Annotated in this window: 55 protein-coding genes and 2 pseudogenes (1 of these 57 running past the window's edge); 47 read left to right on the plus strand and 10 right to left on the minus strand. The window is 76.6% G+C overall.

Annotated elements, in window-relative coordinates:
* The first annotated feature begins 1,374 nt into the window (after positions 1-1,374).
* Together HL189_RS11315 and HL189_RS11320 are read left to right on the plus strand one after the other, a co-directional pair.
* On the plus strand, positions 1,375-2,265 hold the full coding sequence (locus tag HL189_RS11315) for a hypothetical protein (protein WP_369133798.1): 891 nt from the start codon (positions 1,375-1,377) through the stop codon (positions 2,263-2,265).
* Positions 2,266-2,349: 84 nt separating this feature from the next.
* Positions 2,350-2,709 (plus strand): single-stranded DNA-binding protein, encoded by a 360-nt coding sequence (locus HL189_RS11320; protein WP_369133799.1) that lies wholly within the window; start codon positions 2,350-2,352, stop codon positions 2,707-2,709.
* Positions 2,710-2,723: 14 nt separating this feature from the next.
* Here HL189_RS11320 and HL189_RS11325 read toward each other — a convergent pair whose 3' ends face one another.
* Complete coding sequence (locus HL189_RS11325) at positions 2,724-4,034, minus strand: DUF1015 domain-containing protein (RefSeq protein ID WP_369133800.1); 1,311 nt, start codon at positions 4,032-4,034, stop codon at positions 2,724-2,726.
* Between the two features lie 105 nt (positions 4,035-4,139).
* On the opposite strand from HL189_RS11325, the gene HL189_RS11330 reads away from it, so the two are divergent.
* Positions 4,140-4,541 carry a tetratricopeptide repeat protein gene (locus HL189_RS11330; protein ID WP_369133801.1) on the plus strand — a complete coding sequence of 134 codons (402 nt, stop codon included), beginning with the start codon at positions 4,140-4,142 and terminating at the stop codon, positions 4,539-4,541.
* Positions 4,542-4,584: 43 nt separating this feature from the next.
* Complete coding sequence (locus HL189_RS11335) at positions 4,585-5,649, plus strand: HAD-IIA family hydrolase (RefSeq protein WP_369133802.1); 1,065 nt, start codon at positions 4,585-4,587, stop codon at positions 5,647-5,649.
* A 46-nt stretch (positions 5,650-5,695) separates the two neighbouring features.
* Here HL189_RS11335 and HL189_RS11340 read toward each other — a convergent pair whose 3' ends face one another.
* Positions 5,696-6,013: an SCP2 sterol-binding domain-containing protein gene (locus HL189_RS11340; RefSeq protein WP_369133803.1), complete on the minus strand. Its 318-nt coding sequence runs from the start codon at positions 6,011-6,013 to the stop codon at positions 5,696-5,698.
* 257 nt (positions 6,014-6,270) lie between these two features.
* Here HL189_RS11340 and HL189_RS11345 point away from each other — a divergent pair, with 257 nt between their 5' ends.
* From HL189_RS11345 to recN, 4 genes are read left to right on the plus strand one after another with little or no spacing between them, the layout of a single operon-like run.
* Positions 6,271-6,507: a hypothetical protein gene (locus HL189_RS11345; protein ID WP_369133804.1), complete on the plus strand. Its 237-nt coding sequence runs from the start codon at positions 6,271-6,273 to the stop codon at positions 6,505-6,507.
* Positions 6,507-7,304 carry a TlyA family RNA methyltransferase gene (locus HL189_RS11350; RefSeq protein WP_369133805.1) on the plus strand — a complete coding sequence of 266 codons (798 nt, stop codon included), beginning with the start codon at positions 6,507-6,509 and terminating at the stop codon, positions 7,302-7,304. The genes HL189_RS11345 and HL189_RS11350 overlap by 1 nt, the downstream gene beginning before the upstream one ends.
* Positions 7,301-8,362 (plus strand): NAD kinase, encoded by a 1,062-nt coding sequence (locus tag HL189_RS11355; RefSeq protein ID WP_369133806.1) that lies wholly within the window; start codon positions 7,301-7,303, stop codon positions 8,360-8,362. Before HL189_RS11350 ends, HL189_RS11355 begins: the two co-directional genes overlap by 4 nt.
* On the plus strand, positions 8,337-10,139 hold the full coding sequence (gene recN / locus HL189_RS11360) for a DNA repair protein RecN (protein WP_369133807.1): 1,803 nt from the start codon (positions 8,337-8,339) through the stop codon (positions 10,137-10,139). The genes HL189_RS11355 and recN overlap by 26 nt, the downstream gene beginning before the upstream one ends.
* On the opposite strand, the gene HL189_RS11365 is transcribed toward recN, so the two are convergent.
* Positions 10,136-11,167, minus strand: coding sequence for a TetR family transcriptional regulator (locus HL189_RS11365; RefSeq protein WP_369133808.1), 1,032 nt, complete (start codon positions 11,165-11,167; stop codon positions 10,136-10,138). The genes recN and HL189_RS11365 overlap by 4 nt on opposite strands.
* 173 nt (positions 11,168-11,340) lie before the next feature.
* Between HL189_RS11365 and steA the strand changes: the two genes are divergently transcribed.
* The 9 genes and pseudogenes from steA to HL189_RS11410 form a co-directional block, all read left to right on the plus strand.
* On the plus strand, positions 11,341-12,525 hold the full coding sequence (gene steA / locus HL189_RS11370; protein WP_369133809.1) for a putative cytokinetic ring protein SteA: 1,185 nt from the start codon (positions 11,341-11,343) through the stop codon (positions 12,523-12,525).
* A complete protein-coding gene (locus HL189_RS11375) occupies positions 12,522-13,478 on the plus strand; it encodes a copper transporter (RefSeq protein ID WP_369133810.1) in 957 nt (318 codons plus the stop codon). The genes steA and HL189_RS11375 overlap by 4 nt, the downstream gene beginning before the upstream one ends.
* Positions 13,475-14,311 carry a hypothetical protein gene (locus HL189_RS11380; protein WP_369133811.1) on the plus strand — a complete coding sequence of 279 codons (837 nt, stop codon included), beginning with the start codon at positions 13,475-13,477 and terminating at the stop codon, positions 14,309-14,311. Before HL189_RS11375 ends, HL189_RS11380 begins: the two co-directional genes overlap by 4 nt.
* Positions 14,312-14,354: 43 nt before the next feature.
* Positions 14,355-15,977 carry a murein biosynthesis integral membrane protein MurJ gene (gene murJ / locus HL189_RS11385; protein WP_369133812.1) on the plus strand — a complete coding sequence of 541 codons (1,623 nt, stop codon included), beginning with the start codon at positions 14,355-14,357 and terminating at the stop codon, positions 15,975-15,977.
* A gap of 3 nt (positions 15,978-15,980) precedes the next feature.
* Entirely contained in the window at positions 15,981-17,141 is a 1,161-nt protein-coding gene (locus tag HL189_RS11390; RefSeq protein WP_369133813.1) for a glycosyltransferase family 4 protein, read from the plus strand.
* A complete protein-coding gene (locus HL189_RS11395) occupies positions 17,138-19,501 on the plus strand; it encodes a hypothetical protein (protein WP_369133814.1) in 2,364 nt (787 codons plus the stop codon). The genes HL189_RS11390 and HL189_RS11395 overlap by 4 nt, the downstream gene beginning before the upstream one ends.
* Entirely contained in the window at positions 19,485-21,197 is a 1,713-nt protein-coding gene (locus tag HL189_RS11400; RefSeq protein WP_369134095.1) for a CTP synthase, read from the plus strand. The genes HL189_RS11395 and HL189_RS11400 overlap by 17 nt, the downstream gene beginning before the upstream one ends.
* Entirely contained in the window at positions 21,197-21,802 is a 606-nt protein-coding gene (locus tag HL189_RS11405; RefSeq protein ID WP_369133815.1) for an NUDIX domain-containing protein, read from the plus strand. The genes HL189_RS11400 and HL189_RS11405 overlap by 1 nt, the downstream gene beginning before the upstream one ends.
* A 133-nt stretch (positions 21,803-21,935) precedes the next feature.
* A pseudogene (locus HL189_RS11410) lies at positions 21,936-22,703 on the plus strand (serine/threonine-protein kinase); the annotation flags it as partial.
* 650 nt (positions 22,704-23,353) lie between these two features.
* Here the strand turns inward: HL189_RS11410 and HL189_RS11415 are convergent.
* Positions 23,354-23,638, minus strand: a pseudogene (locus HL189_RS11415) (hypothetical protein); the annotation flags it as partial.
* Here HL189_RS11415 and HL189_RS11420 point away from each other — a divergent pair.
* Positions 23,629-24,042 (plus strand): heme-binding protein, encoded by a 414-nt coding sequence (locus HL189_RS11420; RefSeq protein WP_369133816.1) that lies wholly within the window; start codon positions 23,629-23,631, stop codon positions 24,040-24,042. The pseudogene HL189_RS11415 and the gene HL189_RS11420 sit on opposite strands and share 10 nt — an antisense overlap.
* Positions 24,043-24,053: 11 nt before the next feature.
* Here HL189_RS11420 and HL189_RS11425 read toward each other — a convergent pair whose 3' ends face one another.
* Positions 24,054-24,674 (minus strand): hypothetical protein, encoded by a 621-nt coding sequence (locus HL189_RS11425; RefSeq protein ID WP_369133817.1) that lies wholly within the window; start codon positions 24,672-24,674, stop codon positions 24,054-24,056.
* Positions 24,675-24,799: 125 nt separating this feature from the next.
* Between HL189_RS11425 and HL189_RS11430 the strand changes: the two genes are divergently transcribed.
* The 11 genes from HL189_RS11430 to HL189_RS11480 all read left to right on the plus strand — a co-directional run bounded on the left by HL189_RS11430 (position 24,800) and on the right by HL189_RS11480 (position 36,285).
* Entirely contained in the window at positions 24,800-25,735 is a 936-nt protein-coding gene (locus tag HL189_RS11430; RefSeq protein WP_369133818.1) for a helix-turn-helix domain-containing protein, read from the plus strand.
* On the plus strand, positions 25,732-26,271 hold the full coding sequence (locus HL189_RS11435; protein ID WP_369133819.1) for a dihydrofolate reductase family protein: 540 nt from the start codon (positions 25,732-25,734) through the stop codon (positions 26,269-26,271). Before HL189_RS11430 ends, HL189_RS11435 begins: the two co-directional genes overlap by 4 nt.
* Before the next feature lie 146 nt (positions 26,272-26,417).
* Positions 26,418-27,533 (plus strand): alanine dehydrogenase, encoded by a 1,116-nt coding sequence (gene ald / locus HL189_RS11440; RefSeq protein ID WP_369133820.1) that lies wholly within the window; start codon positions 26,418-26,420, stop codon positions 27,531-27,533.
* A 53-nt stretch (positions 27,534-27,586) separates the two neighbouring features.
* Entirely contained in the window at positions 27,587-28,495 is a 909-nt protein-coding gene (xerD, locus tag HL189_RS11445; protein ID WP_369133821.1) for a site-specific tyrosine recombinase XerD, read from the plus strand.
* 226 nt (positions 28,496-28,721) lie between these two features.
* A complete protein-coding gene (locus tag HL189_RS11450) occupies positions 28,722-29,609 on the plus strand; it encodes a ParA family protein (RefSeq protein ID WP_369133822.1) in 888 nt (295 codons plus the stop codon).
* Positions 29,610-29,760: 151 nt separating this feature from the next.
* On the plus strand, positions 29,761-30,207 hold the full coding sequence (locus HL189_RS11455; RefSeq protein WP_369133823.1) for a hypothetical protein: 447 nt from the start codon (positions 29,761-29,763) through the stop codon (positions 30,205-30,207).
* Positions 30,208-30,319: 112 nt separating this feature from the next.
* Positions 30,320-31,141, plus strand: coding sequence for a ScpA family protein (locus tag HL189_RS11460; RefSeq protein ID WP_369133824.1), 822 nt, complete (start codon positions 30,320-30,322; stop codon positions 31,139-31,141).
* Entirely contained in the window at positions 31,138-32,109 is a 972-nt protein-coding gene (gene scpB / locus HL189_RS11465; RefSeq protein ID WP_369133825.1) for an SMC-Scp complex subunit ScpB, read from the plus strand. Before HL189_RS11460 ends, scpB begins: the two co-directional genes overlap by 4 nt.
* Before the next feature lie 40 nt (positions 32,110-32,149).
* On the plus strand, positions 32,150-32,692 hold the full coding sequence (locus tag HL189_RS11470) for an AAA family ATPase (RefSeq protein ID WP_369133826.1): 543 nt from the start codon (positions 32,150-32,152) through the stop codon (positions 32,690-32,692).
* A 70-nt stretch (positions 32,693-32,762) separates the two neighbouring features.
* Entirely contained in the window at positions 32,763-34,589 is a 1,827-nt protein-coding gene (gene ggt / locus HL189_RS11475; protein ID WP_369133827.1) for a gamma-glutamyltransferase, read from the plus strand.
* A gap of 40 nt (positions 34,590-34,629) precedes the next feature.
* The gene (locus tag HL189_RS11480) at positions 34,630-36,285 is read left to right on the plus strand and encodes a bifunctional 3'-5' exonuclease/DNA polymerase (RefSeq protein ID WP_369133828.1); all 1,656 of its coding nucleotides are present in this window, start codon (positions 34,630-34,632) and stop codon (positions 36,283-36,285) included.
* A gap of 6 nt (positions 36,286-36,291) precedes the next feature.
* Here HL189_RS11480 and HL189_RS11485 read toward each other — a convergent pair whose 3' ends face one another.
* Complete coding sequence (locus HL189_RS11485) at positions 36,292-36,591, minus strand: hypothetical protein (RefSeq protein WP_369133829.1); 300 nt, start codon at positions 36,589-36,591, stop codon at positions 36,292-36,294.
* 163 nt (positions 36,592-36,754) lie between these two features.
* Here HL189_RS11485 and HL189_RS11490 point away from each other — a divergent pair, with 163 nt between their 5' ends.
* The 3 genes from HL189_RS11490 to HL189_RS11500 all read left to right on the plus strand — a co-directional run bounded on the left by HL189_RS11490 (position 36,755) and on the right by HL189_RS11500 (position 41,345).
* A complete protein-coding gene (locus HL189_RS11490) occupies positions 36,755-37,576 on the plus strand; it encodes a glycerophosphodiester phosphodiesterase (protein WP_369133830.1) in 822 nt (273 codons plus the stop codon).
* Positions 37,577-37,643: 67 nt separating this feature from the next.
* Positions 37,644-39,770, plus strand: coding sequence for an EAL domain-containing protein (locus tag HL189_RS11495; RefSeq protein ID WP_369133831.1), 2,127 nt, complete (start codon positions 37,644-37,646; stop codon positions 39,768-39,770).
* Positions 39,771-39,857: 87 nt separating this feature from the next.
* Entirely contained in the window at positions 39,858-41,345 is a 1,488-nt protein-coding gene (locus HL189_RS11500) for an FAD-binding oxidoreductase (protein ID WP_369133832.1), read from the plus strand.
* Here the strand turns inward: HL189_RS11500 and HL189_RS11505 are convergent.
* Positions 41,281-44,121, minus strand: coding sequence for a BTAD domain-containing putative transcriptional regulator (locus tag HL189_RS11505; RefSeq protein ID WP_369133833.1), 2,841 nt, complete (start codon positions 44,119-44,121; stop codon positions 41,281-41,283). The two genes, HL189_RS11500 and HL189_RS11505, sit on opposite strands and share 65 nt — an antisense overlap.
* 266 nt (positions 44,122-44,387) lie before the next feature.
* On the opposite strand from HL189_RS11505, the gene HL189_RS11510 reads away from it, so the two are divergent.
* Positions 44,388-45,005: a response regulator transcription factor gene (locus HL189_RS11510; RefSeq protein ID WP_369133834.1), complete on the plus strand. Its 618-nt coding sequence runs from the start codon at positions 44,388-44,390 to the stop codon at positions 45,003-45,005.
* 9 nt (positions 45,006-45,014) lie between these two features.
* Here HL189_RS11510 and HL189_RS11515 read toward each other — a convergent pair whose 3' ends face one another.
* Entirely contained in the window at positions 45,015-45,800 is a 786-nt protein-coding gene (locus HL189_RS11515) for a response regulator transcription factor (RefSeq protein WP_369133835.1), read from the minus strand.
* Positions 45,801-46,050: 250 nt separating this feature from the next.
* Here HL189_RS11515 and HL189_RS11520 point away from each other — a divergent pair, with 250 nt between their 5' ends.
* From HL189_RS11520 to HL189_RS11550, 7 genes are all read left to right on the plus strand, one after another.
* Positions 46,051-46,428, plus strand: a complete 378-nt coding sequence (locus HL189_RS11520; RefSeq protein ID WP_369133836.1) for a hypothetical protein — start codon at positions 46,051-46,053, stop codon at positions 46,426-46,428.
* 131 nt (positions 46,429-46,559) lie between these two features.
* Positions 46,560-46,964, plus strand: a complete 405-nt coding sequence (locus HL189_RS11525) for a hypothetical protein (protein WP_369133837.1) — start codon at positions 46,560-46,562, stop codon at positions 46,962-46,964.
* A 38-nt stretch (positions 46,965-47,002) separates the two neighbouring features.
* The gene (locus HL189_RS11530; protein WP_369133838.1) at positions 47,003-47,317 is read left to right on the plus strand and encodes a DUF1932 domain-containing protein; all 315 of its coding nucleotides are present in this window, start codon (positions 47,003-47,005) and stop codon (positions 47,315-47,317) included.
* 77 nt (positions 47,318-47,394) lie between these two features.
* On the plus strand, positions 47,395-48,072 hold the full coding sequence (locus tag HL189_RS11535; RefSeq protein ID WP_369133839.1) for a response regulator: 678 nt from the start codon (positions 47,395-47,397) through the stop codon (positions 48,070-48,072).
* A 42-nt stretch (positions 48,073-48,114) separates the two neighbouring features.
* Entirely contained in the window at positions 48,115-48,894 is a 780-nt protein-coding gene (locus HL189_RS11540; protein ID WP_369133840.1) for a sporulation protein, read from the plus strand.
* Positions 48,895-48,922: 28 nt separating this feature from the next.
* Entirely contained in the window at positions 48,923-50,209 is a 1,287-nt protein-coding gene (locus HL189_RS11545; protein ID WP_369133841.1) for a histidine kinase, read from the plus strand.
* Complete coding sequence (locus tag HL189_RS11550; RefSeq protein ID WP_369133842.1) at positions 50,210-52,318, plus strand: hypothetical protein; 2,109 nt, start codon at positions 50,210-50,212, stop codon at positions 52,316-52,318. It begins immediately after the preceding gene.
* On the opposite strand, the gene HL189_RS11555 is transcribed toward HL189_RS11550, so the two are convergent.
* A complete protein-coding gene (locus HL189_RS11555) occupies positions 52,207-52,572 on the minus strand; it encodes a response regulator (protein WP_369133843.1) in 366 nt (121 codons plus the stop codon). The two genes, HL189_RS11550 and HL189_RS11555, sit on opposite strands and share 112 nt — an antisense overlap.
* 210 nt (positions 52,573-52,782) lie before the next feature.
* Between HL189_RS11555 and HL189_RS11560 the strand changes: the two genes are divergently transcribed.
* The 7 genes from HL189_RS11560 to HL189_RS11590 all read left to right on the plus strand — a co-directional run bounded on the left by HL189_RS11560 (position 52,783) and on the right by HL189_RS11590 (position 55,949).
* Entirely contained in the window at positions 52,783-53,298 is a 516-nt protein-coding gene (locus HL189_RS11560) for a DNA-directed RNA polymerase subunit alpha C-terminal domain-containing protein (RefSeq protein WP_369133844.1), read from the plus strand.
* A gap of 101 nt (positions 53,299-53,399) precedes the next feature.
* Complete coding sequence (locus tag HL189_RS11565) at positions 53,400-53,522, plus strand: hypothetical protein (protein ID WP_369133845.1); 123 nt, start codon at positions 53,400-53,402, stop codon at positions 53,520-53,522.
* An 8-nt stretch (positions 53,523-53,530) separates the two neighbouring features.
* Complete coding sequence (locus HL189_RS11570; RefSeq protein WP_369133846.1) at positions 53,531-53,776, plus strand: hypothetical protein; 246 nt, start codon at positions 53,531-53,533, stop codon at positions 53,774-53,776.
* Positions 53,777-53,800: 24 nt separating this feature from the next.
* Entirely contained in the window at positions 53,801-53,989 is a 189-nt protein-coding gene (locus HL189_RS11575) for a hypothetical protein (RefSeq protein ID WP_369133847.1), read from the plus strand.
* 99 nt (positions 53,990-54,088) lie between these two features.
* Positions 54,089-54,280, plus strand: coding sequence for a hypothetical protein (locus HL189_RS11580; RefSeq protein WP_369133848.1), 192 nt, complete (start codon positions 54,089-54,091; stop codon positions 54,278-54,280).
* A 340-nt stretch (positions 54,281-54,620) separates the two neighbouring features.
* Positions 54,621-54,809 carry a hypothetical protein gene (locus tag HL189_RS11585; protein WP_369133849.1) on the plus strand — a complete coding sequence of 63 codons (189 nt, stop codon included), beginning with the start codon at positions 54,621-54,623 and terminating at the stop codon, positions 54,807-54,809.
* Between the two features lie 267 nt (positions 54,810-55,076).
* Positions 55,077-55,949 carry an alpha/beta fold hydrolase gene (locus HL189_RS11590; protein ID WP_369133850.1) on the plus strand — a complete coding sequence of 291 codons (873 nt, stop codon included), beginning with the start codon at positions 55,077-55,079 and terminating at the stop codon, positions 55,947-55,949.
* A 105-nt stretch (positions 55,950-56,054) separates the two neighbouring features.
* On the opposite strand, the gene HL189_RS11595 is transcribed toward HL189_RS11590, so the two are convergent.
* Positions 56,055-56,459, minus strand: the 3' portion of a protein-coding gene (locus HL189_RS11595) for a DUF2306 domain-containing protein (protein ID WP_369133851.1). Its footprint extends 324 nt past the window's final position; only the last 405 of its 729 coding nucleotides appear in the window; its start codon lies beyond the right edge, outside the window; the stop codon is at positions 56,055-56,057.

Raw genomic sequence — 56,459 nt, forward strand, 5'->3', positions numbered from 1 at the left:
GAAGCTAAGCCTTTCAGCGCCGATGGTACTGCCCCGGGGACGGGGTGGGAGAGTAGGACACCGCCGGACAATCTTCGAGAACGGGGGTCAGAGCATCACTGCTCTGGCCCCCGTTTTCCGCATTTTCCGTCTGCTGCCCTGACGGTCGGACCTCCGGTCTCGGCCCGGTAGCAGCTTCCCGGCGCCCCTCCGTGCGTGCGCCGACTACCAGTGAGGTACGAGCAGACCATGACAACTCCGCGACGTGGGGCCGGCGGGTCCGATCGAGGGCGAGGCCCCAGCGGCGGCAGGGGCGCTGGGGGTGGTGCGCGCCAGGGCGGCGACCGCGCCGGGCGCCCGGCAGGACACCGCGGTAGCCGGCCGACCGAAGGTGGCTCTCGCGGGGCTGCCGGGTCCGGGCGGGATGACCGCAACTCCCGCGGAGGCACGCAGGGCGGCAACTGGCAGGACCGCCGTCCCAGCGGTGACCGCCCCCAGCGCGCTGGCGGCGAGCGCCAAGAGTGGCAGGACCGCCGTCCCGGCGGGGACCGCAGTCAGGGCGGGTCGTCCTGGCAGGAGCGTCGTCCCGCTGGTGATCGTCCGCAGCGCGCGGGTGGGGACCGCCCCCAGCGCCCCGGCGGCGAGCGCCGGGAGTGGCAGGACCGCCGTCCCGGCGGTGACCGGCCCCAGCGCGCCGGTGGTGACCGTCCCCAGCGCGCCGGCGGCGAGCGCCGGGAGTGGTCGGACCGCCGCCCCGGCGGTGACCGCAGCCAGAGCGGGGCGTCCTGGCAGGACCGCCGTCCCAGTGGTGACCGGCCCCAGCGCGCCGGTGGTGACCGTCCCCAGCGCGCCGGCGGCGAGCGCCGGGAGTGGTCGGACCGCCGCCCCGGCGGTGACCGCAGCCAGAGCGGGGCGTCCTGGCAGGACCGCCGTCCCAGTGGTGACCGGCCCCAGCGCGCCGGTGGTGACCGTCCCCAGCGCGCCGGCGGCGAGCGCCGGGAGTGGTCGGACCGCCGCCCCGGCGGTGACCGCAGCCAGAGCGGCTCGTCCTGGCAGGACCGCCGTCCCAGTGGTGACCGGCCCCAGCGTGCCAGTGGTGACCGTCCCCAGCGCGCCGGTGGGGACCGCCCCCAGCGCCCCGGCGGCGAGCGCCGGGAGTGGTCGGACCGCCGTCCCGGTGGTGACCGCAGCCAGGCCGGGTCGGCCTGGCAGGAGCGCCGCCCCGAGCGCCGCGACGCCGGCCAGCGCGCGGCCGACCGGGACCGCCGTCCCGAGCGTAACGAGCGCCCTGCCTGGCAGGAACGACGCCCCAGCGCGCCGCGAGATGACGTCGAGCGTCGCCCCAGCGGGCCCGAGATCCCCGAGTGGGCGGATCCCGGTGACCTGGACCCGTCGGTGCGCACCGCACTGCGCGGCCTTGACTCCCGCAACGCCGCCACCGTGGGGCGGCATCTCGTCGCGGCCGGCGGTCTCCTGGACGAGGACCCGGAACTGGCGCTCGCCCACGCCCGGGCGGCCCGGGACCGGGCGTCCCGGCTGGCCGTCGTCCGCGAGGCGGTCGGCGTCGCGGCGTACCACGCCGGTGACTTCGCCGAGGCCGGGCGCGAGCTGCGCGCCTACGCGCGGATGAGCGGCGACCAGAGCTACCGCGCCGTCCTGGCCGACTGCGAGCGTGCGCTCGGGCGGCCGGAGAACGCCCTCCGACTCGTCCAGGAGGCGCTGCAGGACGCGCCCGACCGCGACGAGCTGGTCGAGTTGCGGCTGGTGGAGGCGGGCGCGCGCAAGGACCTGGGGGAGGGGCCGGCCGCGGCGCTGGTGCTCGAGGCCGCCCTCGGCGGACGTCCCACTCCAGAGGGTCTCGGCCGGGCGGACGTCGGCCGGCTCCGGCTGGCGACGGCCTACGCAGACCTGCTCGCTGACCGGGGTGAGGCCGACCGCGCGTCGCAGTGGTACGCCGCGATCGCCGCAGCCGATCCCGACGACCTGACCGGCGTCTCCGAGCACTTCGGTGAGGCCGAGGCCGAGGCGGACGATGACGAGGTCGACGCAGTCGAACTCGGCGAGGACGAGGTCGATCTCGGCGAGGACGAGGACGAGGACGAGGACGACGAGCTCGACGAGGACGAGGTGCTCGACGACCGGTTCGACGCCGTCAGCGACGACGACATCGAGGCCGAGGTCGCCGAGCTGCTGGGCGAGGTGCCGCCGCCGGTCGAACGCGACCACACGCGGCTGTTCCAGGAGCCGCCCCCCTCGACGGACGAGCAGCAGCCACCGACGGTCTGACCAGCGTCGTCCACATCGGTCAGGGGCGTCCACAGATCGTCGTCCTCCCTGGCCGGTGCGGGCGCGCCCGGCCAGGCTCGTTCCATGAGCCTCGCCGTCATCGACCGCAACGACGTCGTCCTCCGTGGGCGGCTGACCGTTGCTCCCGAACTGCGTCCCCTGCCCAGCGGCGACACGCTGCTGGTGTTCAAGCTGGCGGTCCGTCGGGAGAAGCCGCGACCTCGCGGCCCCAGGTCCGACGTCATCACCTGCGTGAGCTACCTGCCCGCCCTGCAGCGCTACGCGGCCGCCTGGGTCGCCGAGGACGTCGTCGAGGTGGAGGGCGCCCTCCAGCGGCGCTTCTGGCGCACGGCCACCGGTACCGCCGTCGTCTACGAGGTCAACTGCCGACGCGGGCGGAAGGTCGCCAAGAGCGGTTCCCGGGCCACCCCGAGGTCGGCGTGACCGGTCCGCCGCCTTCAGTCGGTGTGCGGGCGCAGCACCAGTCCGGTGCGCGGCTTCGGCACGAACAGCGTGGACTTGCGCGGCATGCGGGCCCCGGCGCGGGCGACGGCCGCGACGTCCCCCGGGGACGGCGATCGCAGGAGCAGCGCGGTGCCCGCCCGCTCCGCGACCAGCCGCAGCGCCTCGTCCACGTCGTGCGCGACCAGCACCGAGGCCGGGTCGTCCGCGCGTTCCCACAGCCCGGTGATCAGGCCGTGGTGGGCGAGCACGACGTCCAGCCGCCGCCAGGCGGCAGGGGCCTCCGCGGGCACCCGGGCCAGCAGGGCCGGCGCCGGCGCCGACAGCTCGACGGCTCGCTCGCCGTCGGTCAGCAGGAAGGCCTGCCCCGCGGAGCCGCTCGACCACTCCTCGGCGACCGCCTCGAGCCCGCCGCGGGGGACCCGCAGCTCCCGCACCGCCATCGCCGACCGCGCGCGGGCGACGGCCGTCCCGAGGTCCAGGTCCGGCAGCACCCGGTGGATGGCGTGGACCCGCAGCCCGCCCGGTCCCATCGGGGTCAGCAGCGCGAGCACGGCGCAGCGGCCCGCGGCGCCGTCGCGCCGGTGGTCCCGTGCGGCGGCGAACCGGTGGTGCCCGTCCGCGATGACCGCCCGGGTCCGCGCCAGGGCGCGGGTCAGCCGGCCGGTGAGCTCGGGGTCGGTCACCCGCCAGAGCCGGTGACGCACCCCGTCGGGGTCGGCCACCTCCAGCGTCGGCGGCTGCGCACCCGTCGCCGCGGTCAGGGCGGCGACCTCGTCGTCGGGGTCGTGCGCCAGCACGATGGGCTCCAGGTCCGTGCCGGTCGCGTCCAGCAGGGCCCGGCGTCCGTCCACGGCAGGGGCGAAGGTGTCCTCGTGCGGGAGCACCGCGGCACTCCCGGCGGGAGGCACCGTCACGGCGCCGAGCCAACCGATGGTCGGCGCGCCCGAGGCCGGAGCCAGCTCGTACCGCCACAGCCCCGGTGCCCGGTCCTCGGTGAGCACGCCCTCGGACAGCCAGCGCCGCATCGTCGACGCCGCCAGGTCCGCGGAGGCGCCCTGCCGGGTGGCGCGGTTGGGCTCCTGACCCGGCACCGGGTCGACGTGCGGCAGGATCAGGCGGACGATGTTGTGCGGATCGGCCGCGGCCAACCGGTCGCGGCCAGTTGCCGTCACGAGGTCGTAGGCCGGCGAGCTGACCCGGGCCAGGTGCCCCGGCTCGTGGTCGCGGTAGGTCAGGGCACGGAAGGGCCGGACGTCCAGGCCCGCCGAGTCAGGGGGCGGGGCGTCCGCCGACGTCGAGGGCACGCACCGATCGTAGGAGCGCGCCGGACGGCGGCGGGGGCCGGCACCGGCCGGGCCGCCGCTGGTCCCGTCCCGCGCCGGGACGGGTCGAGCAGGGGAGGAGGGGAGGTGGTCGGGACGGGCAGGCCGGACGGCGGCGTCTACGAGTGGTACCAGCGCGGACTCCAGCTGCTCGGGGACGGCCACCCGGACGCCGCGGCCACGCTGTTCACGCGCGCGGCGGATGCCGAGCCCGCGTCCAGGAGCGTGCTGGAGGCGCTGGCCCGCGCCCAGTACGACGCCGGGCGGTACCGGGCGGCGATGGACAGCTTCACCCGGCTCATCGACCTCAACCCCACCGACGACTACGCCCAGTTCGGCCTGGGGCTGGCCGCCAGCCGCGCCGGCGAGCTGGGGCTGGCCGCCGAACACCTCGCCCTGGCCGTGGCGATGCGGCCCGACCAGACCCAGTACGCCCGAGCGCTGCGCGGCGTCCGCGCCCGCCGTGGGACCGCCGAGGAGCTGTCGTGACCCGTAACCCCACCCGTTGCCGTACCCGCCGCGGGGCGTCCCGGTGACCGCCGTGCACCCGCTCGCGGCGGGCTCGGCGGAGCCGCCCGCCCGGACCTACGACGTGGCGCTGCTGGACCTCGATGGTGTGGTCTACGTCGGTCCGGCGGCCGTCCCCGGGGTGCCCGACGCGCTCGCGGCCGCGCGCGCGGCGGGCATGCGGCTCGGCTACGTCACCAACAACGCCGCCCGCACGCCCGAGCAGGTGGCTGCCCACCTCACCGACCTGGGCGTCGCCGCGGGCCCCGGGGACGTGATCACCAGCTCCCAGGCCGCCGCGACGGTGGTCGCGGAGCTGCTGGGGCCGGCCGCGCCGGTGCTCCCCGTCGGCGGGCCCGGTGTGTCCGCGGCGCTCGCGGCGGCCGGGCTCACTGTGGTGGCCACCGCCGAGGACAAGCCGCGGGCCGTCGTCCAGGGGTACGGGCCGGAGGTCGGCTGGGCGCAGTTGGCCGAGGCGGTGGTGGCGGTCCGGCGAGGCGCCCGGCACGTGGCCACCAACACCGACGCGACGATCCCCTCGCCGCGGGGGGTGCTGCCCGGCAACGGCGCCCTGGTCGGGGTGGTCAGCGCCGTGACCGGGCAGCAGCCGCTCGTCACCGGGAAGCCGGACCCGGCGATGCACGCCGAGTGCGTGCGGCGGACCGGGGCGCGGCGCCCGCTCGTGGTCGGCGACCGGTTGGACACCGACATCGAGGGCGCGGCGCGCGCCGGGGCCGCCAGCCTGCTGGTCCTAACCGGGGTCACCACCCCGGCCACGTTCCTGTCCGCGGTTCCGGAGCACCGGCCGGACCTGCTGGCCCAGGACGCCGGCGGGGTGCTCACCCCGCACCCGGCCGTCACGGCCGTCGACGGCGGATGGCGGTGCGGACGCTGGAGCGCCCGCGTCGGCGGCGCCGAGCTCGTCCTGCGGGCCGGGACGGGTGGGGACGGCGACGGCCTCGACGGGCTGCGCGCCCTGGCCCTCGCGCACTGGACGCAGCACCCCGAGGGCGGTCAGCCCGCCGTCGTGCGGGCCGGCGACGCCGCGGCCCGCGCGGTGCTGGAGCGCTGGGGGCTGGCCCACGGCTGAGCGGGCGGGCGGTCCCGCGGTGCCGCGGACGGCGGGACCGCGGACCTCAGAGCAGCGACCGCAGCCGCAGCATGTCCCGCAGCCCGGCCTCCAGCTTCACCCGGCCGGCCGCCCAGGCCGGGCCGAAGGACAGCCGCCCCGCGGTCATCGCGAGCAGGTCGTCGCTGGACATGGTCAGCCGGATGTCGGCCTTCGGGACGGCGGGGGAGTCGGGCACCGCTGCCATGTCGCGCACCGAGCCCCGCGCGAGCCGGCCCTGCACGACGTGGCCGAGGTCGGTCAGCCGGCAGGACACCGAGCGGTCCAGGTCGCGGGCCGCGTCCGACCTGGCCAGCGATCCCACGAAGCCCTCGACGGCCGTCATGCACTCTTCGAGCGTCGCCACCTGCGCCAGTGCCCCTTCCCGCTGCCGACCGGGCCGGTCCCGGACCCGCGGTCCGGGGCACGGTACCCGCCGGACCTCCGCGCCCAACCCCGGCGGCGGTCCGTGCGGTCCATCGCCCCGGCCGGGTGGCTGCCGGCCGGTAACCTGCGGGGTGACCGGTGCACGCCTCGTCCCGGCTCCGCCGGACGCCGGCGCCCGCCACCACCCCGACCGACGACCACCCGGAGGACCAGCCCGTGAGCGACCCCGACCGGCCCCGCCCCGTGCCGGGTCCGGCGCGCCCGTCGGCCCCGGTGCCGGCGGGCGGGACGGGGCCGGCCGGCGGGTCGGCTGCGGCGGGGGATCCGCACCCCGTGCAGCGGCCGGCGCCGTTCTCCGATCTCGCCGGGCGTCCGGTGGCCGAGCACGTCGGCGTCTTCGAGGCCGAGCACGAGCGGCTGCGGCGCGAGCTCTCCACGATCGACCAGCTCTGATGGCGCGACGCAGCCGGCTCGACGCGGAGCTCGTGCGGCGCGGCCTGGCCCGTTCCCGCGAGCACGCGGTGAGCCTGATCGTCGAGGGGCGGGTGACCGTGGCGGGCCAGGCCGCCGCCAAGGCCGCCACCGGCGTGGCGGCCGGCACCCCCGTCGTCGTCCGCACCGACCCCGACGAGCCCAGCTGGGTCTCCCGCGGCGCGCACAAGCTGCTGGGCGCGCTCGACGCCTTCCCCGTCCCGGTCGAAGGTCGCCGCGCCCTGGATGCCGGGGCCTCGACCGGCGGGTTCACCGAGGTGCTCCTGCGCCGGGGTGCCCGGGAGGTGGTCGCCGTCGACGTCGGCTACGGCGAGCTCGCCTGGTCGCTGCGCACCGACGACCGGGTGGCCGTGCACGAGCGCACCAACGTCCGCGAGCTGACCCCCGAGACCATCGGCGGGCCCGTCGACCTGGTGGTCGCCGACCTGTCCTTCATCTCCCTGCGGCTCGTGCTCCCCGCCCTCACCCGCTGCGCCCTGCCCGGCGCCGACCTGCTGCCGATGGTCAAGCCCCAGTTCGAGGTGGGCCGCGACCGGCTCGGCGCCGGCGGCGTGGTGCGCGACCCGGCGCTGCGCGCGGACGCCGTGCTGACCGTGGCGCGGGCCGCGGCCGAGCTCGGCTGGGGCACCGCCGGGGTGGTGGCCAGCCCGTTGCCCGGTCCGGCGGGCAACGTGGAGTTCTTCCTCCGGCTGCGGCAGGACGCCGCGCCACCGGACCAGGCCGACGTCGACCGCGCTGTTCAGGAGGGACCACAGTGACCCAGGGCACCCCAGGCAGGTCGGGCACCCGGACCCGGCGTGTGCTGCTCGCCGTGCACACCGGGCGGGCCGACATCGTGCACCTCGCGCGGTCGGCGGCGGCCCGCCTGGCGCAGGACGGTTTCACCGTGCGGGTGCTGGACGACGAGGCCGCGGCGCTGGCCATCCCCGGCGCCGAGGTCTGCAGCTCCGGTCCCCAGGCGGCCGACGGCGCCGAGATCCTTCTCGTCTTCGGCGGCGACGGCACGTTCCTCCGGGCCGCCGAGCTGGCCCGCACCACCGACGCGGCGATCACCGGCGTGAACCTGGGCCGGGTGGGCTTCCTCGCCGAGACCGAGCCCGAGGCGGTCGAGGAGATGCTCACCGCGGTCGAGCGGTGCGAGTACCTGGTCGAGGAACGGCTGACCCTCGAGGCCACCGTCCGGGACATCGACGGCCGGCCCACCGGGAGCACCTGGGCGCTCAACGAGGTGTCCGTGGAGAAGGTGGAGCGGTCCCGGGTCCTCGACGTCGTCCTCGCCGTCGACGGCCACCCGCTGACCAGCTTCGGCTGCGACGGCGTCCTCTGCGCGACCCCGACCGGCTCCACCGCCTACGCGTTCTCCGCCGGCGGCCCGGTCGTGTGGCCCGACGTCGAGGCGCTGCTGCTCGTGCCCACCAACGCGCACGCGCTGTTCTCCCGTCCGCTCGTCACCTCACCGAACTCGGTGCTCACCATCGCGACCCCGCCCGACGGCCACCGGGCCCGGATCTCCGCCGACGGCCGGCGGATCGTCGAGGTGCCCGAGGGTGGCCGGGTGGACGTCCGCCGGTCCGAGCACCCGGTCCGCATCGCCCGGGTCAACCCCACCTCGTTCAGCGACCGGCTGGTCGCCAAGTTCGGGCTGCCGGTCCGCGGGTTCCGCGACGCCCGCTCGCACGGGCCCGGTCACGAGGCCCCGCGGCCGAACGTGCTCACCCGCGACATCAGCACCGTCGAGGACGCGGTGCACAGCGACAACGGGGCGGTCCGTGCCGCGGAGGAGGTGAGCGGTGGCCACCAGGACGGCGCGGCGTGAGCGACCGCGGGAGCAGCCGGCCACCCCGCCCGCGGCTCCCCGCAACGGTGCGCTCTCGGAGCTGCACATCCGCGGGCTGGGCGCGATCGACGACGTCACCCTGGACCTCGGTCCGGGGCTGACCGTGGTGACCGGCGAGACCGGCGCCGGCAAGACCATGGTCGTCACCGGCCTGACGCTGCTGTTCGGCGGCCGGGCCGACCCCGGGCGGGTCCGCGCCGGCGGCCGGGCCGGCGTGGAGGGGCGGCTGGTGCTGCCGCCCGACTCCCCGGTGTGGGCGCGGGCCGCCGACGCGGGCGCCGAGCCGGACGAGGACGGCAGCCTCATCCTCGCCCGGACCGTGAGCGCGGAGGGGCGGTCGCGGGCGCACCTCGGCGGTCGCAGCGTGCCGGTCGGCGTGGTCGCCGAGCTCGCCGAGGACCTGCTGGCCGTGCACGGCCAGACCGACCAGCTGCGGCTGACCCGCCCGGCCGAGCAGCGGCGCGCGCTGGACCGCTACGCCGGTCCTGCGCACCTGGCCCTGCTGGAGGAGCACCGCGCCGCGTACGCCACCTGGCGCGAGCTCGCCGACGACCTCGACCGGCGGCGCAGCCAGGCGCGGGAGCTGGCGCAGACCGCCGACGTGCTGCGCCACGGCCTGGAGGAGATCGCCGCCGTGGCGCCGGAGCCGGGGGAGGACGAGGCGCTCGACACGCAGGCCAAGCGGCTCGGCGACGCCGACGCGCTGCGCGCCGTGGCCGACGAGGCCCGGCTGGCGCTGGTCGGCGACGTGGCCGGTGACCTCGGGGGCGACAGCGGCTTCCCGCAGGACGCGACCAGCGCGCTGGCCACCGCCGAGCGCGCCCTCGGCGGGTCCGACGACCCCACGCTCGTGCTGCTCGCGCAGGACCTCCGGGACGCCGTCGCCGTGGTGTCCGACGTCGGGGTGCAGCTGGCCGGCTACGTCGCCGACCTGGACGCCGACCCGGCCCGGCTGGCCGAGGTGCTGGACCGGCGCGCGGCGATCACCGCGCTGGTCCGCAAGTACGCCGATCCCGGCGCGGGACTGGCCGGGGTGCTCGCCTGGGCCGCCGACGCCCAGGAGCGGCTGGCCGAGCTGGACGTCTCCGACGAGGCACTCGAGGCGCTGGAGGCCCAGCGCGACGCGGCCCGCGCGCACCTGGCCGAGCTGTCGGCCCGGGTCAGCCGGGGGCGGCGCGCCGCCGCGGAGGGCTTCGCCGCCCAGGTCGGCACGGAGCTCGCCGGCCTGGCGATGAAGACCGCCCAGGTGTCCTTCCGCATCGACAGCGACCCCGACCGGCCCGGTCCCGAGGGCGTCGACGAGGTGGCTCTGCTGCTGTCACCGCACCCTGGGGCACCGGCCCGGCCGGTGCACAAGGGCGCCTCCGGCGGTGAGCTCTCCCGGGTCATGCTCGCGATCGAGGTCGTGTTCGCCGGTGCCGACCCGGTGCCGGTGATGGTCTTCGACGAGGTGGACGCCGGCGTGGGCGGGCAGGCCGCGGGGGAGATCGGACGGCGGCTGGCGCGGCTGGCGCGGGCGCACCAGGTCGTCGTCGTCACCCATCTCGCCCAGGTCGCGGCGTTCGCCGACACGCACCTGGTCGTGGACAAGGCGCCGGACTCCGGCGCCGGGGTGACCGCCACCGACATCCGCGCGGTGCAGGGGGAGGACCGGGTCCGCGAGCTGGCCCGGATGCTGTCCGGGCTCGCCGACAGTGACACCGGTCAGGCCCACGCCCGTGAACTGCTCGCGGTCGCCGCCGAGCGGGGACGCTAGCGTCGCTTGGCGTAGCCCGCGAGGCCGAACTGCAGCAGCGCCAGCCCGCGGCGACCGCGGCGGCGCAGCTCGTCCTCGAGCTCCGGACCGGACTGGCCGGCGAGCACCCGGTCGCGGGCGAGCTCCAGCAGCGCGGTGTAGAGGCCCACGACGGCGTTGGCGGCCAGCCAGGGCTCCAGCTCGCCGAGCGCCGGCCGGGTCTCCATGGTGATCTGCTCGGCCAGCGCTTCGGTCAGGCCGTCGAGGATCTCCCGCTCCCGCACCTGCAGGGTGCGCGATCCGCGGATGACCCGGGCCATCTCCGCGACCCCCTCCGCGGCGGCCGGTGAGCCCAGCCGGCTCACCGCGGCGACGACGAAGGACCCGGCCGCCGCGGCCACCGACTCGCCGGCCGGACGGCGGCGCACCGCCTCCAGCACCAGCGCCCGCATCGGCGGGTCGGCCTCGAAGACCAGCCCCTCCTTCACCGGGAAGTGGTTGAAGACGGTCTTCTCGACCACCCCGGCCCGCTGCGCGATCTCCACCACGCTCACGGAGTCGAAGCCGCGCTCGGCGAACAGCTGCGCGGCGGCGTCGATGATCGCCTCCCGGGTGCGCAGCCGCCGCTGCTCCCGCAGCGTGGGCCCGCGGCGCTCCCGGCGCCGGGCCCGCCGCCCGGGGCCGGCGCCGTCCCGGTCACCCGCCCCGTCCCGGTCACCGGCCGCGTCCCGGTCACCGGCCGCGTCCCGGTTCCCCGCCACGGCGGGCTCCACCGGCGGCGCGGGCGGCACCGGTTCGACCGGCGCGTCGGCCACCGGGCGCGGCGGCAGCGTGACGACCGGCGCGGGCACGGCGTCCTCCGGGACGACCGCGCCGGCCGGCTCCGCCACGTCGTCCGGGGCGGGCGGGGAGCCGGTGTGCCCGGCGCCGGGACCGGCCGGCGAGCTCCCCGGCCCCCGGGCGCCGGCGAGCTCCTCGGCCAGCCCCTCGACCAGGTCGTCGGCGAGGACAGTTGCTGTACTCCGGCGTGCGGAGGCCCCTCCAGTCACAGCAGTCACGCTAGTGACGGGACGGTCCGGTCCCCGCGCAGCGACATGCAGGCCGAGCCGGGCGATTTCCGGCCGTGTCGCGGGAAAACCGGTGTCGGGTACAGCGTGTGAGCGATCGGTCACTGTTGCGCGTCGGGCCACGTGCGTCCGGCCCCCGTGGGACCATCCAGGCCATGCGCATCGGCACTCTGCGGCGCGGACGGCCGTCCGAGACCGAACCCGGCATCACCGGCACCGCCCGCCTCGACCGTCGGACCAAGAACCTCACCAAGCGGCTGCGCCCGGGTGACGTCGCGGTCATCGACCACGTCGACGTCGACCGGGTGAGCGCGGACTCGCTCGTCGCCTGCAAGGTCGCCGCGGTGGTGAACGCTGCCCCCAGCACGTCGGGCCGCTATCCGAACCTGGGCCCCGGGATCCTCGTCGAGGCCGGCATCCCGCTGGTGGACGGCGTCGGCAAGGAGGTCTTCACCAAGCTCAAGGAGGGCACCCCGGTCCGGGTCGAGGGCAACCAGGTCTTCGCCGGGGAGACGCTCGTCGCCGAGGGCGTCGAGCAGACGACCGAGTCGGTCGCCGAGGCGATGGCCGAGGCGCGGGCGGGCCTGTCGGTGCAGTTGGAGGCCTTCGCCGCCAACACGATGGAGTACATGAAGCGCGAGCGCGCGCTCCTCCTCGACGGCGTGGGCGTGCCCGACGTGTCGACCAAGATCGAGGGCCGGCACGCGCTCGTCGTCGTCCGCGGGTACGACTACAAGGAGGACCTCGCGGCCCTGCGGTCCTACATCCGCGACTACCGGCCGGTGCTCATCGGCGTGGACGGCGGCGCGGACGCCATCCGGGAGGCCGGCTACCAGCCGGAGATGATCATCGGCGACATGGACTCGGTGAGCGACGACGTCCTCCGCTGCGGCGCCGAGGTCGTCGTCCACGCCTACGCCGACGGCCGCGCGCCGGGCCTGCAGCGCGTCCAGGACCTCGGCGTCGACGCCATCACCTTCCCGGCTGCGGCGACCAGCGAGGACATCGCGATGCTCCTGGCCGACGAGAAGGGCGCCTCGCTCATCGTCGCCGTCGGCACCCACGCCACGCTGGTCGAGTTCCTCGACAAGGGCCGTGGCGGCATGGCCTCGACGTTCCTCACCCGGCTGCGGCTCGGCGGGAAGCTCGTCGACGCCAAGGGCGTGAGCCGGCTGTACCGCAGCCGCATCTCGACCCTCGCGCTCGTGCTGCTGGTCCTCGCCGCCCTCGCGTCGATCGTCGCCGCGCTCGCCGTCTCCACCGCCGGGCGCGTCTACCTCGACCTGCTCATCGACCAATGGGACAGCTTCGTGTTCTGGTTGGAGAACCTCTTCTCGTGATCGACTTCCGCTACCACCTGGTCTCCCTGATCGCGGTCTTCCTCGCCGTGGCGCTGGGGATCGTCATCGGGACGACGCAGCTCAACGGCCCGGTGCTGGACAACCTGCAGGGCCAGGTCAGCGACCTGCAGGCGGACAAGCGGGACCTGGAGGACCAGACCCAGGAGCTGCAGGCCCAGGTCGAGGACGTCGGCGCGTTCGAGGAGGCCGTCGGCCCCACGCTGGTGGCCGGCACCCTCGCCGAGCGCAGCGTCGTGCTGGTGCTGGCCCCGGGCGAGGTGCCCGCCGAGGTCGTCGAGGGCGTCACCGCGCTGCTGGGCAGTGCCGGCGCGACGGTGACCGGCACCGTCCGGCTGACCGACGCCTACACCGACCCGGCGTCGGCGACCAGCCTGCAGAGCTACGTCACCGGCCCCGGCCGCCCGCCGGGGATCACCCTCCCCGAGACCGACGACACCGGGCAGCTGGTGGCCTCCCTGCTCGCGCAGGTGCTGATGGTCCCGGGTCCGGGCAGCCCCACCGCCGGCACCGTCCCCGACACCGCGGCCACGTCCTCGGTGCTCGCCGGCCTTGAGGAGCTCGACGTGCTGAGCCAGGACACCTCCTCGGTCAGCCCGGCCGACTTCGCCATCGTGCTGACCACCGGCACCCTCACCGGGAACGCCGCCGACGAGGACCGGACCACCGGCCTGGTCCAGCTGGCCGAGGCGCTGGACGCGGCGGGCTCGGGCGCGGTCGTCGCCGGCGACCCCGCCTCGGCGGGGGAGGGCGGCCTGGTGGCCGCCGTCCGCGGTGACCAGGCGGTGTCCAGCGCCGTCTCCACCGTCGACAACGTGACCACGCCCGCCGGCCGGATCAGTGCCGTGCTCGCGGTGGCCGCCGAGGGACGCGGCACGTCGGGCGAGTACGGCGTCGGCGAGGACACCCAGCCGGTGCCCGCGCCCGCCTCGTGAGCACCGCTCGACGCGCTGCGCTGGCGGCCGCCGGCGCGCTCGCCGCGCGCGCCGGCCTGGCCGCGACCGGCCCGCTGGCCGCGTCGCCGGCCGGAGCCCGCTGGCGGCGCACCAACTACGCGCGGCGCCCGGTCACCCTGCTCGGCGGCCCGGTGCTCGCGGCCGCGGCGACCGGGTCCGCGGTGCTCGGCGCGCCCGCCGGGTACCGGGCGGCCGCAGCCGTCGTCGGCACCGTGACCGGGCTGGTCGGCGGCTACGACGACGTGGCCGGCGCGCGTCCCGAGCAAGCCCGCGACAAGGGGCTCGCCGGCCATCTCGCCGCCTTGCGGGAGGGCCGGGTGTCCGCCGGCGCGGTGAAGGTCGCCGGGATCGGCGCCGCCGCGGCCGTCGCCGCCGTGCTGACGCGCCGGGGGAACGGGGTGTCGTCCCTCGTCGACGGCGTGCTCACCACCGGCCTGGTCGCCGGGACGGCGAACCTGCTGAACCTGCTCGACCTCCGCCCCGGGCGTGCGGCGAAGGTGTCGGTGCTGCTGGCCGCGGCCACCGCCGGCGGCCCGGCCGGGGGCCTGGCGGCCGGGCCGCTCGGCGCCGCGCTCGGCGTGCTGCCCGACGACCTGGGCGAGCGGGTCATGCTCGGCGACTGCGGGGCCAACGCCGTCGGCGCCCTGCTGGGCCTGCGGCTGGCCGCGGCGCCCGGGCGCGGCGGCCGGGCCGCCGTGCTCGCCGTCGTCACGGCGCTGACCCTGGCGAGCGAGAAGGTGAGCTTCACCCGGGTCATCGACTCCACGCCCGGGCTGCGCGAGCTCGACCGGCTCGGCCGCCGGCCGGCGTGAGCCGCCGCGGACGGGGGCGCTCGGCACGCGACGGAGCACGGTGGTGACCGCGCGGCGGGCCGCCCTGGGCGTCGCCGGGGCCGCGTTGCTGATCTCCGTGCTCACCCTGCTGGCCCGGCTCGCCGGGTTCGGCCGCACCCTGGTCTTCACCAACGCGGTCGGCGCGGGCAGCACCGGTGACACCTACCTGGCGGCCAACAACATCCCCAACATCGTCTACGAGGTGGTCGCCGGGGGCGCCCTGGCCAGCCTGGTGGTGCCGATGCTCGCCGGGGGCATCGCCGTCGGGGACCGGGAGCAGGTCCGCCGGACGGCGTCGGCGCTGCTGGGCTGGACCCTGCTGGTGCTCGTGCCGGTCGCGGTGCTGCTCGCCGTGCTCGCCCGGCCGATCGCGGCGGGACTGCTCGGCGGCGACGCGGCCGACCCGGCGAAGGTCGACCTCGCCGCCCGGTTCCTGGTGGTCTTCGCCCCGCAGGTGGTCCTGTACGGGCTGGGCATCGTGTTCACCGGGATCCTCCAGGCGCACCGGCGCTTCGTCGGCCCGGCGATCGTGCCGTTGGTCTCCTCCGTGGTCGTGGCCGGGGCGTACCTGGTCTTCGCCGTCGTGGACGGCGGCCGGTCGGTGGAGGACCTCAGCCGTACCGCGGAACTGGTGCTCGGGGTGGGGACGACCCTCGGCGTCGTCGCGCTGACCCTGCCGCTGCTCCTCCCGCTGCGCCGCCTGCACCTCGGCCTCCGGCCCGCGCTGCGCTTCCCGGTCGGCGTCGCGCCGCGGGTGCGCAGGCTCGCGATCGCCGGCGTGGTCACCCTCGCCGGGCAGCAGCTCGTGGCGCTGGTCGCGATCCGGCTGGCCAACGCCGGCGCGCCCGAGGGCACCCAGGTCGTCTACCTCGCCGGCATGGCGGTGTTCCTGCTCCCCTGGGCAGCGGTGGCGGTCCCGCTCGCCACGTCGGTGTACCCGCAGCTGAGCGCGAGCGCCGAGGCGGGCGACGAGGTCGGCTACCGGTCCGCCCTGGCGCCGGTGACCGTGCTGACCGTCGTCGGCTCCGCCGTCGCGGCGGCCGGGCTGGTGGCGACCTCCGGGCCGGTCGCCCGGCTGTTCCTGGTGTCCGGGGACGACGCCCGCGCCGCGGCCGCGCTCCAGGGCACGATCGCGGCCTTCGCGCTGGGCCTGGTCGGCTACGGCCTGGTCGCGGTGCTGACCCGGGCGCTCTACGCCCGCGGGCTGTGGCTGGCGCCGACGGTGTGCGTCACCGGGGGCTGGCTGGTCGCGGCCGCCGCCGACCTGGTGCTCTCCGCCGTCCTGCCGGCCGCCGACCGGGGCCTGGCCCTCGCGGCCGGGCACAGCATCGGCGTCACCGTCGCCGGGCTGGCGCTGCTGGCGGTCACCGCCCGGGCCGCCGGCGCCGGGGCGCTGGCCGGCCTGCTGCGCACCGGCCTCCTCGCGGTGGCCGCCGCCGCGCTGGCCGCGGTCGCCGGGCTGTGGACGGCCCAGGCGCTCGGCGCCTCCCCGGTGCCCCGCGGCGGCATGCTCGCGGTGGTGGGCACCGGGCTCGGCGCCGGAGGGGTGGTGCTGGTGGTGGCCGGAGTGGTCATGATGGGAGCCGCCCGCGGGCCGCTGACCGCGGCCGTGCGCGGGCTGCGCGGAACGGGCGGCGAGAGGTGACAGGTGGCTGAGCAGCAGGGGCGTCCGCTGGCCGACCGGCGGATCGCCGAGGTGCTGGCGACCAGCACCGGCGGGGTCGGCACGCACCTGCGCTCGCTGCTGGTCCCGCTGGGGCGGGCGGGGGCCTCCGTGCGGGTGTGCGGCCCGCGCGCCACCGAGGAGCTCTTCGGCTTCACCGCCACCGGAGCCGACTTCCGCCCGGTCGAGATCTCCGCCGGCCTCGCTCCCGCCGCCGACCTGCGGGCGGTGCTGGCACTGCGGCGGGCGACGGCCGGCGCCGGCCTGGTGCACGCCCACGGCCTGCGCGCCGGGCTGGTCGCGGCGGCCGCCCGCCGGATGCCCGGCACCCGGGCGCCACGGCTGGTGCTCACCCTGCACAACGCGCTGCCCGGGGGCGGCGGCGCGCGCCGGCAGGTGCTGCAGGCCGCCGAGCTGGCGACGGTCCGCGGAGCCGACGTCGTGCTCGCCGCCTCCGGTGACCTGGCCGAGAACGCCCGCCGGCTCGGCGCCCGGGACGTGCGGGTGGCCCCGGTCGCCGCCCCGCCGCTGGGCCGGCCGCAACGGCCGCGGCCCGAGGTCCGCCGCGAGGTGGGGCTGGACGGCGACGCGCGGCCGCTCGTCGTCGCGGTCGGGCGGCTGCACCCGCAGAAGGGCTACGACGTCCTGCTCGACGCCGTGCACCGCTGGGTCGCCGATCCCCGGCTGAGCCCGGCGCCGCTGGTGGTCATCGCCGGCGACGGCCCGCTGCACGACGAGCTGTCCGACCGCATCCGCGCCGAGCAGCTGCCGGTGAGCCTGCTGGGCCGGCGCACCGACGTGGCGGACCTGCTCGGCGCCGCCGACGTGTGCGTGCTGCCCTCGGTGTGGGAGGCGCGGTCGCTGACCGCGCAGGAGGCGCTGCGGGCCGGCACGCCCCTGGTGGCCACCCGGGTCGGCGGCATCCCGGAGCTGGTCGGCGACGCCGCCGAGCTCGTCCCGGTCGGGGACGCCGCCGCGCTGGCCGAGGCGGTCACCGGCGTGCTGACCGACCACGAGCGCACCGCCCGGCTGGGTGCCGCCGGCCCGCGTCAGGCGGCGACCTGGCCGGACGAGGCCGCCACCGCCCGGCAGCTGGTCGAGCTGTACGCCGAGCTGCTGGACCGCCGGGGCGGAGCGGACCGGTGAGCTCCGGGGTCCGGCGCCCGGGCGTCGTCCTCACGGTGCTGCTGGCCGTCCTGGGCCTGCTCGCCGGCCCGGCGGCCGCAGCCGACGACCCGGCCGCGGGCTGGCAGGCCGACCGGGTCCTGGTGATCGGTGTCGCCGGGCTCACGTGGGAGGACCTCGACCGCGAACGCACCCACGAGCTGTGGGAGCTGGCCGACGGCTCAGCCCTCGCCGCGCTGTCGGTGCGCGCCGCGCGGTCGACCACCTGCGAGCTCGACGGCTGGGCGAGCCTCGGGGCCGGGAACCGCGCGCGGTACCCGTCGCCGGACGAGACCGTGCCGCCGGTGCCGCTGCCCAGCGCGCCACTGCCGGACCAGGATGCCGCCCCTGGCACCCCTGACGAGTCCTCGGCGGCGCCGAGCGAGGAGACCTTCGAGCCGGTGCTGACCGGCTGCGGGTACCAGGAGCAGGTGGCGCGGGTGGGCCTCGACGACCCGCAGCGGACCGCCGCACGGATCGCCGCGGACCCGGCCACCGGTCGCTTCGGCGCCGTGCCGGGCGCGCTGGGGGAGGCGGTCCCGTGCAGCACCGCGGTCGGCCGCGCCGCAGCCCTCGCCGTCGCAGGGGAGCAGGCGCGGTTCGCCGTCAGCGACACGCTGCCGGAGGACGCCGGCACGACCGCCGCGATGCTCGCGGACTGCCCGTTGACGGTGGTCGCCCTGGACCAGCTCGCCCGCCTCGGCCCGGACACCGAGGACGTGGAGGGGGACGCCGCGCGGCGGGCCACCGCCCTCGCCGAGGTCGACCAGGCCGTCGGGCTGCTGCGCGAAGCGGTGGCCGCGGTCCCCGGCGACACGCTCCTGCTGCTGGCGGGGATCTCCGAGGTGGGCGGCGGACGGCCGCAGCTGCACGTCGGGCTGGCCAGCGCCCCGGGGCTGCCCGCCGGGTGGCTCGCCTCGGCGTCGACCGGGCGGGCTCCCTTCGCCCAGCTGATCGACCTGGCCCCCACCGTGCTCGGCGCACTGCAGCTCGACGTCCCGGCGTCGATGAACGGGCAGCCGCTGCGTGTCGCCGGTCCCCGGCCCGACCTGGCCACGGCGCTGGCCGAGCTGGCCGACGTGAACACCCGGGCGGTGGAGCACCACCGCAGCACCGGCACGTTCTACTGGGTCCTCGTCGTCCTGAACGGGGCGCTGGTCGGCCTCGCCGTGCTCACCCTCGGCGGCTGGGACCGCGGCCGGCTCCCGGGACCGCTGCGGGGGCTGCGCGGCCGGCGGCCGGTCCCGGCCGTGGTGCGCGCGCTGCGGCTGGCGTCGCTCGCGGTGGCGGCGCTGCCGGTGTCCACCTACCTGGCCAACCTGCTCCCGTGGGAGCGCGCCGGCTCTCCGCGGCTCGCGATGGCGGCGGCGGTGCTCCTGGCCGACGTCGGGGTGACCGCGGTCGCCGTGGGCGGCCCGTGGCGCCGCAGCCGGCTGGGCCCGCCCGGCGCCGTCCTGGCCGTCACGCTGGCCACCCTCGTGGCGGACGTGCTCACCGGGTCGCACCTCGAGCTGGACGGCCTGCTCGGCTACGACGCCGTCGTGGCCGGCCGCTTCACCGGCTACGGGAACCTGTCCCTCGGCCTGCTGTCGGTCAGCGCGCTGCTGCTCACCGCCGCGCTCGCGGCGCGGGTCGCCGGCACCGGGCCGGGACGGCGCCGCTGGCTGCTGCCGGTGCTCGCGGCCGGTGCGCTGTGCGTGGTCCTGGTCGGGGCGCCGTCCCTGGGCCGGGACTTCGGCGGGGTGCTGGCCCTCGTCCCCGGCTTCCTGGTGCTGGGCATGCTGCTGGCCCGGGTGCGGGTGACGGTGGTCCGGTTGGTCGCCGTCGTGGGCGCGGCGGTGGTCGTCGTCGGATCGGTCGCCGTCCTGGACTGGCTGCGGCCCGCCGCGCAGCGCACGCACCTGGGCCGGTTCGTCGGCCAGGTGATCGACGGGCAGGCGTGGACGGTGATCGGCCGGAAGGCCGAGGCCAACATCTCGATCCTGGTCGGCAGCGCGCTGTCCTGGATGCTGCTGGTGGCGCTGGTCGCCGCCGTGTGGCTGCTGCGGCCCGGCGGACTGCTGCGCAGCAGCGCCGACCGGCCGGCCGCGGAGCTGCCCCCGTCGCAGGTGCGGGTGCTGCGCGCCGGGCTGACGGCCGCGGCGCTGAGCCTCACCATCGGCGCGCTCGTCAACGACAGCGGCGTGGCGGTGCCCGCCACCGCGGCAGCGCTGCTGGTGCCGCTGCTGGTGCACCTGGCGGCGACCGGGCGCGCGGCGGACGGTGCGCCCGGTCCCGGCCGGGCCGTGGGCGACCCGGGTGTTAACGTGGGCGTCCGTGGGTCGACTGGCAGAACGACGTGACCGCGGTCTTCTTCTCCCCAACTCCCAGCCGACGAAGTTCGTCTTCGTCACGGGCGGCGTCGTGTCGTCCCTGGGCAAGGGCCTGACGGCGAGCTCGCTGGGGGCACTGCTCTCCAGCCGCGGCCTGCGCGTCACCATGCAGAAGCTGGACCCCTACCTCAACGTGGACCCGGGGACGATGAACCCGTTCCAGCACGGGGAGGTGTTCGTCACCGAGGACGGCGCCGAGACCGACCTGGACATCGGGCACTACGAGCGCTTCCTGGACACCGACCTCGACGGCCGGGCCAACGTGACCACCGGCCAGGTGTACTCCGACGTGATCGCCAAGGAGCGGCGTGGGGAGTACCTCGGGGACACCGTGCAGGTGATCCCGCACATCACCAACGAGATCAAGGCCCGGATCCTCGCCGGCGCCGAGACCGCCGACCGGGTCGACGTGGTCATCACCGAGATCGGCGGCACGGTCGGCGACATCGAGTCGCTGCCCTTCCTCGAGGCCGCCCGCCAGGTGCGGCACGAGATCGGCCGGGACAACTGCTTCTTCCTGCACATCTCGCTGATCCCCTACATCGCCCCCTCCGGCGAGCTGAAGACCAAGCCGACCCAGCACTCGGTGGCGGCGCTGCGCAGCATCGGCATCCAGCCCGACGCCCTGGTCTGCCGGTCGGACCGGGAGATCAGCGAGAACCTCAAGCGCAAGATCAGCCTGATGTGCGACACGGAGGCCGAGGGCGTGATCTCCTGCCCGGACGCCCCGTCGATCTACGACATCCCGAAGGTGCTGCACCGGGAGGGCCTGGACGCCTTCGTCGTCCGCCGGCTGGGCCTGCCCTTCCGGGACGTCGACTGGACGGTGTGGGGCGACCTGCTGGACCGGGTCCACGAGCCGAAGCAGACGGTGACCGTCGCGCTGGTCGGCAAGTACATCGACCTGCCAGACGCCTACCTGTCGGTGACCGAGGCGCTGCGGGCCGGCGGGTTCGCGCACCGCTGCCGGGTCGACATCCGCTGGGTGCCCTCCGACGACTGCCAGACCCCCGAGGGCGCCGCCGCCGCGCTGGCCGGGGTCGACGGCGTGTGCATCCCCGGCGGGTTCGGGGTGCGCGGCATCGAGGGCAAGCTCGGCGCGATCCGGCACTCCCGAACCAACGGCATCCCGACCCTGGGGCTGTGCCTGGGCCTGCAGTGCATGGTGATCGAGGCCGCCCGCGACCTGGCCGGCATCGAGGGGGCCAACTCCACCGAGTTCGACCCGGAGACGCCCGACGCGGTGATCTCCACGATGGCCGACCAGCTCGACGTCGTCGCCGGGCGCGGGGACATGGGCGGCACCATGCGGCTGGGCAGCTACCCCGCCCACCTGCAGAAGGGGTCGGTCGTGGCCGCGGCCTACGGTGCCCACGAGATCACCGAGCGGCACCGGCACCGGTACGAGGTGGCCAACGCCTACCGCGACCGGCTGTCCGCCGCCGGGCTGGTCTTCTCCGGCACCTCGCCCGACGGCACGCTGGTCGAGTTCGCCGAGCTGCCCGCCGAGGTCCACCCGTTCTTCGTGGGCACCCAGGCGCACCCCGAGCTCAAGAGCCGGCCCACCCGGCCGCACCCGCTGTTCGCCGCGTTCGTGCAGGCCGCGGCCACCCACCAGGACTCCGCGCGGCTGCCCGTGCCGGCCGAGGAGCCGGTGGGCATCTGATGGCCGCCCCCGGTGACCACGAGCCGCACGAGTACGCCCTCCTCGGCAGCGAGGAGGTCTACAGCGGGCGGGTGATCTCGCTGCGCCGGGACACCGTCGCCATGCCGGGAGGCGGGGAGAGCGTCCGCGAGGTCGTCCGGCACCCGGGCGCGGTGGCGATCGTCGCGCTGGACGACGACGACCGCGTCGTCCTGGTGCGCCAGTACCGCCACCCGGTGGCCGACCGGCTGTGGGAGCTGCCCGCCGGCCTGCGGGACGCCGACGGCGAGCCGCCGCTGGAGACCGCGAAGCGGGAGCTCGCCGAGGAGGCGCTGCTGGCCGCCGAGCGCTGGTCGCTGCTGGTGACCAGCTACTCGACGCCCGGCTTCTGCGACGAGCAGGTGCTCGTCTACCTGGCCGAGGGGTTGTCGGACGTCCGCCGGCCGGACGGGTTCACCGTGGAGCACGAGGAGCTGGACATGACCGTCGAGCGGATCCCGCTCGACGAGGCAGTGCAGCAGGTCTTCGACGGCACGATCCGCAACGCCTCGGCGGTGATCGGCCTGCTGGCCGCGGCCCGGGCCCGCGCCGTGCCACCGCGGCTGCGTCCGGTCGACGAGAGCTGACGCCACGCCCGGCGCTCCCGGCGCGTGTGGTGGTGGCGGCCCGGGGGGACACTGAGGGGAGCGGCGCGCGCACCGCGGCCGCAGGCCCGGGCCCTCGACCCCGGCCTGCCCGGCGAACGAGGAGCGGCCCATCGTGGGGCAGGGAGGTCCGCGGGTCCTGGGCGGCCGTTACCAGCTCGAGGCGCTCATCGCCGCGGGCGGGATGGGCCAGGTCTGGCGGGCCCGGGACACCCTGCTCGGCCGCCCGGTCGCGGTGAAGGTGCTGCGCAGCGAGTACACCGCCGACCCGACCTTCCTCGCCCGGTTCCGGGCCGAGGCGGTGCACGCCGCCTCGCTGAGCCACCCGAACATCGCGGCCGTGTACGACTACGGCGAGGTGGACGACGCGGACGGTGAGCACCTCGCCTACCTGGTGATGGAGCTGGTGGACGGCGAGCCGCTGTCCACCCGGTTGCGGGAGGGGGCACTCGGCACCGAGGCCACCCTGTCGGTGCTGCGGCAGACCGCCCTCGCGCTGGCGGAGGCGCACCACGCGGGGCTGGTGCACCGCGACGTCAAGCCCGGCAACATCCTCGTCGAGCCGGGCGGTCGGGTGAAGATCACCGACTTCGGCATCGCCTGGTCGGCGGGCAGCGCGCACATCACCCAGGCCGGTCAGGTCGTGGGCACCCCGCAGTACGTGGCCCCGGAGCAGGTGGCCGGCCGCCCGCCTAGCCCGGCCAGCGACGTGTACTCCCTCGGGCTGGTCGGCTACGAGTGCCTGACCGGGCACGCCGCCTACCAGGGCGACAACCCGCTGACGATCGCCCTCAAGCACGTCCAGGAGCAGCCCGAGCCGTTGCCCGCGGAGCTGCCCTCCGGCGTCCGGCACCTGGTGGACGTCGCCGTGGCGCGGGACCCCCGGGAACGGCCACCGGACGCCGACGCCTTCGTGGCCGCGATCGACCGCGTCCGGCAGGGGCGGCCGCCGGACGAGGACCCGGCGCCCACGGTCGACGTCCGGCGGCCCCCGGTGGCCACCCGGCGGTGGGTCCCGGCCGTGGTCGCCGCGGCGCTCGCGGTCGCGTTCGGGCTGGGCGTCGCCGTCCTGCTGCTGGGCCGGACCCCCGATCCGGGAACCGGGACGGCGGGGGCCGTGGCGGAGCAGTCCCCGACCGTCGCCCCGATCGTGCTGGACCTCGACGACCACCTCGGCCGGCCCGCCGCTGACGTGGCGCGGGAGCTGTCCGCGCTCGGGCTGATCGTCCAGGAGCGGCGGGAGGTGGCGCCGGAGGCCGTCCCCGGGACCGTCATCGGGCTGGAGCCGGTGGGCGAGGAGCTGACCGCAGGGGACCTGGTGCGCCTGTCCGTCGCGGTCGCCGCGCCGTCCGCGCCGGCGCCCGAGCCGGAGCCGGCCGACGAGCCCCCGACGGTCGCCGTCGAGCGGGCGCAGCGGACCACGGCGGCGGAGGTGCTGCCGTCCACCCCCGCGGCCGCGCCGGAGCCGGAGACCCCGACCAGCTCGGTGCCGGAGACCTCGGCGCCGGAGACCTCGGCACCGGAGAGCTCGGCACCGGAGACCTCGGCGCCGGAGACCTCGGTACCGGAGACCTCGGCGCCGGAGAGTTCCGCGCCGGAGCCTTCCCCGCCGGAGAGCTCCGCGCCGGCCACGGGGACGGATCCTTCCGACGGCTCGGAGCCGACGGAGAGCGGTGACGACGACCCCCCGCCGTCCTCCTCGGAGTCCGGCGAGGAGGAGTCGGACGGCTCGGAGCCGTCGCACACCACCAGCGAGGGGTGACCCCCCGCAGTTGCCCCGCCGACCCCGGGCCTGGAACGGTGTCGGGGTGCTGACACACGACCAGGCCCTGTCCCTGCTGCAAGCCGCCCGCGAGGAGTCGACGAAGCTCGGCGTGCCGATGTCCTTCGCCGTCATGGACCCGGGTGGTCACCTGCTGGCGCTGGTGCGCATGGACGGCGCGCCGTGGATCTCCACCGACGTGGCCCAGGGCAAGGCCTGGACGGCGGCCGCCTACGGCGCCCCCAGCGACGCGCAGAAGTCGAAGATGGAGCCGATGCCGAACTTCGCCGCGGCGCTGACCACGATGACCAACGGCCGGTACACCCCGCAGACCGGCGCGGTGCCGGTGTACTCCGACGGGCAGCTCGTGGGCGCCCTCGGCGCCAGCGGCGGCACCGGCAAGCAGGACGAGGAGGTCTGCGCGGCCGCCGTGGCGGCCAGCGGCTTCAGCGTCGACTGACCCCGCCGGCCTCAGCCGGCGGGCAGCCGCACGCCCAGCCGGCGGGCCTCGACCTCGGCCAGGGCGCGCACCGCGCGGGGGTCGCCGGCCCGCCACCCCGCCCCGGTCCCCGCCGGCAGCCGGGCCAGCTCGGCGAGCGGCGCGGTGGCCATCGCCCGGGCGGCGAGCAGCTCGAGGTCCGGCGCCCCCGGGGCGCCGGACCGGAGCAGCCGGTCGACGGCCCCGGCCTCCCGCGCCCAGCCCAGCCGCGCGGGCAGCCGGCGCAGCAGCAGCCAGCCCACCGGGAGCACGACGAGCACGACGGCGAGCACCGCCGCGAGGGTCTGCACGGCGTTCTCGGTGTCCTGACCCGCCCCGGTCACCGACGCCCCGGCGCGGCCGAGGGCGTCGAAGGGCGAGGCCAGCTCGTCGCCGACCACCGGGACGTCCTCGGCCACCCCCGAGGCGCTGCCCATCGACTCCGACACCGAGCGGCCGAGCTCCGCCACCGCCCGGCCCGGCTCGGCGAGCACGAGCACCGCGTCGTGGACGGTGCGGGCCACCAGGACCCACAGCACCAGCCAGACCAGCAGGCCCAGGTCGCCGGCCAGCTGCCGGGCGCGGCGGTCGGGGCGGTCGGCGTACAGGCGCATCGGGCGGCTCCGGAGTCGAGGGGACGGTCCCCGGCATGGTGCGGCACCGCCGTCCGGACGGCGATCGGGGGCATTGAGCAAGAACGGTCGGGCACCGGGCGGCGGACCACGGCCAGACTCTGCGCATGGCCGAGAACGAGCAGGTGCCCGCCGGGCGCGACCGGCTCCGCGAGCTGCTCGACGCCGTGCTCGACGAGGACAACCACACGCTCACCGACATGGCCGGGGACGCGTTCGCGTCCCCGTGGCACTTCAGCCGGCAGGTCGCCCGGGGCGCGGGTGAGTCACCCGTCGCGCTCCGCCGGCGCGTCGTGCTCGAGCGCGCGGCCTGGCAGCTCCGGCAGGGGCGCAGCGTCACCGACGTGGCCTTCGCCGCCGGTTACGAGTCCGTCGAGGGGTTCAGCCGCGCGTTCGCCCGCGCCTACGGGCACACCCCGGGACACCTGGTCGGCCCGCGCACCCGCGACGAGCACTGGCTGCCCGCGCCGAACGGCATCCACTTCCACCCGCCGACCTCGCTGTGGGTGGCCGAGGAGCAGGGCCACCGCAGCGGGGACGAGGTGACCGCGCTGCTGGTCCACCACGACCTCGAGGACACCCGTGCGCTGCTGGACACGGTCAAGGGGGTGCCGGACGCGGAGTACCGGATGCCGCGGGCGCCCGGCCTGCAGGTGCTCCCGTGGGACGGGCCGGAGGAGTCAGTCGCCGCGGTGCTGGCCCACCTGGTCCGGACGACGGAGGTGTGGCTGGCCTCCGTGGAGGGCGCCGACCTCCCGGCCCAGGGCGGGGACGACCCGGGCGCCCTGCTGGCCCGGCACGACGCCGTCGCGCCGCGCTGGCTGGCCGCGGTGCGGGAGGTCTCCCGCCGCGGCGCGTGGGGCGACCGGCTGGTCGACGCGTTGTGCGACCCGCCCGAGTCCTTCGTGCTCGGGAGCGTGGTGGCGCACGTGCTCACGTTCAGCGCCCACCGCCGGCTGCTGGCCCGGCACTGGCTCCGGCAGGCCGGTGTCCCGGTCGACACCGGGGACCCGATCGAATGGCTCCGGAGGAGGACCCCGTGACCCGCACCGTCTTCTACACCGCCACCTCGCTCGACGGCTTCATCGCCGATCCCGACAACTCGCTGGACTGGCTGCTCTCCCGGGAGACCGACGAGAACGGGCCGATGGGCTACAAGGAGTTCATCCAGGGCGTCGGCGCGATGGCGATGGGCGCGACGACGTACCTGTGGGTCCGCGAGCACGACCCCGACTGGATGCCGGAGAAGCCCGCCTGGGTGTTCACCCACCGGGAGCTGGCCCCGATCGCCGGCGCGGACCTCCGGTTCACCGCCGGCGAGGTCGCGCGGGAGCACGCCGCCATGGTCGAGGCCGCCGGGCCGGACAGGGACGTGTGGGTGGTCGGCGGCGGGGACCTGGCCGGGCAGTTCGCCGACGCCGGCCTGCTCGACGAGGTCGTCGTGGCCATCGCGCCGGTCACCCTGGGCGGCGGTGCGCCCCTGCTGCCGCGCCGGATCGAGCTGGAGGTGCGCGAGGTGGAGCGCAACGGCGAGCTGGCCTGCATCCGCTTCGCCGTCCGACGCGAGCCGCCCGCCTGACCCGGCCCGTGTTCACCCCGTTCGGTGACCCCCGGGGCGGGTCCCGCGTGCCAGACTCCGATCACCACCGGTCCCGACCGGGCCGGCAATGACGCCGCGGCTCTCCCGTGACCCGGGGGCGCCGCACCGGGGACAGGGGTCGCACCGTGCACGTGGGAGTCGCTCGAGAGGTCAAGAACCATGAGTACCGGGTCGCCCTGACGCCGTCCGGGGTCACCGAGCTGGTCGCCGCCGGTCACGAGGTGCTCGTGGAGCACGACGCCGGCGCGGGGTCGTCGATCCCGGACGCGGACTTCGTGGCGGCCGGGGCGCGCATCGTGCCCAGCGCCGACGACGTCTGGGATGCCGCCGACCTGCTGCTGAAGGTCAAGGAGCCGATCGAGGAGGAGTACGCCCGCCTGCGCGCCGGGCAGACCCTGTTCACCTACCTGCACCTCGCCGCCTCGCGCGCCTGCACCGACGCGCTGCTCGCCTCGGGCACCACCGCCGTCGCCTACGAGACGGTGCAGCTCGACGGTGGGGCGCTGCCGCTGCTGGCGCCGATGTCCGAGGTCGCCGGGCGGATGGCCCCGCAGGTCGGCGCGCACACCCTCGAGCGGGCCCAGGGCGGGCGCGGCGTGCTGCTCGGCGGGGTGTCCGGCGTGCACGCGGCGAAGGTCGTCGTCCTCGGCGCCGGGGTGTCGGGGATGGCCGCCGCCACGATCGCGCTGGGCATGCAGGCGCAGGTCACCGTGCTCGACCGGGACCTGGAGAAGCTGCGCGCCGCCGACCGGCTCTACCGCGGGCACCTGCAGACCGTCGCCTCCAACGCGCTGGAGGTGGAGCGGGCGGTGCTGGAGGCCGACCTGGTGATCGGCGCGGTGCTGGTGCCCGGCGCCAAGGCACCCACGCTGGTCAGCAACGACCTGGTGGCGCGGATGAAGCCGGGCACGGTGCTGGTGGACATCGCCGTCGACCAGGGCGGCTGCTTCGAGGCCACCCGTCCCACCACCCACGACGACCCGACGTACGGCGTCCACGACTCGGTCTTCTACTGCGTGGCGAACATGCCCGGCGCGGTGCCGCACACCTCGACCTACGCGCTGACCAACGTCACGCTGCCCTACGTCCTCGCCCTGGCGAACCAGGGGACGGCGGCCGCCGTGGCCGCCGACCCGACGCTGGCCCGCGGGGTCAACGTCGTGGACGGGCACCTGGTGCACGCCAGCGTGGCGGAGGCGCACGGGCTGCCGTGGAAGCAGGTCACGGAGGTGCTGTCCTGACCGCCGTCGTCCCCGCGCCGCGCGCGGCCCCGGGCCCCGCCGTCGAGAGGGTGGTGACCGGGTACCTCGACCACCTCACCGTCGAGCGCGGCCTCGCCGCCAACACCATCGCCTCCTACCGGCGTGACCTCCGCCGGTACGCCGAGTTCCTCGCCGCCACGGGCGTGCGGGGGCTGGGGGAGGTGGGGGAGTCCGACGTCGCGGCGTTCCTCGTCGCGTTGCGGCAGGGGGACGACGACCACCCGCCGCTGTCGGCCACCTCCGCGGCCCGGGCGGTGGTCGCGGTGCGGGGGATGCACCGGTTCGCGCTGCTCGACGGTCTGGTGCCCGACGACGTCGCCGCGGAGGTCCGCCCGCCGGCCCCGGCCCGCCGGCTGCCCAAGGCGATCACCGTCGAGCAGATCGAGACCCTGCTGACCGCCGCCGCGCTGGAGGGGCCGCGCGGGCTGCGGGACCGGGCGTTGCTGGAGCTGCTGTACGGCACCGGGGCGCGCATCTCCGAGGCGGTCGGGCTGGCCGTCGACGACCTGGACCTGGCGTCGGCGGCGGTGCGGCTGGCCGGGAAGGGCGGCAAGGAGCGCGTCGTCCCGGTGGGGAGCTACGCCGTCCGCGCCGTCGAGGACTACCTGGTGCGGGCCCGGCCGGCGCTGGCGGCCAAGGGACGCCCGGGAGCGCGTGGCGGCGCGCTCTTCCTCAACGCCCGCGGCGGGCCGCTGACCCGGCAGAGCGCCTGGTCGATCCTGCGCAGCGCGGCCGAGCGGGCCGGGCTGGACGTCGAGCTGTCCCCGCACACGCTGCGGCACTCCTTCGCCACCCACCTGCTCGACGGCGGCGCCGACGTCCGGGTCGTGCAGGAGCTGCTCGGCCACGCGTCGGTGACGACGACGCAGGTGTACACGCTGGTCACCGTCGAGCGGCTGCGTGAGGTGTACGCCACCAGCCACCCCCGCGCGCTGCGCTGAGACCGCCGCCCAGATCACCTCCCGGGAGGTGGTTCGGTTCGGGGGCGGGACTGCCGAGAAGAACGTCGGGAGAACGGACCGCGGCTTCCCCCCGCCGGACCTGCACGGCTCCCGACGTGCCCACCGACCGGCGGGCACGGGACCGTCGACCGGCAGATGCCGCCGGCCGCACACCTAGGGAAGAGGCGCAGCGATGTCGACACGAGCCGAGGCTGCGGGTTCCGCCATGGCACTCCCGCAGGTCGGGGACCCGGCCCGCGGCGGCGAGATGGGCGCCCCGGCCAGCCGTCTCGACCCTGCCCGGGCCCGTCAGCGCCCGCTGCCCACCCCTCCGCGGCTGGCCACGCACGGCCCGGCGAAGATCATCGCGATGTGCAACCAGAAGGGCGGCGTCGGCAAGACGACGTCGACCATCAACCTGGGTGCGGCGCTGGTGGAGCAGGGGCGCCGCGTGCTGCTGCTCGACCTCGACCCGCAGGGTGCGCTGTCGGTGGGCCTCGGCGTCCCCTCGCAGCACCTGGACCGGACGATCTACAACGCGCTGATGGAGCGCGGCACCTCGCTGGCCGACGTGCGGGTGCAGACCGGCATCGCCGGGCTGGACCTGGTGCCGAGCAACATCGACCTGTCCGCCGCCGAGGTGCAGCTGGTCAGCGAGGTCGCCCGCGAGCAGACCCTGACCCGGATCCTGGCCTCGGTGCGGGACGAGTACGACTACGTGCTCATCGACTGCCAGCCCTCGCTCGGCCTGCTGACCGTGAACGCGCTGACCGCCGCCGACGGCGTGATCATCCCGCTGGAGTGCGAGTTCTTCTCCCTGCGCGGCGTGGCGATGCTCGTGGACACGATCGACAAGGTCAAGGAGCGGCTCAACCCGTCGCTGGAGATCTCCGGGATCCTCGCGACCATGTACGACTCCCGTACGGTGCACTGCCGCGAGGTGTTCAGCCGGGTCGTCGAGGCGTTCGGCGACACCGTCTTCCAGACCGTCATCACCCGCACGGTGCGTTTCCCGGAGACCACGGTCGCCGGTCAGCCGATCACCACGTGGGCCCCGTCGTCGACCGGTGCGGCCGCGTACCGGGACCTGGCCAAGGAGGTCATAGCACTGTGAGCGAGCTCGCGAGCTCACCGATCAACCCAGCACACGGTGTCACGCGTGCGCCGAGCGCCAGCGAGGTGACCGTGTGACACGGCGCCCTGTTCTCCCGGGGGCGAACGAGCTGTTCCGCCGGACCGACAACCCGGCGTCCCAGGAGTCGGCGGTGACCGAGCTGCCCAGCCTGGCCGCCGCCCAGTCGTCGCCGGCCCTGCGCGGCAACAACCCGGCCCCGGTTCCGCCGGTGACCGCGACGTCCGCGCCGGAGCCGGGAGCGCCACCGCTCACGCTGGTGCCGGACGTCGCCGGGGGCGCGTCACGGATCGTCGTCGACGAGCTGGCCGCCCACCGTGCGGCGCTGCCCACGCCCGCGCCGAAGCCGGTCCGGGCGCGCACCGAGAAGGGCCGCACGCGCCACGAGGAGAAGATCACCGTCTACTGCTCGGCCGAGGAGCTGCTGGCCCTGGAGTCGGCGCGGTTGACGCTGCGCGGGCAGCACGGCGTCGTCGCCGACCGCGGCCGGATCGTCCGCGAGGCGATCGCGGTGCTTCTCTCGGACTACGAGCTGCACGGTGAGGACTCCGTCCTCGTGCGCCGCCTCCGCAAGCACTGACGCCCGCTCCTCGGGTCCGGGGCGCTGCGGATCACGTCCCTGGAGTTGCAGGGGTCCCGTCCGCACCGTGCGCGCCCGGGTCCCGTCGGTGCCCGCACCTACCCTCACCTGCGTGACCACGGAGGAGGCGGGCGACGGGCGGTTCACCGTCCGGCTGACCAACTTCGAGGGCCCGTTCGACCTGCTGCTGCAGCTGATCGGGAAGCACAAGCTCGACGTCACCGAGATCGCGCTGTCGAAGGTCACCGACGAGTTCATCGCCCACCTGCGTGCGCTCGGGGACGAGCTGGACCTGGACCAGGCCAGCGAGTTCCTCGTCGTGGCGTCGACGCTGCTCGACCTCAAGGCCGCCCGGCTGCTGCCCGCCGCGGACGTGGAGGACGAGGACGACCTCGCCGTCCTCGAGGCGCGTGACCTGCTGTTCGCCCGGCTGCTGCAGTACCGCGCGTACAAGCAGGCAGCGGCGTTCCTGCGCGGCCGGGAGGCCGACGCCGCGCGGCGCTTCCCGCGGGACGTCGCGCTGGAGCCGCGCTTCGCCGAACTGATCCCGGAGGTCCTGCTCGGGATCTCCCCGGAGCAGTTCGCGACGCTCGCGGCGCAGGCGCTCACCCCGAAGCCGCCGCCGACGGTCAGCGTGTCGCACCTGCACGCGCCGCCGGTCAGCCTCACCGAGCAGCTGGTGCTGGTCCGTAGCCGGCTCGCCGCCCGGGGGACGGCGACGTTCCGCGCGCTGTCGGGCGACTGCGCGCACACGCTGGAGGTGGTCGCCCGGTTCCTCGCGCTGCTGGAGCTGTACCGGCAGCAGCTGGTCACCTTCGACCAGGTGACGCCGCTGGGCGAGCTGCACGTGCGGTGGACCGGTCCGCCGCTGGTCGACGGCCGGCTGCCGGGTGTCGACGAGGACGTGGACGAACGCGTGGAGGAGTACTCGTGAGCGAGCCCGAGGAGCCGCGGTCCTTCTCCTGGGACCAGCTGGCGGCCGAGCTGGCTGCGGCGGAGCTGACGGCCGGCCAGGAGGACGACGAGGTCGCGGCGGAGGGCTGGGACACGGTGGCGGCCCGGCTGGCCGCCGACCTCCGCGCGCCCGCCGCCGCGCCGGCCGAGGATCCCGCCGCGGCGCGCCCGGTTCCCGCGGACCCGGCGGCCACGGAGGAGGCCGCCACCGTCGAGGAGGCGCCGGCCGCGCCGTTGGAGCGCGCCCCGCGGGTGCCGGTGGAGCTGATCGTCGTGCCCGAGCCGGAGGCCCGGGTGGAGGAGGCGGCCGCTCCGGAGGAGCCCGAGCGAGACGAGCTGCCGCTGGACGTCGGGGACCTGCGGGGTGGGCTGGAGGCGCTGCTGTTCGTCGTCGACGCCCCGATCGACGAGGTGTCGCTCGCCGCCGCGCTGCGCTGTCCGGTGCCGCGGGTGCGCCGGGAGCTCGCCGCCCTGGCCGCCGAGTACGACGAGCGCCGGGCCGGCATCACGCTGCGCCGGGTGGGGGAGGGCTGGCGCATCTACACCCGGGAGGACTTCGCGCCGGTGGTGGAGCGCCACCTGCTCGAGGGGCAGCGGAGCCGGTTGACCCAGGCGGCCCTGGAGACGCTGGCGGTCATCGCTTACCGGCAGCCGGTGACCCGGGCCCGGGTGTCGGCGATCCGCGGGGTGGGCGTGGACGCCGTCGTCCGGACGCTGGTCACCCGTGGCCTCATCCGGGAGGCCGGCTCTGATCCGGACACCGGTGGCGGGCTGTACGTGACGACGCCGCTGTTCCTGGAGCGGCTGGGGCTCACCGGCCTCGACGAGCTGCCCCCGCTGGCGCCGTTGCTGCCGGAGACGAGCACCGTCCTCGACGAGCACCCTGACGCTTCACAGCCGAGGTCCAGCCAGGACACGGGGTGCGTCCAGGGGAGTCGTCGATGCTGACAGACGACCGTCGGGAGGCACCGTGCAGACAGCAACGCTCATGGAGGAACCCCTCAGCGCGGACGAGCAGAGCAGGGTCCTCCTCGTCGTCGGTGGGCTGCCCGGCAGCGGCAAGACGACGCTCGTGCGGCGCCTCCTCGCGCAGGAGGTGTCCGGCGTCCGCGGCTACGACTCCGAGCAGGTCACCGAGCGGCTGCGCAGGGCGGGGGTCCGCCTGCCCTACCGCGTCCTGCGGCCGTGCGTGCACGCCTGGCACCGACTGCGGGTCCTCCGGGGCATCCGCGGTGGTACTCCGGTCGTCGTCCTCACCGACCCCTGGACCAGCGCCCGATGGCGCACCACCGTGCAGGAAGCGGCCCGTGACGCGGGCCGCCGGGTCCGGCTGGTGCTGCTCGACGCCTCCCGCGAGCAAGCCGAGCAAGGGCAGGCCGCTCGCGGCCGCGCCCTCTCGGCACGGGCGATGCGCCGGCACGCCGTCCGGTGGGCCTCTGCCCGGCCGAGCCTGGTCGGCACCGAGCACGTCACCACGGTGGACCGGGAAGCAGCCGCTCGGCTCACGCTCGAGGAGCTGATCACGGGCTGAGCCCGATGGCGGGACGGCGTCCCCGGGTGTCCGATGGGGCCTGCCCGTCTCCGCCCGCCGAGGAGTTGCCGTGCCGCGTCGCCGTACGTCCCTGTTCGCGCTGGCCACGCTGGTGGCCGGAGGCATCGCCGCGGCGGGCCCGGCAGCCGCGCAGGAGCCGCTCCCCGAGAAGCGGTCCCTCGCCATCGGCACCGGTGGAGCGGTCGCCACCGTCGACCCCGACGCCACCCGGATCGGCCTGGAGGTGCTCGCCGACGGCGGCAACGCGGCCGACGCCGCGGTGGCCGCGGCCGCCGCGCTGGGGGTCACCGAGCCCTACTCGGCCGGCATCGGCGGCGGCGGGTTCTTCGTCTACCACGACGCCGCGACCGGCACCGTGTCCACGATCGACGGCCGGGAGACCGCGCCGCTCGCGATGGGCGCGGACGCGTTCCTCGACGAGCAGGGCGATCCGCTGCCGTTCCAGGAGGCGGTCCAGAGCGGGCTGTCGGTGGGCACTCCCGGGACCCCGCTCACCTGGGCGCGGGCGCTGGAGCTGTTCGGCACCCTCCCGCTGTCCGAGGCGCTGGCGGGCGCCACCCGGTTGGCCGACGAGGGCTTCGTCGTCGACGAGACCTTCCGCCAGCAGACCGCCGAGAACGAGGAGAAGTTCCGCCGCTTCCCGGCCACCGTGGAGCTGTTCCTCCCCGGCGGCGCCCTGCCCGAGGTGGGCACCCGGCTCCGCAACCCCGACCTCGCGCGCACCTACGAGCTGCTCGCTGCCGAGGGCGTCGAGCCGATGTACTCCGGGGCGCTGGCGGAGGACGTCGTCCGGACGGCGCAGGACCCGACGGAGGCGCCGGGCACCGCCCCGGTCCGGGCGGGCCTGCTCGAGCTCGGCGACCTCGAACGGTACGAGGCACTCGTGCGCGAGCCGACCCGGATCGAGTACCGGGGCCTGGAGGTGTACGGGATGGCGCCGCCGTCCAGCGGCGGCTCGACCGTGGGGGAGGCGCTCAACGTCCTGGAGCGCTTCCCGCTGGCGGACGTGCCCGAGGACGCCGCGCTGCACCACTACCTGGAGGCCAGCGCGCTGGCGTTCGCCGACCGCAACGCCTACGTCGGCGACCCTGCCCACGTCCAGGTCCCGTTGGCCGAGCTGCTGTCCGACGAGTTCGCCGCCGAGCGCGCCTGCGGCATCGCGCCGGACCGCGCCCTGACCAAGCCGCTCCCCGCAGGCGACCCGGACGGCGAGTACGGCCCGTGCCCTGCCGAGGCCGCGGCAACCCCGCCGGCCGGCCAGGAAGGGCCCTCCACGACGCACCTCACCGTCGCCGACGCCGACGGGAACGTCGCCAGCTACACGCTCACCATCGAGCAGACCGGCGGCAGCGGCATCACCGTGCCCGGCCGCGGGTTCCTGCTCAACAACGAGCTGACCGACTTCACCTTCGCACCCGCCGACGTCAGCACGCCCGAGCCGAACCTGCCGGCGCCGGGCAAGCGACCGCGCAGCAGCATGGCGCCGACGATCGTGCTGCAGGACGGCGCCCCGGTGCTGGCCCTCGGCAGCCCCGGCGGGGCGACGATCATCACGACGGTGCTGCAGACGCTGGTCGGTCGGGTCGACCGGGACCTGTCGCTCCTCGACGCGATCGCCGCGCCCCGGGCCAGCCAGCGCAACGCGGCGGCCGGCCAGGCCGAGCCCGGGTTCATCGAGGCGCACGGCCCGCAGCTCACCGCGCTCGGGCACGCGTTCACCCCGACGCCGGAGATCGGGGCGGCCACCGGCATCGAGCTCCTCCCCGGCGGGCTGCTGCTCGCCGCCGCGGAGCCCGAACGGCGCGGCGGTGGCAGCGCCGGGGTGGTGCAGGACGTCCTGGTGGAGGCGGACGGGCTGGCGCCGGACCTCGGGTGACCGGCGGCGCGTTGTCGTTGCCCTCGGCGACACTGCCGGGGTGAACCGGATCGTCCTCGTGCGCCGGAGCCAGGGCGTGGTCGAGGCGGGGGAGCCCGGCGCGCACCCTCCGACGGTCACCCGGCTCGCCGCCGAGGAGCTCGCGGCCTTCGTCCGTGAGCGGGAGCGGTCGCCCGTGCGCTGGGTGTGGGACGACACGACCCGGTGGTATCCCGGGTTGCTGGCGGACGGCGTCCGGGTCGAGCGCTGCACCGACCTCCGGCTCGCCCACGCCGTCCTGCGCCGCTCGCCGTTCGTCGACCAGGCCCTGCTCACCGGCGAGGACACCGCCGGCTGGGACGCGCTGGCGCCGGTGACCGGGACGGACTCCGCGCTCTTCCCCCTCGACGACCCGGCCGACCGGCTCGACCCGGTCGCCGAGCTCGACCGCCAGCAGGCCGCCGTGGCGGCCTCCCGGCACGCCGGACGGCTCGGGCTGCTGCTGGCCGCCGAGTCCTCGGGGGCGCTGGCGGCCGCCGAGATGACCTCCGCCGGGCTGCCCTGGCGGGCCGACGTGCACGAGGCCCTGCTCGCCGAGCTGCTCGGCCCCCGCCCGGTGGCGGGGCAGCGACCGGCGGTGCTCGAGCGGCTGGCCGCCGAGATCCGCACCGCCCTGCGCGCCCCCGACCTGAACCCCGACTCGCCCGGCGCGCTGCTGCGGGCCCTGCAGACCGCCGGGCTGCCGGTGACCGACACCCGCTCGTGGACGCTCGAGCAGCTGGACCACCCCGTCGTCCCGGCGTTGCTGGAGTACAAGAAGCTGGCCCGGCTGATGGCCGCGAACGGCTGGGCCTGGCTCGACACGTGGGCGCGCAGCGGGCGGTTCCGCTCGTGGTTCGTGCCCGGCGGGGTGGTCACCGGGCGCTGGGCGTCGAACGGCGGCGGCGCGCTGTCGGTGCCCACGCAGGTGCGGCCGGCGGCGGTCGCGGACGAGGGCTGGCGGTTCGTCGTGGCCGACGTCGCCCAGCTGGAGCCGCGGGTGCTCGCCGGCATGAGCGGGGACGCGGCGATGGCCGAGGCGGCCCGCTCGACCGACCTCTACCAGGGCATGGTCGCCGGCGGGGCGGTGGCCACCCGGGCCGAGGCCAAGGTCGGGATGCTCGGCGCGATGTACGGCGGCACCCGGGGCGAGAGCGGGCGCATGATGCCGCGGCTGACCCGCCGGTACCCCCGGGCGATCGGGCTGGTGGAGGAGGCCGCCCGCGCGGGCGAGCGGGGCGAGGTGGTGCACACCCTGCTCGGCCGGGGCTCCCCGCGCCCCACCGGCGCGTGGGCGGAGCGCGCGGTCGGGCTCGGCGAGCCGCCCGAGGACGCCGGCCCCCGCGACGAGCTGGACCGGCACCGCCGCGCCTGGGGACGCTTCACCCGCAACTTCGTCGTCCAGGGCACCGGCGCGGAGTGGGCGCTGTGCTGGCTGGCCGACCTCCGCAACCGGCTGTGGCGGCTGCGGGCGGCGGGCCGGGTGGAGGAGCGGCCGCACCTGGTGTTCTTCCTGCACGACGAGGTCGTCGTGCACACCCCCGAGGAGCTCGCCGACGACGTCGCCGCCGAGGTGCGCCGGGCCGCGGCCGAGGCGGGCCGCCTGCTGTTCGGCTCGTTCCCGGTGGACTTCCCGCTCGACGTCGCCGTCGTCCGGTCCTGGGCCGACGCGGACTGACCCGCGTCAGCCGGCCAGCACGTGCGACAGCAGCGGGGACCGCCGCAGCGCGACCGGCCGGCCGGCCCGGCCCGCCGCGTCGAGGTGGTCGCGCAGCAGCTCCAGCGCCGGACCGGACAGACCGGTCACCGAGCCCGCGTCGATGCCGTCGACCGGCACCGGCTCACGCCCGTACCGCCGCAGGAAGGAGTCGACGGCGGCCGCGTCGACCTCCCCGGCCAGGCACAGCACCCGGCCGCCGGCGGTGTTGAGCAGGCGGACGAGCCCGCGCGCCGCCGTCGGCGCGTCGAACGGGGGAGCGGTCACCACCCCAGTGTGCCCGCGGGACCGGCCACCGACCGGGGGACCTGCGGGGCGGAGCCGCGACACGCCCGGGGAAGTACGGAGGCAGGCAGGTGGCCTGGGCAACGGCCGGGAGGGGGAGGATCGGCCGCGTCCGGGCACCATCGCCGCCCAGGGGGACGACGTCATGACGCGCTCCGGCGTGCGCTCCGCCGTCGACGTCTTCGGCGGCACCCCCGCCGTCATCGGGCACCGCGGTCTGGGCCGGGGTGTGGTGTCCGGCCACCGGGAGAACACGCTCGCGTCCTTCGCCGCGGCCGCCGAGCTCGGGCTGCGCTGGGTGGAGGTCGACGTCCGCCGGACGCTGGACGACGTCCTGGTGATCGCGCACGACCCCGTCTACCCCGACGGCAGCTCCGTCTCCGGGCTCACCGCCGCAGCGGCCGACCGGCACGGGGCGCTGCGCCTGAGCTCCCTGTTCGAACGGCTGCCCCCGGGCGTCGGGGTCAACGTGGACCTCAAGTCCCCGATCGACGACAGCCTGCGCCCGCCGTCCCGGACCGCGGCCGGACTGCTCGGACCGGTGGTGGCGGCCGAGGCCACCCGCCGACGGGTGCTGGTCTCGTCGTTCGACCCGGCCGCGCTCCACCGGGTGCGCTCGTCGGCGCCGCGGGTGTCCCTGGCGTGGCTGACCTGGCGGCAGTTCCCGCTGGAGACGGCGGTGGCCGGCTGCGCGCACATGGACGTCGACGTCCTCGCCCTGCACGTCGGGTCGCTGGCCCGGGACCCCCGGGCCCGCAGGGCGGGCGCCGCGTTCGAGACCGCACTCGACGCCGCGGTCGACACGGCCGCCGTCGAGCGGGCCCTGTCGCACCTGCACGACTGCGGCCGGCAGCTGCTCGTGTGGTGCCCCGACGTGGACTCGGCCCGGCTGCTGGTCGAGGCGGGCGCCGACGCGGTGGTCGTCGACTCGGTTCCCGGCGCGCTCGCCGTCCTCTCCTCGACCTGAGCGACCGCCACGCTGGGTACCAGACCGACAGCGGGCGTGCGTCCTGCCCCCTCTATCGTTGAGCCGGATGAACGCGGACGCCGCTCCTGCCGATGCCCAGGCCGTGGCCGGAGCACCGCCGCAGGCACCGCTGCCCGGCAGCTTCTACGAGGCGCTGTTCGCGCACGCCCTCGACGGCGTCCTGGTGGGCTGGCCCGACGGGCGGGTGTTGCGGGCCAACGCGCGCGCCTGCCAGCTGCTCGGCCGGTCCGAGGACGAGCTGGTCCGGCTCGGCCGGAGCGGCATCGCCGACCCGTCCGACCCGCGGTGGGCCGCGGCCGTGGAGACCCGAGCACGCACCGGCGCCTTCCGCGGCCTCCTCCGGATGCAGCGGGGGGACGGGTCCGCCTTCCCGGCCGAGGTCACCAGCGCCGCCTACCTCGAGGGCGGCACCCCCCGCGCGTACGTCAGCTTCCGGGACCTGAGCGCCGAGGAGGCGGAGGCGGTCCGGACCGTGGACGACCGGCGGGCCGCGGCCGAGGTGGTCGACAGCCTCGAGGCGATCAGCGACATGTACATCGGCGTCGACGCCGACTGGACGATCACCTACATCAACGGCCAGGCCGAGCGTCGGCTCGGCGTGACCCGGCAGCAGGTCCTCGGCGGCGACCTGTGGCAGGCCTTCCCGACCCTGCTCGGCTCGCCGTTCGAGGAGGCCCACCGGCGCGCGGCGGCCACCGGCCGCCCCACGACGGTGGAGGCGCACTACGCGGCGGCCGACCTGTGGTGCGAGGTGCGCGCCTACCCGCTGCGCCGGGGCGGCATCGGCATCTACTTCCGGGACGTCGCCCGGCGGCGGGAGGCGGAGCAGGAACGTGAGGGCCTGCTCGCCGCGGAGCGCGCCGCGCGGGCCGAGGCCGAGCAGGCCCAGCAGGAGCTGGCGCACCAGGCCACCCACGACGAGGTGACCGGGCTGCTGAACCGGACCGGGCTCCTGCAGCAGGTCGACCGGCTGCTGGCGGCCCGTCCGGGGGACCGCCTGACGGTCATGTTCATCGACCTGGACCGGTTCAAGCTGGTCAACGACAGCTTCGGTCACGGCACCGGCGACCGGCTGCTGGCCGTGTTCGCCAACCGCCTGCGGGACCTCGCCGAGCCGGCGCACCTGGTGGCCCGGTTCGGCGGCGACGAGTTCGTGGTGGCCATGGTGGGCGTGTCCGCGGAGGAGGCCGGGGCGCTGGGCGAGCAGGTGATCGCGGCCAGCCGGGAGACGGTCGAGGTGGGTCCGCAGCTGCTGGTCACCGCCAGCATCGGGCTCGCCACGGCGCTGGACGGCGCGGACCTGGACAGCCTGCTGCGGGACGCCGACGCCGCCCTGTACCGCGCCAAGGACGCCGGCCGGGAGCAGCTCGCCTGGTTCGACGAGGACATGCACGCTCAGTCGGTGCGCCGCGTGGAGACCGAGCGCGACCTCCGCGACGCCCTGTTCCGGCAAGAACTGGTGGTGGACTACCAGCCCGCCTACGACCTGCGCGGCGGCGCGGCCACGCACGTGGAGGCCCTGGTGCGCTGGCGGCACCCGGTCCGCGGCCTGCTCCCGCCGCAGGAGTTCATCCCGGTGGCGGAGGAGTCCGGGCTGATCCACCGGGTGGGGGAGTGGGTCCTGGCGCGCGCCGTCGAGCAGGCCGCGTGCTGGGCGGACGTGCCGGGCCTGCGGGTGTGGGTCAACGTCTCCCCGCAGCAGCTCGCGGTCTCGGGTCTCGCGGAGCTGCTGGCCGCCCGCCTGGCCCGGGCCGGCCTGCCGGCGGAGCGGCTGGGCATCGAGGTCACCGAGTCGACCCTGGCTGACGCGTCCCGGCTCATCCGGACGCTGCAGGAGGTCCGGGCGATGGGGGTGGCCGTGGCGATCGACGACTTCGGCACCGGGTACAGCTCGCTGGCCCGGCTCACCGCCTGCCCGATCGACGTGATCAAGATCGACCGGTCGTTCGTCGCCGACCTCGGCACGGCCCGCGGTGGCGCGGTGCTCTCCGGCATCGTGACGCTGGCCCACGCGATCGGTGCGCACGTCATCGCGGAGGGGGTGGAGGCCCCTGAGCAGCTGAGCGCCCTCCGGGCCCTGGGCGTCGACTCGGCCAGCGGGTTCCTGCTCGCCCCGCCCGCGCCGCCGGCCCAGGTGCCCCTGACGCTGGCACCCGGGGACGCCGGCGGCTGATCCGCGCGGGCTCTCAGTGGGTTCTCAGTGCCTCCCGCTGGACTGTCGCCGTCCACGACGGAGACCGACAGCACGGAGCCGTGCCCCATGACCGCCCTGCAGTTCCGCACCGCCACCTCCTCGGCCGCGCTCGCCGCCGAGCTCGCCGCGACGACCCGCGGCCCCGTCCTGACCCCCGGGGACGACGGGTACGCCGCGGCCCTGGCCACCTTCAACCTCGCCACCCAGCACCGCCCCGAGCTGGTGCTCGTCGCGGCGGACGCGGCCGACGTCGCAGTCGCCGTCCGGGTGGCCGCCCGGACCGGCCGGCGGGTCGCCGTCCAGGCGACCGGCCACGGCGCCGCCGCGGCCGGGCCCGGGACGATCCTCGTCTCCACCCGCGAGCTCACCGACCTCTCGATCGACGCCGACCGGCGCACCGCGACCCTCGGCGCCGGCGTCCGCTGGCAGCAGGTCCTCGACGCGGCGGCGCCGCACGGGCTGGCCGCGCCGGCCGGGTCCTCGCCCGGTGTCGGCGCCGTCGGGTACACCCTCGGCGGAGGACTGAGCCCGGTGGGCCGCACCGTCGGCTTCGCCGCCGACCACGTGCGCTCGTTCGAGGTGGTCAGCGCCGCCGGGGAGCTGCTGCACGTCGACGCCGGCTCCCACCCCGACCTGTTCTGGGCGCTGCGCGGCGGGGGCGCGGCGTTCGGCCTCGTGACCGCCATGACCATCGACCTGTTCCCGGTCCGCACGCTGTACGCCGGTGGGCTGTTCTACTCCGCCGAGGTGGCCCGCACGGTGGTGCACCGCTGGCGGGACTGGACCCGCGGCCTGCCGGAGACGGTGAGCACCTCCATCGCCCGGCTGGAGCTCCCGCCGGCCCCGGAGCTCCCCGAGCCGCTGCGGGGCCGCTCGGTCGTCCACGTCCGGTTCGCCTTCGTCGGCGACGCCGCGGAGGGCGCCGGGCTCCTCGCGCCGATCCGGGCCGCGGCCACCCCGCTGCTGGACACCGTCGGGGAGCTGCCGTTCGCCGCCCTCGGTGCGGTGCACGCCGACCCGGTCGACCCGCTGCCGGCGATGGAGCGCGGCTCGCTGCTGGCCGACCTGCCGCCGGCCGCGGTCGAGGCGTTCGTCGACGTCACCTCCCCGGCCACCGGGCTGCCGATCATGGTCGCCGAGCTCCGGTTGCTGGGCGGGGCGCTGCGCCGCCCGCCGGCCGTGGCCAACGCGGTCGGGGGCCGGTCCGCCGCCTACTCGCTGCTGGCGGTCGGCGTGCCGGTGCCGCCGATCGCCGCGCTGGTGCCCGAGGCGCTGGAGACCGTCGTCGCCCGGCTGGCGCCGTGGTCGACCGGTGGGGCGCTGGTGAACTTCGCCGGCGGCACCGACCGGGTGGCCGTGGAGCGGGTCCGGCAGGCCTTCGGTGCGGAGACCTGGGAGCGCCTGGTGGCGCTGCGGGCCGCGACCGACCCGGACGGCGTGCTCTCGCCGGCGGCCCGGTGGTCGGTGGACGCCGAGCCGGTCGTGGTGCTCACCGACCCGGAGCAGGCCGGCCGGCAGCCGGTCGGCCCACCAGCTCCCCGAGCAGGGAGCTGACCTCGGCCCGCGACAGCCGGCGCCCGTCCGCGCAGTGTCGCTGGAACTCCTCGGGGGGCAGGGCCGCGGTGATCGCGGCCGCCTCCCGGGGGCCGTCGACCGGGTCCATCCGGGCCGGGTCGAAGCCCACCCTGTCCCCGTGGGCACCGGCGGCCCCGGCGAGGAGCGCGGCCTCCCGGCCGCGGCCGGCGAGCGCGAGGGCGCAGGCGGTGGTGTGCAGCAGCACCAGCCAGGACGTGACGTCGCCCTCGGCGTCCAGCGGGCCCCGCATGTGGGCGCCGGCCGCCACGGCCTCGGCCAGGTCACCGGTGTCGATCGCGGCCTTCATCAGCGCCCAGGTCGTGGAGATGGCGCCCCAGGCGTGGCCGGCCTCCTCGGCGACGGCGACCGCCTCGCGCAGCACCGGCAGCGCGCCGCCGACGCCCGTCGAGCGGCGCGCCATGCCGAGGATCATCAGCGCCTCCGCCTCGATCCAGCGTTCGCCGCAGGCCCGGGCGGACGCCACCGCCTGCTCCGCGCGGGCGACCACCTCGGCCGGCTCCCCGCCGAAGCTGACCAGGTGGGCGGTCCACGCCGCGACGTGGGCGGCGAGCGCGGGGTCACCGCTCGCGGCGGCCAGCCGCCCGGCCAGGGGCATGACCTCCCGGGCGGTGCCCAGGTCGGCGGCGAGGTAGCTGAGGCTGCCCAGCCCGGCCATCGCCCGGGCCCGGCGGGCGGCCGCCGTCCGGTCGCCCGGGGGCGCGTCGCCGGCGGTGATGAGCGCGGTGCGGGTGGCGACCAGGCCCTCGGCGATGTCCCCGGCGCGGTACCAGGACCAGGCCAGCGCGCCGCACAGGTCGAGCAGGTACTCGCCGTCCCCGGCCTCCGCGGCCGACGCCAGCGCGGTGCGCTGGTCGGGCCGGCCCCGGCGGAGCTCCTCCAGTGCCCGGGCCGCCTCGGGGCCCCGGGCCCGGCGCGCCGCCGAGGTGCACCACTGCAGCACGTGCCTCCGGTGCCGCAGCCGGGTCTCCGCCAGCTCGTCGCGCCCGCTGTGGGTGGTGGCGAAGGAGCGCAGCGTCTCCAGCAGCCGGTAGCGCCGCGGCCCCGGTCCGGGCACCGTCGTCACCAGGGAACGGCGGACCAGGCTGCCGACCAGCTCCACCACCGCGGAGCCGGGGACCGGGACCGCGGCGACGGCGGCGGCGCCCGGCAGGTCGAACCCGTCGGGGAAGACGGCCAGCCGGCGGAACAGCTCGGCCTCGCGCGCGTCCAGCGAGCGGTAGCTCCACTCCACGGTGTCCTCGAGCCCGCGCTGGTGGGCCGGCGCGCCACGCCGGCCGCGCAGCAGGGTGAACCGGTCCGCGAGCCCCTCGGCGAGCTGGTCCACCGACAGCACGCGGACCCGGGCCGCGGCGAGCTCCAGCGCCAGCGGCAGCCCGTCGAGCTCGGTGGCGATCCGCCGGACGACCTCCAGCTCGCCCGGCCCCGGGTGCCAGTCGGGGGCGGCCGCGTGCGCGCGGCGGGTGAACAGCTCGACCGCGTCGCCGGCCGGGTCGAGCGGCGGCACGTCGACCGTCGTCTCGCCGTCCACGTCCAGCACCTCCCGGCTGGTGACCAGCACGGTCAGCGCCGGGCAGCGCGGCAGCACCGTGGCGACCAGGGCGGCGACCGCGTCGACGAGGTGCTCGGCGTTGTCCAGCACGAGCAGCCCCGGCCGGGTGCCGAGCACGGCCGCCAACCGGTCCGCGTCCGGGATGCCGGGCAACCCGAGGGCGTCGGCGACCGTGGCGGCGAGCAGCGCCGGGTCCGAGAGCGCGGCCAGCTCCACGAACCAGGGGCCCTCGTCGTCCTGCCGCCGGCGGGCGACCTCCACGGCGAGCCGGGTCTTGCCGACCCCGCCGGGGCCGGTGAGGGTCAGCAGGCGGTTCGCGCGCAGGGCGGCGCCGACCTGCCCGACCAGGTGCTCGCGGCCGACCAGGTCGGTGAGCGGGGTGGGCAGCCGGGACGGCGGGCCGGGCGATCGCGGCGTGGACGCCGGCACCGCGGCCTGGCTGCGCACGGTCTCCTCGACCGCCACCAGGCCGGGCCCGGGGTCCAGGCCCAGCTCCTCGGCCAGCACGCCGCGCACGGTCCGCAGCGCGGCCAGCGCATCGGACTGCCGGCCGCTCCGGTAGAGCGCGAGCGCCAGCAGCTCCCAGCCCCGCTCGCGCAGCGGGTGCCGGGCGGTGTGCTCCTGGGCGCGGCCGACCACCTCCGCGTGCCGGCCGGTGCGCAGCAGCGCGTCGAGCAGCTCCTCGGTGGCGGCGAGCCGCAGGTCCTCCAGCCGGGCCACGTCCGGGACCAGCGCCGGCAGGTGACCCACGTCGGCGTAGGCCGGCCCGCGCCACAGCTCCAGCGCCCCGGTGAGCAGCCGGGCCGCCGTGGCGGGGTCGCCGGCGGCGAGGGCGGCGCAGCCCCGGCTGCTCAGCTGATCGAAGCGGGTCGCGTCGACCGAGCCCGGCGGCACCTGCAGCGCGTAGCCGGGCCCGCGGCGGACCAGCACCTGGGGCGGGTCGCCGCGGCGGCGGCCCGGTTCAAGAGCAGCGCGCAGCTGGGAGACGTAGTAGTGCAGGGTCGCGACGCCGGGCGGGTCGTCGTCCGGCCAGACGTCGGCGCGCAGCTGGTCGGCCGGGACCATCCGCGGGCCCGCGGCGATCAGGCAGGCGAGGACGGCGCGCTGCTTGGGTCCGCGCAGGTCGACGGGGGCGCCGTCCAGGGTGGCCGTGACCGGGCCGAGCACGTGCAGGTCGAGCGCCAATCGATCTCCCTCGCCGCGTGCCCGGTCAGCGGGGAACCCTGTCGCCTCCCCGACCGCCCGGTCAAGGACTTCGGGCGCCGCCCCGTGCTGAGCGACGCCACGGTGCGAGCGAGCGGTGCTCGGCAGATAGCAGAGCGTGACGGAAGGCCGCTCCCGGAACCGGATCGGTCACCGCCGTGGCCTCCGGTCGGCGCCGCGGGGCCGGTCCGTCGGGAGAGTGCGGTCATCCCCCGCGACTGGCGGGGGGCAGGGGGAGGACAGGGGAGATGGCCGATCGGATTCCCACGTACGTCTACGCCGGTGATCCCATCTCGCAGGCCGGGGTGGTCAGCCAGCTCCGCCCGCGGTCCGAGGTCCGCATCGTCGAGGAGACCGACCTGGACCGGGCCCGCGTGGCCGTGATCGTCGCCGACGTGGTGGACGCCGAGAGCCGACGGGTGCTGCGCGCGGTGCAGCGGGGCGGCGTCCCGCGGACCGTCCTGGTCGCCGGGACGCTGGACGACGCCGCGGTCGCGGCCGCGGCGCGGGCCGGCGTCTCGGGCCTGCTCCGGCGGACCGAGGCGACCGCGGAGGCGCTGGTGCGGGTGGTCGTCCGGGCGGCCGCGGGGCGGGGCGAGGTCCCGGGCGGCCTGCCCGCCGCCCCGGCCGACCGGGTGCACCGCCGGGTCCTCCCGCCCCCGGGCCTCGCCCTCCGCGGGCTGTCCGACCGGGAGACGCAGGTGCTGCGGCTGGTCGCCGACGGCCACGACACCGCCGAGATCGCCGCGGTGCTGTGCTACAGCGAGCGCACGGTCAAGAACGTCCTGCACGCCGTCACCAGCCGGCTGCAGCTGCGCAACCGCTCGCACGCGGTGGCCTACGCGCTGCGCGAGGGGCTGATCTGACGGGACCGCCTACCGGGGGGCGGTCCGCACGATGCCCCGCCGCTGGGCGACGAGCACCGCGGTGAGCCGGTCGCTGACGCCGAGCTTCCGGTAGATGTTGCCGGTGTGCTTGCCCACCGTCCGGACCGAGCAGCCGAGCCGGTGGGCGACGGCGGCGGCGGTGAGGCCCTCGGCCAGGCACAGCAGCACGCTCACCTCGCGCCCGGTGAGACCGGCCTCGCGGGCGCCGGCCTCCCGGGTGCCCGGCCGGCCGTCGTCGTCCCCCCGCCACCGGCCCATCACCCGCACGTGCCGGTCCATGGCCCGCAGCAGCGGTTGGACCGCCGCGGCGAGGGCCAGCTCCCGGTCGTCGTAGTCCCGGCCGGGCCGGGAGAAGGCGAACGCGCACACCTCGGTCGGACCCCCGCGCAGCGGGAGGCTGATCATCTGGTCCCAGCCGCGCAGGTCCGCGAGGAACGCCCGCGCCGGGGAGCGGTGCCAGCTCTTCCAGCCGCCGGCCGAGGTCTGGGCCGTGGCCGGCGTGAGGTCGCCCGCCGCGTTCGCGACCATCAGCGGGTGCTCGAAGCGCATCGCGTGGGTCGCCCCGATCAGCAGGGGGACGTCCGCCGGGCTGAAACCGCAGGACCGGATGTCGGTTCGACCGGTCCGCCACGTCGTCCGCTGCAGGACCGCTCCGGGGGAGTCCAGCCGCGGGCAGAGGAACGAGAAGACCGCCTCGGCGGGCAGCTGCGGGCCGTCCAGCCGGTCGAGCACGTCGATCGTGAAGTCGGTGATCTCCTGGACGGTCGACTCCATCGCGAGCCTCCGATGACACCTGCGCCGGCGCGGGCCCCGGGTCGAGCGCCGGGCGTGGGGTCCGGCTGTCCGCTCGAGCGGGATCGACTGTCCTCGGGAGTGCGGGGTGCGTCAACGGTCCGTGCGCCCGCGCGTGCACGCCGTTGCCGCCCGGGCGTGTCGCCGTACGTACTTGTGCGTAGAGACGCCCGAGTTCCGACTCTCTAGCGTCCGTCCCGGGGGCGGCAGTCCGCTGCCATGGGGGGAACCGATGTCACTCGTCGTCGTGCACCTGCGTTGGGACGGAGTCGACCCGGAGCAGTACGAGCAGCTCTGCCGGGCGCTGCCGGAGGGCCCGGGTTCACCGCCGGGCTGCCTCGCCCGGCAGCGACGGCGACAGGGCAGCGCGGTGCTGGGCACCGAGGTCTGGGGCGACGAGTGGCAGGCCGAGCTGTTCGTCGCCGACCTGGACGACCTGCTGGCACCGACCGGGCTCGGCCGGCCGCAGGTCGTGGCCTTCGCCGTCCCGGACTGCTTCGGCGTGAGCTACGGGGTCCGGCCGGCGGGGGTGCGCCGGCCGGCGTCCGCGCCGGTCGTGCCGCATCCCCGGTCGCCGGCGGACGCCCGGTCGGCGCGCGGCCCGCACTGAGCCTGGAACGGGCGTCGTCGACGAGGTAACGTTGACAATCCATTAGCCCATTGCGAGGGTGGCTCGCAGGGGGCCGGTCGGTGCGGACCGCGGGATCGACCCGCTGACGTTCCCGACGACCTGGAGAGACAGTGCCCCCGTTGCACGAGATCGCCCACCTCGGCCACGTCGAGCTGCGCACGCCGGTGCTCGAGGAGAGCGTCGAGTTCTTCACCCGGTACCTCGGGTTGACCCGGACCGGCGAGGTCGGGGACTCCGTCCTCCTGCGCGCCTGGGACGACTACGAGACCACGACGATCAAGCTGACCGGCCACCGGACCTCCGGGGTGGGGCGCACCACCCTCCGGGCCGCCGGCCCCGAGGCACTGGCCCGCCGCGTCGCGGAGATCGAGGCCACGGGGCGGGCACCGGCTGGACCGACGGCGACCCCGGCTACGGGCCCACCTACGTCTTCACCGACCCCGACGGCCACGAGTTCGGCCTGTACTACGAGTCCGAGTGGTACACCCCGCCGGCCGAGCTGCGGCCGTCGCTGAAGAACCAGGCCCAGGCGCTGCCGGACCACGGGGTCGCCGTGCGGCGGCTGGACCACGTCAACTGGCTCGGGGTCGAGCCGGTGGTGAACCGCGACTTCCTGCGGGACACCCTCGGCGCCCTGGTCACCGAGCAGATCGTGCTGGACAGCGGCGAGGTCGCCGGCAAGCTGGCCGGTTTCGACGAGCGCACCATCGACCGGCTGGTGGACGGCACGCACCGGCACGCCCGGCGGCGGGCGGACGAGATGGCCGCGGCGACCGAGCAGCTGCTCGAGCTGGGCGTGCCGGCGCGGATCGCGCCGGCCGCACGGGACCTGCTGGCCGCCCTGCGGGACGCGGGCTCCCCGCACTGACGACGACGGCCACCCCTGCTGGAGGGCGCCGCCCGAGGCGCCCCGGGAGCCGGTCCGCGCGGCTAGAGTCCCGCGGCATGGCACTGCGGGTGCTCGTGGCGGACGACAACTACCTCGTGCGCGAGGGCCTCGCGGCGCTGCTGGCCGAGGCGGAGGACGTCGAGGTCGTGGGCGCGGTGGCCGACCCGCAGGCGCTGCTGTCCGCCGTCGCCGCGGAGCTGCCGGACGCCGTCCTGACCGACATCCGGATGCCGCCGACGTTCACCGACGAGGGCATCACCGCCGCCCGGCGGATCCGCGCGGAGCACCCCGCCATCGGGGTGGTCGTGCTCTCCCAGTACGTGACCGGCGACGACCCGTACGAGCTGCTCAAGGACGGCGCGGCCGGGCTGGGCTACCTGCTCAAGGAGCGCGTCTCCGACCTCGCGGAGCTGGTCCGCGCGCTCCGTGAGGTCGCCCGCGGGGGCTCGGTGCTCGACCCCCGCGTGGTGGAGGAGCTGATGGCGCGCCGGGCCGGCGACGCGCGCTCGCCGCTGCGCGACCTCACCGACCGGGAGCACGAGGTGCTCGCGGCCATGGCCACCGGCCGGACGAACGGCAGCATCGCGCGGACCCTGTACATGAGCGAGCGGGCGGTGGAGAAGCACGTCGGCGCGGTGTTCACCAAGCTGGGGCTGAGCGAGGAGGACGACGTCAACCGGCGGGTCATGGCGGTCCTGACCTTCCTCGACGCCACCGCGCGCACCCGGTCCTGAGCCCGGCGGCACGTCGTCCGCCCCGTCCCGACAGGAGCACGTATGGCCTTCCGCGACCTCATGGCGCGCCTCGGCGCCGGCAACGCCACCGTCGACGCCGTCCTCGACCACCCCGAGACCACGCCCGGCGGCAGCGTCTCGGGCACCGTCACCGTGACCGGCGGCAGGATCCCCCAGGACGTCCGCGAGGTCCGGGTCGAGCTCGTGGCCACCGTCGAGGTGGAGTCGGGGGACAACACCTGGCGGGAGGACGTCACCTTCGGCACCACCGCGGTCGGCGGGGCGTTCCGCGTCGAGCCCGGCGAGCAGCGGAGGATCCCGTTCAGCTTCCGGGTGCCGCTGCAGTGCCCGTTCACCTCCCTGGACGGGTGGCGCCTGCACGGCATGAAGGTGGGGCTGCGCACCCGCGTGGACATCCCCGAGGCGGTCGACCCCGGCGACGTCGACCCGGTCGAGGTGCTGCCGCTGCCGGTCCAGCGCACCGTGCTGCAGGCCCTGACCGCCCGGGGCTTCTCGTTCAAGGGCGCCGACGTGGAGAAGGGCCGGCTCCGCGGCAGCGACCTGCCCTTCTACCAGGAGGTCGAGTTCGCCCCGCCGCGCGACCTGCGCGGGCGGGTCAACGAGCTCGAGGTGACCTTCCTGGCCGACCCGCAGGGGGTCGAGGTGGTGCTCGAGGTCGACCGCCGGGGCGGGCTGCTCACCGAGGGACGGGACGTCGGCGGCCGGGTGCACGTCGGCCACGCCGACACCGACGTCGCCGCGGTGGGCGCACGGCTCGACGCCGCGATCCGCCAGCTGGGGGCCCGGCGCGGCTGGCTGTGACCGGGCCGCGGTCGACCTCCCCGCGCGCATGCCGACGCCGGGCCGGACGGAGCGCTCCTGGGGGGAGCGGCGGGCCACGCTGACCACGGTCGCCGGTCTGGTCGCCTTCGTCGCCGCCACGTACGCGGCCGTCGTGGGCGGCGGGAGTCTGCTCCTGGGGTCTCCCGGGGCGCCCTCGCCGGCGCTGTCCGTCGTGGCCACCGCGGTGGTCGCCCTGGGCATCGAACCGGTGCAGACCCGGCTGGAGCGCCGGGCGGCCCGCCGGACCTGGGCCGGCCGGCCGTCCCCGGAGGAGGCGCTCCGCCGCTTCCGGGCCGCGACCGGCGCGGCCGTTCCGGCACCGGAGCTGCCCGGCCGGATCGCCCGCACGCTGGCGGAGGCCACCGGCGGGGCCCAGGCGCAGGTGTGGCTCGACGTCCGCGGCCGGCCCGCGCTCGTCGCCGCGGAGCCGCCGGGCGCCCCGGACGGCGGCGACGGCCCGGTGCAGGTGCTGGAGGTCCGGCATGCCGGGGAGCGGCTCGGCGAGCTGCGGCTGCACCGGCCCGCGGGGCGCCCGGTCACCGCCGTCGAGGAGCGGCTGGTCGGCGCCCTGGCCGGGCAGGCCGGGCTGGCCTTGCGCGGAGCGCGACTGCGGGCCGAGCTCACCGACCGGCTCGCCGAGCTGTCGGCCCGCGCCGAGGAGCTGCGGGCCTCCCGGGAACGGCTCGTGGTCGCTCAGGACGCCGAACGGCGGGGGCTGGAACGCGACGTCCACGACGGGGCGCAGCAGCACCTCGTCGCGCTCGCCGTGCAGCTCCGGCTCGTCCAGGCGGTCGCCCGGCGGGACCCCGGCCGCGCCGCCGAGCTGCTGGCACAGCAGGCCGCCGCGGCGCACACCGCCGTCGACACCGTGCAGGCGCTGTCCCGCGGCATCTACCCCGCCGTCCTGACCGAGCGGGGCCTGCCCGCCGCGCTGGCCGCGGCCGCGGCGGCCAGCCCGATCCCGGTGCGCGTCTCGGCCGACGGCGTCGGCCGGTACCCCGCGGGGGTCGAGGCGGCGCTGTACTTCACCGGCCTCGAGGCGTTGCAGAACGCGGTCAAGCACTCCGGCGCCCGGCAGGTCCGCGTCCGGGTGATGGTCGACGCCGGGGACCTGGTGCTCACCGTGGCGGACGACGGCCGCGGCTTCGGCCCCGGGGTGGACCCGGGCGCCGGACTGGTGAACATGCGGGACCGCCTGGACGCGGTCGGCGGCTCCCTGCTGGTCGAGGCCGCCCTGGGCCACGGGGTGCGGGTCCGGGCGACGGCGCCGACCGAGCCGGACGCGGGAGGCTGAGTGCGCCGGCACCTCGCCTGGGGGCTGTGCGGGCTGACCGCCGTCTGCGCGGCCGGCCAGACCGTGCTGCTCGCCGACCGGCCCCTGCTGTCCGCGGCCGCGTTCCTGGAGGGCTGGCCGCTGCTCACCGCCGGGACGGTCGTCGGCACCCTGGTCGGCGCCCTGGTGGTGAGCCGGCACCCCGGGCACCGGGTCGGCTGGCTGCTGTGCGCCGGTCAGGCGACCACGGCTGTCGGGCTGCTCGCCGCGTCCGCCGGGGCACGCGGTGGCCCCGGGCACCAGGCCACGTGGGTCGGGGCGGTCCTCGGCGCGACGATGGGCCTCGCGCTGATCGCCGCACTGCTCCTGCTGGCCCCCGACGGTCAGCTGCGCTCCCGCCGGTGGCGGCCCGCGCTCGCCGGCGGCGGGATCGGGCTGGCCGTCCACGTCCTGGCGACGGCGGCGGTCGGCCCGGCCGGCCTGGACCCCACCGGGCGGCCGCTGCGGATCGCCCCGCTGCACCAGCTGCTGATCACCGGCGGCACGGTGGTCGTGATCGGCTCGCTGGTCGCCGGCGCCGTGTCCCTGGGGTCGCGCCTCCGGGGAGCCGAGGGCGAGCGGCGGTCCCAACTGCTGTGGATCGCGCTGCCGGCCGCTGTCCTGGCCGCCGGCCCGCTGGTGCTCCTGGCGGCGGAGCTGGTGGTGACGGCGCAGCCAGGGGAGGGGACGCCGGGGCCCGGCGTCGCGGCCCTGCTCTACCTGCCGCTGTTCCTCGGCTGGGCCGGCCTGCCGGTCGGCGCGGGCATCGCCGTGCTCCGCCACCGCCTGTTCGACATCGACGTCGTGGTCAGCCGGGCGGTCGTCCTCGCGGTCACGACCGCCTTCGTCACGGTGGCGTACGTGGCCGTCGTCGTCCTGATCGGGGGCTTGCCGGGCGGCCCGGTCGGCGGTCCGTGGCCGTCGCTCACCGCCACGGCCGTCGCGGCGCTGGCCTTCCAGCCGCTGCGCCGCCGGGTCCTGCGGCTCGCCGACCGGCTGGCCTACGGTCCGCGGGCCGCGCCGTACGAGGCGCTGGCCGACCTCACCACCCGGCTGGCCGGCGCTCCACCCCCCGACCGGCTCCTGGCGGTGACCGCCGCTGCTGCGGGCACCGCCCTGGCGGCGCAGCGCACCACCGCGACCCTGGACCTGGGCGAGGGCGAGTCGATCGCGTCGGTGTGGGCGCCCGGGTCGGACCCGCACCTGCTGCCCGCCGGCACCACGGTCGTCGTGCGCGACGCCGGAGAGGTGCTCGGCCGGATCACCGTCGTCCTCCCGCCCGGCCGGCAGTTGCGGGACGCCGACCGCCGGCTCCTCGACGACCTCGCCGACCAGGCCGCCCCGGCCTTCCGCAACGCGCGGCTGGAGGCCGGGCTGGCCGCCTCCGTCGCCGCGCTCGACCGGCGCACCGCCGAGCTCGCCCGCTCCCGTCGACGGCTCGTCGACGCGCGGGACACCGAGCGGATCCTGCTCGAGCGCGCCATCGCCACCGACGTGCTGCCCGGTCTGACCGCGCTCCCCGGACGGCTGGCGGCCGCCGGCGAGGCGTGGGCCCGTGGCGGGCCGGCGCCGGACCTGGAGTCGCTGATCACGGCCACCACCGACGTCCTGGAGCGGCTGCGCGAGCTGAGCCACGGGATCTTCCCGGCGCAGCTGGCTCGGTCGGGGCTGGGGCCCGCGGTGCGCTCGCTGGGCGCCGGGGCCACCCCGCCGGCGACCGTAGACGTCGCTCCGGACCTGGCGGGGCGGCGGCATCCCGAGCCGGTCGAGTCGGCGCTGTACCTCTGCGCCCGCCAGGCCCTGCAGGCCGCGGCCGGGCCGGCCGCGGCGCGGCTGGAGGAGCTCGACGGGGACCTCGTCCTGGAGGTCCGCGGCGCGCAGGTGACCCGGGCGGCGGCGGAGGTCGCCGACCGGGTGGAGGCGGTCGGCGGCTGGCTGGAGCTGGACGACGGGCTGCTCCGGGCGCGCGTTCCGGCCGGTCAGCCGGCGACCCGGGCCCAGCAGTCGGCCAGCCGGTCGGGGCCGAACGCCCCCTTGGGCACGTACGCGGCCGCGCCGCACCCGTCCAGGTCCACCTCGTCCGCCGAGTAGGTCGAGAGCAGGACGACCACCGGCCGGTCGGCGGTCGAGCGGAGTCGCCGGGCGGCCTCGACGCCGTCCATGCCCGGCAGGTGGACGTCCAGGAGGACCAGTCGCGGCCGCAGCGCGGGAGCGAGGGCGAGCGCCTCCTCGGCCGAGGCGGCCGAGCCGAGCAGCACGAACCCGTCGGTGGCCCGCACGACCGCGGCCATGGCCTCGCGGTACGCCTGCTGGTCGTCGACCACCAGGACGCCGACCTCGGTCACCTGCGCACCTCCCGCCGTCCTGCCGGTCATCGTGCCCGGCCCGGGAACCGGCGGACAGGTGGCGACCCGCACTCCTCGGGTGCGGCCAGCCCCCGCCGCCGGACGCCGAGTTCGGGTCGAGGGTGACCCGGGGCGTCGATGGCGGCGTCCTCCCGGCCGGTGCGCCCGGTGCCTGGTCGTCCCCTGCGAGGGCGGCGCTAGGTTGGGGTCATGCCGACCAGGTCCCCGGGGGACGACATCCGGGAACTGGGGCTGCCGGGGCGGGCGGTCTCCGCGCTCGCCCGCGCCGGCATCACCAGCGTCGACGACCTCGCCGTCCTCACCCGGCGAGAGCTCGCCGCCGTCCCGGGGCTGGGGGCCGGCATGATCGCGGCGATCCGGCAGGTGGTGCCCGAGCCGGCCGACGACGAGGGCCCGCCCTCCCCGGCGATCCCGTCGTTCGCCTCGCTGCGCGCACCGCGGCGCCGCACCGCGATGGACACGCTGCTCCCGTCGGTGCCACCGGCGCCGCCCGCTGCCGGGCCCGTGCCGACCGAACCCACCGCCGGGCCCGATCCGACGACGTCCGCGACCGCTCCGGCGGCCGGCCCGCGGCCGGCGGAGTACACCGACCTGTGCCGGCTCGGCGCGCACCTGCTGCGCGCGGCGGTGGCCGCGCCCTGGCGGATCGCGCGCTGGTCCGTCGGCGAACCGGTGCGTGTCCTGCGCCGCCTGGCCGGGCAGTAGGGCGATCGCGGGGCCTTTCCCCGCGCCGTCGCCCGGCGTAGCGTCCCGGCCCGGGACGGGCAGGAGTGCGATGCACGAGCTCGCGATCACCAGGAGACCCCGTGGTGGGAGTGATCGGCATGCACACGACCGCGCTGCCGAGCGTGGCCCGAGCCGGGGCCGCGGTCATCGGCACCCGGTCGGTGCCGGACGTGACGTGCTGCCCGTCCATGCGGCGGACGTGAGCGCGGCCATGACCGGACGAGGACGCGACATCGTGGACGCCGACGACGGCACCGACCCCGGCACCCGGCTGCAGGAGGAGCCGCAGTCCACCCGCGGCGCGCCCGGCTCTCGGGACACCGGCTCCGGCGAGCCCGCCGGCGGGCCGGTCGTCCGGCCCAGCGGCCCGCCGGCCGAGGACACCGACACGACGGTCGACCCGCAGGGAGCCCAGACCGGCGCTCCGGACCTGCCGACCGGCGACCAGGCCGGCTGACGACCGGCACCGGACGGAGGACGGATGACCACCACACCCGACCCGGGCCCGACGGACGTCGGGAGCGCCGCGCTCGAGGCGCCCGAGCCGGCCGGGGGAGCGCCCAGCGGCGACCCCGGCCCGGGGCCGGTCGGTCCGGCCCACCACCCCGGCACCCCGCGCGCGGAGGACGCCGGCGAGGAGGACCTCGAGGAGTACGGAGGGGAGTCGTAGGTCGGTGGAGGACCAGCGCCCGATCGGAGGTGTCCGCCGCGGACGTTCCCGCGGGAACGTCGCACTCCTCGCACCGGGCACACCTCCAGCGTGATGGGCGTGCCTGCGGTCGACGACGAACAGTTCGACCAGGAACTGGACGTGCGGGTCGACAACAGGTTCCGATTCGAGTGGCGTGACCTCAGCGACGAGGCCGACGTCCTGTCCGACGCCGTCGGTCCGTGCGTCGCGGTGCTGAGAGCGACGCGTGGGAGTGGCGGACACGGCGACGTCGAGGGCTTCATGTGGTGACCCCTGGCGGTCGTCTGCTCACCGCCACTGACGGGCGGTCGTACGGCTTACCGTGGTGGGGCGGGCAGCGGGTGCGGTCACGCCGGCGCGTCCCCGCATACAGCCGCGATCCCGGCACCGCCTCGAGCGGCGACTGGCCCTCCACCACCGATCGACTGTCGGTCCCGTCCGAGCAGGCGCGCGCCGGAACCCGGGGTGTCAGGCGTCCGCTCGTCGAACAGGTCCAGGGCTCCACCCGACCAGACGTCCTCGGTCGTACGGATCGGCGTGGCGGGGGGCGCCCTCGGGTATGCCAGCACGCATGAGGACAACGAGGTCACGGCGGGGGACGAGCATCGGGATGATCCTGCTGCTGGTCTGGCTGGCCATCGGCGCGCTCGCGGCCGGCCAGCGTGGCTACTTCACCACCGGCGACACCAGCTGCGCCTCCGCGACCACGATCATCGTGACGATCGTGGCGGGGCCGCTGAACTACTTCGGCGTCAACCCGCAGGTCGAGTGCCCCACGCTGCCGCAGCCGAGCGAGTAGCCGTTCCTCGCCGCGGGTGTCCTTCCAGCCCGGCGCGAACTCCGCCGCCCGGGCGAGCAGCCGGACGCAGGACCACGCACGCCCCAGCATGGCCTGCCGGTGCCGGCGAGCCTGCTCGTCGGCTGTGATGGCCGTCCTACGCGGGAAGCCGTTTGGTCGCGATCCGCTTGGGATAGTTAACAATCAGCTTCGGGTTCAACCACGTGCCTGTGCCGCAGCGTGTGCGACGACGACGTCCTACCGCCCCCTCTCCCCGGACTAGGACACATGACACACCGCTCGTCGAACGCCCTCGATCGCCCCGGCGCCACCCTCCGCTACTGGACCAGCCACCCGGCGGTCCCCACCAGCGGCCCCACCCTGGTCCTGCTCCACGGCGCCACCCTCGACCACCACGCCTGGGCCCCCCAGGTCGCGGCCCTGCAGGACCGCTTCCCGCTCGTGACGCCGGACCTGCGCGGACACGGCGCGTCCACCGGCAGGTTCGACTACACCGCCGCCGTCGACGACATCGAGGCGCTGCTTCAGGTCCTCCCCGCCGACCGGATCGTGCTGGTGGGGCACAGCCTGGGCGGCAACATCGCCCAGGAGCTGGTGCGCCGCGGCAACCCCCGCATCCGCGCCATGGTGGTCGCGGACGCCACCTGCAACACCGCGGCACGCCACCCCATGGAGGCGTGGATGGGCGTCGCCGCGCTGCACGCCCAGGCGGCGGTCGAAGGGGCAGCGTTCGCGCAGCGCGCCGCGCAAGCGACGGCCATCGAACCGAAGGTGCAGCGGTACGCGCTCGACGCGAACCGCCACCGGTCCAACCAGGAGACCGTCGGCATCCTCGCCTCGCTGCTCACCGACGCCCTCCGGCCCGACCCGGACTACCGCCTGCCGGTGCCGACGCTGCTGCTCTGCGGCGAGTTCGACGGCATCGGCGACGTCGCCCGCGGCAGCCGGGCGTGGGCGCGACGGGACACGTTGGCCCACTACGCCGAGATCCCCGGCGCGGGCCACACGAGCAACCTGGACAACCCAGGGGCGTTCACCGAGGTCCTCGAGGCATTCCTGCGCGGGGTCCTGCCCCTCGAGTCGCGTGCCAGGGCCGTCTCTCCGGACGTCGAGGCCCCAGCGGAGCGCGTGTACACCTGATCCGCCGGACGCGCCCCTTCAGGCGGTCAGCTCGCCCGTCGTGCGCCGACAGGAGCCGGGCAGGCAGCAGGGGCCGGCCGACCTGCTCACCCACCCCGCCGGGGGCTACGGCGCGGCGACCTCCCGGGTGAGGGGATCGGGGACCGTCCGTCGCTGGACGGCGAGGTACCACTCCGCGACGATCAGGTTGGGGACCCAGCAGAGGAACGGCACGAGCAGGTAGGCGCGTTCGAACGCGGTGTCGCCGTCCACGCCCCACACCCCGCTCTGGGCACCCATCAGCACGCCCAGCCACAGCCGGAGGGTGACGGCGGCATAGGTGAGGGCGAAGGCGCGGACCATCCAGCGCCGGTGCGCGGTCACGTCCCGCCGGCGCTGGATGGCCAGGAACGCGGTCGCCGAGAACCCGAGCCACAGCAGCGCGAGCAGCCCGAAGCCGGCCGTGCCGACCGGACCGGCCACGTTGTGCGGCGCCAGGACGAGCCCGGCGAGCCCGGCGACCGCGATGGC

This window comes from Modestobacter sp. I12A-02662 (genome assembly GCF_041028325.1).
Lineage (GTDB): Bacteria > Actinomycetota > Actinomycetes > Mycobacteriales > Geodermatophilaceae > Modestobacter.

Coding starts and splice junctions, on each gene's coding strand:
- HL189_RS11320 (WP_369133799.1), top strand. CDS start 2,350: ATGAGCCTCGCCGTCATCGACCGCAACGACGTCGTCCTCCGTGGGCGG.
- HL189_RS11340 (WP_369133803.1), bottom strand. CDS start 6,013: ATGACGGCCGTCGAGGGCTTCGTGGGATCGCTGGCCAGGTCGGACGCG.
- HL189_RS11350 (WP_369133805.1), top strand. CDS start 6,507: ATGGCGCGACGCAGCCGGCTCGACGCGGAGCTCGTGCGGCGCGGCCTG.
- steA (WP_369133809.1), top strand. CDS start 11,341: ATGCGCATCGGCACTCTGCGGCGCGGACGGCCGTCCGAGACCGAACCC.
- HL189_RS11405 (WP_369133815.1), top strand. CDS start 21,197: ATGGCCGCCCCCGGTGACCACGAGCCGCACGAGTACGCCCTCCTCGGC.
- HL189_RS11425 (WP_369133817.1), bottom strand. CDS start 24,674: ATGCGCCTGTACGCCGACCGCCCCGACCGCCGCGCCCGGCAGCTGGCC.
- HL189_RS11430 (WP_369133818.1), top strand. CDS start 24,800: ATGGCCGAGAACGAGCAGGTGCCCGCCGGGCGCGACCGGCTCCGCGAG.
- HL189_RS11450 (WP_369133822.1), top strand. CDS start 28,722: ATGGCACTCCCGCAGGTCGGGGACCCGGCCCGCGGCGGCGAGATGGGC.
- HL189_RS11470 (WP_369133826.1), top strand. CDS start 32,150: ATGGAGGAACCCCTCAGCGCGGACGAGCAGAGCAGGGTCCTCCTCGTC.
- HL189_RS11490 (WP_369133830.1), top strand. CDS start 36,755: ATGACGCGCTCCGGCGTGCGCTCCGCCGTCGACGTCTTCGGCGGCACC.
- HL189_RS11495 (WP_369133831.1), top strand. CDS start 37,644: ATGAACGCGGACGCCGCTCCTGCCGATGCCCAGGCCGTGGCCGGAGCA.
- HL189_RS11500 (WP_369133832.1), top strand. CDS start 39,858: ATGACCGCCCTGCAGTTCCGCACCGCCACCTCCTCGGCCGCGCTCGCC.
- HL189_RS11510 (WP_369133834.1), top strand. CDS start 44,388: ATGGCCGATCGGATTCCCACGTACGTCTACGCCGGTGATCCCATCTCG.
- HL189_RS11515 (WP_369133835.1), bottom strand. CDS start 45,800: ATGGAGTCGACCGTCCAGGAGATCACCGACTTCACGATCGACGTGCTC.
- HL189_RS11520 (WP_369133836.1), top strand. CDS start 46,051: ATGTCACTCGTCGTCGTGCACCTGCGTTGGGACGGAGTCGACCCGGAG.
- HL189_RS11535 (WP_369133839.1), top strand. CDS start 47,395: ATGGCACTGCGGGTGCTCGTGGCGGACGACAACTACCTCGTGCGCGAG.
- HL189_RS11540 (WP_369133840.1), top strand. CDS start 48,115: ATGGCCTTCCGCGACCTCATGGCGCGCCTCGGCGCCGGCAACGCCACC.
- HL189_RS11545 (WP_369133841.1), top strand. CDS start 48,923: ATGCCGACGCCGGGCCGGACGGAGCGCTCCTGGGGGGAGCGGCGGGCC.
- HL189_RS11560 (WP_369133844.1), top strand. CDS start 52,783: ATGCCGACCAGGTCCCCGGGGGACGACATCCGGGAACTGGGGCTGCCG.
- HL189_RS11570 (WP_369133846.1), top strand. CDS start 53,531: ATGACCGGACGAGGACGCGACATCGTGGACGCCGACGACGGCACCGAC.
- HL189_RS11575 (WP_369133847.1), top strand. CDS start 53,801: ATGACCACCACACCCGACCCGGGCCCGACGGACGTCGGGAGCGCCGCG.
- HL189_RS11585 (WP_369133849.1), top strand. CDS start 54,621: ATGATCCTGCTGCTGGTCTGGCTGGCCATCGGCGCGCTCGCGGCCGGC.
- HL189_RS11590 (WP_369133850.1), top strand. CDS start 55,077: ATGACACACCGCTCGTCGAACGCCCTCGATCGCCCCGGCGCCACCCTC.